This window comes from Hydrogenophaga flava NBRC 102514 (assembly GCF_001571145.1).
Lineage (GTDB): Bacteria > Pseudomonadota > Gammaproteobacteria > Burkholderiales > Burkholderiaceae_C > Hydrogenophaga > Hydrogenophaga flava.
This window is the reverse complement of record NZ_BCTF01000035.1, coordinates 1-49,512: the sequence shown is the minus strand read 5'-3', so window position 1 is coordinate 49,512 and position 49,512 is coordinate 1. Positions and strand designations below refer to the sequence as shown.

The 49,512-nt window shown below is 67.7% G+C and carries 52 protein-coding genes and 1 pseudogene; 27 read left to right on the top strand and 26 right to left on the bottom strand.

The window, feature by feature from the left end:
- Positions 1 to 11 precede the first annotated feature (11 nt).
- From HFL01S_RS22595 to HFL01S_RS22575, 5 genes are all read right to left on the bottom strand, one after another.
- Positions 12 to 809, bottom strand: a complete 798-nt coding sequence (locus tag HFL01S_RS22595) for an SDR family oxidoreductase (protein WP_066263111.1) — start codon at positions 807 to 809, stop codon at positions 12 to 14.
- 12 nt (positions 810 to 821) lie between these two features.
- Complete coding sequence (locus HFL01S_RS22590) at positions 822 to 1,763, bottom strand: DMT family transporter (RefSeq protein WP_066263105.1); 942 nt, start codon at positions 1,761 to 1,763, stop codon at positions 822 to 824.
- Positions 1,764 to 1,826: 63 nt separating this feature from the next.
- Positions 1,827 to 2,537 carry a Crp/Fnr family transcriptional regulator gene (locus tag HFL01S_RS22585; protein WP_066263103.1) on the bottom strand — a complete coding sequence of 237 codons (711 nt, stop codon included), beginning with the start codon at positions 2,535 to 2,537 and terminating at the stop codon, positions 1,827 to 1,829.
- Between the two features lie 13 nt (positions 2,538 to 2,550).
- Positions 2,551 to 4,365, bottom strand: a complete 1,815-nt coding sequence (gene tfpB / locus HFL01S_RS22580; protein WP_157539046.1) for a type IV pilus assembly ATPase TfpB — start codon at positions 4,363 to 4,365, stop codon at positions 2,551 to 2,553.
- A 7-nt stretch (positions 4,366 to 4,372) separates the two neighbouring features.
- Complete coding sequence (locus tag HFL01S_RS22575) at positions 4,373 to 5,137, bottom strand: class I SAM-dependent methyltransferase (RefSeq protein ID WP_066263101.1); 765 nt, start codon at positions 5,135 to 5,137, stop codon at positions 4,373 to 4,375.
- A 146-nt stretch (positions 5,138 to 5,283) separates the two neighbouring features.
- On the opposite strand from HFL01S_RS22575, the gene HFL01S_RS22570 reads away from it, so the two are divergent.
- Positions 5,284 to 6,093 (top strand): mechanosensitive ion channel family protein, encoded by an 810-nt coding sequence (locus HFL01S_RS22570; protein ID WP_066263098.1) that lies wholly within the window; start codon positions 5,284 to 5,286, stop codon positions 6,091 to 6,093.
- Positions 6,094 to 6,382: 289 nt separating this feature from the next.
- Here HFL01S_RS22570 and HFL01S_RS22565 read toward each other — a convergent pair whose 3' ends face one another.
- Both HFL01S_RS22565 and HFL01S_RS22560 read right to left on the bottom strand, forming a co-directional pair.
- Entirely contained in the window at positions 6,383 to 6,877 is a 495-nt protein-coding gene (locus tag HFL01S_RS22565) for a DNA-deoxyinosine glycosylase (RefSeq protein WP_066263095.1), read from the bottom strand.
- Entirely contained in the window at positions 6,874 to 7,722 is an 849-nt protein-coding gene (locus tag HFL01S_RS22560) for a TatD family hydrolase (RefSeq protein ID WP_066263093.1), read from the bottom strand. Before HFL01S_RS22560 ends, HFL01S_RS22565 begins: the two co-directional genes overlap by 4 nt.
- 69 nt (positions 7,723 to 7,791) lie before the next feature.
- On the opposite strand from HFL01S_RS22560, the gene HFL01S_RS22555 reads away from it, so the two are divergent.
- Positions 7,792 to 8,226 (top strand): META domain-containing protein, encoded by a 435-nt coding sequence (locus tag HFL01S_RS22555; RefSeq protein ID WP_066263091.1) that lies wholly within the window; start codon positions 7,792 to 7,794, stop codon positions 8,224 to 8,226.
- Here the strand turns inward: HFL01S_RS22555 and lolD are convergent.
- Entirely contained in the window at positions 8,204 to 8,878 is a 675-nt protein-coding gene (lolD, locus tag HFL01S_RS22550; protein ID WP_066263088.1) for a lipoprotein-releasing ABC transporter ATP-binding protein LolD, read from the bottom strand. The two genes, HFL01S_RS22555 and lolD, sit on opposite strands and share 23 nt — an antisense overlap.
- Before the next feature lie 3 nt (positions 8,879 to 8,881).
- The gene (locus HFL01S_RS22545; protein ID WP_066263085.1) at positions 8,882 to 10,138 is read right to left on the bottom strand and encodes a lipoprotein-releasing ABC transporter permease subunit; all 1,257 of its coding nucleotides are present in this window, start codon (positions 10,136 to 10,138) and stop codon (positions 8,882 to 8,884) included.
- 70 nt (positions 10,139 to 10,208) lie between these two features.
- On the opposite strand from HFL01S_RS22545, the gene HFL01S_RS22540 reads away from it, so the two are divergent.
- Positions 10,209 to 11,159, top strand: coding sequence for a hypothetical protein (locus HFL01S_RS22540; protein ID WP_066263083.1), 951 nt, complete (start codon positions 10,209 to 10,211; stop codon positions 11,157 to 11,159).
- Positions 11,156 to 12,892: a single-stranded-DNA-specific exonuclease RecJ gene (gene recJ / locus HFL01S_RS22535; RefSeq protein ID WP_066263076.1), complete on the top strand. Its 1,737-nt coding sequence runs from the start codon at positions 11,156 to 11,158 to the stop codon at positions 12,890 to 12,892. Before HFL01S_RS22540 ends, recJ begins: the two co-directional genes overlap by 4 nt.
- Positions 12,893 to 13,205: 313 nt before the next feature.
- On the opposite strand, the gene HFL01S_RS22530 is transcribed toward recJ, so the two are convergent.
- Entirely contained in the window at positions 13,206 to 13,943 is a 738-nt protein-coding gene (locus HFL01S_RS22530; protein ID WP_066263074.1) for a LytR/AlgR family response regulator transcription factor, read from the bottom strand.
- A gap of 34 nt (positions 13,944 to 13,977) precedes the next feature.
- Positions 13,978 to 15,039, bottom strand: a complete 1,062-nt coding sequence (locus HFL01S_RS22525) for a sensor histidine kinase (protein WP_066263072.1) — start codon at positions 15,037 to 15,039, stop codon at positions 13,978 to 13,980.
- Between the two features lie 111 nt (positions 15,040 to 15,150).
- Here HFL01S_RS22525 and argH point away from each other — a divergent pair, with 111 nt between their 5' ends.
- The 5 genes from argH (at position 15,151) to HFL01S_RS22500 (ending at position 20,200) form a co-directional block, all read left to right on the top strand.
- Positions 15,151 to 16,584 carry an argininosuccinate lyase gene (gene argH, locus HFL01S_RS22520; protein WP_066263069.1) on the top strand — a complete coding sequence of 478 codons (1,434 nt, stop codon included), beginning with the start codon at positions 15,151 to 15,153 and terminating at the stop codon, positions 16,582 to 16,584.
- 312 nt (positions 16,585 to 16,896) lie between these two features.
- Positions 16,897 to 17,769 (top strand): HDOD domain-containing protein, encoded by an 873-nt coding sequence (locus tag HFL01S_RS22515; RefSeq protein ID WP_169802368.1) that lies wholly within the window; start codon positions 16,897 to 16,899, stop codon positions 17,767 to 17,769.
- A 47-nt stretch (positions 17,770 to 17,816) separates the two neighbouring features.
- The gene (locus tag HFL01S_RS22510) at positions 17,817 to 18,326 is read left to right on the top strand and encodes a hemerythrin domain-containing protein (RefSeq protein WP_066263065.1); all 510 of its coding nucleotides are present in this window, start codon (positions 17,817 to 17,819) and stop codon (positions 18,324 to 18,326) included.
- Between the two features lie 27 nt (positions 18,327 to 18,353).
- Complete coding sequence (locus HFL01S_RS22505; protein WP_066263059.1) at positions 18,354 to 18,869, top strand: DUF2867 domain-containing protein; 516 nt, start codon at positions 18,354 to 18,356, stop codon at positions 18,867 to 18,869.
- Between the two features lie 128 nt (positions 18,870 to 18,997).
- The gene (locus HFL01S_RS22500; protein ID WP_066153121.1) at positions 18,998 to 20,200 is read left to right on the top strand and encodes an ammonium transporter; all 1,203 of its coding nucleotides are present in this window, start codon (positions 18,998 to 19,000) and stop codon (positions 20,198 to 20,200) included.
- Between the two features lie 10 nt (positions 20,201 to 20,210).
- Here the strand turns inward: HFL01S_RS22500 and HFL01S_RS25815 are convergent.
- From HFL01S_RS25815 to HFL01S_RS22485, 3 genes and pseudogenes are all read right to left on the bottom strand, one after another.
- Positions 20,211 to 21,165, bottom strand: a pseudogene (locus tag HFL01S_RS25815) (low temperature requirement protein A).
- Positions 21,166 to 21,175: 10 nt separating this feature from the next.
- On the bottom strand, positions 21,176 to 21,805 hold the full coding sequence (locus HFL01S_RS22490) for an NADPH-dependent F420 reductase (protein ID WP_066263054.1): 630 nt from the start codon (positions 21,803 to 21,805) through the stop codon (positions 21,176 to 21,178).
- 12 nt (positions 21,806 to 21,817) lie between these two features.
- Entirely contained in the window at positions 21,818 to 22,588 is a 771-nt protein-coding gene (locus tag HFL01S_RS22485; protein ID WP_066263048.1) for a type 1 glutamine amidotransferase domain-containing protein, read from the bottom strand.
- Between the two features lie 107 nt (positions 22,589 to 22,695).
- Between HFL01S_RS22485 and HFL01S_RS22480 the strand changes: the two genes are divergently transcribed.
- The gene (locus HFL01S_RS22480; protein WP_066263044.1) at positions 22,696 to 23,595 is read left to right on the top strand and encodes a LysR family transcriptional regulator; all 900 of its coding nucleotides are present in this window, start codon (positions 22,696 to 22,698) and stop codon (positions 23,593 to 23,595) included.
- 10 nt (positions 23,596 to 23,605) lie between these two features.
- Here HFL01S_RS22480 and HFL01S_RS22475 read toward each other — a convergent pair whose 3' ends face one another.
- The 5 genes from HFL01S_RS22475 to HFL01S_RS22455 form a co-directional block, all read right to left on the bottom strand.
- Positions 23,606 to 24,712 carry a C1 family peptidase gene (locus HFL01S_RS22475; RefSeq protein ID WP_066263042.1) on the bottom strand — a complete coding sequence of 369 codons (1,107 nt, stop codon included), beginning with the start codon at positions 24,710 to 24,712 and terminating at the stop codon, positions 23,606 to 23,608.
- A gap of 12 nt (positions 24,713 to 24,724) precedes the next feature.
- Positions 24,725 to 25,015 carry a hypothetical protein gene (locus tag HFL01S_RS22470; protein WP_066263040.1) on the bottom strand — a complete coding sequence of 97 codons (291 nt, stop codon included), beginning with the start codon at positions 25,013 to 25,015 and terminating at the stop codon, positions 24,725 to 24,727.
- An 89-nt stretch (positions 25,016 to 25,104) separates the two neighbouring features.
- Positions 25,105 to 25,440 (bottom strand): EmrE family multidrug efflux SMR transporter, encoded by a 336-nt coding sequence (locus tag HFL01S_RS22465; RefSeq protein ID WP_066263038.1) that lies wholly within the window; start codon positions 25,438 to 25,440, stop codon positions 25,105 to 25,107.
- A gap of 54 nt (positions 25,441 to 25,494) precedes the next feature.
- Positions 25,495 to 26,139: a peptide chain release factor H gene (gene prfH, locus HFL01S_RS22460; protein WP_066263035.1), complete on the bottom strand. Its 645-nt coding sequence runs from the start codon at positions 26,137 to 26,139 to the stop codon at positions 25,495 to 25,497.
- Positions 26,136 to 27,284: an RNA ligase RtcB family protein gene (locus tag HFL01S_RS22455; protein WP_066263033.1), complete on the bottom strand. Its 1,149-nt coding sequence runs from the start codon at positions 27,282 to 27,284 to the stop codon at positions 26,136 to 26,138. Before HFL01S_RS22455 ends, prfH begins: the two co-directional genes overlap by 4 nt.
- Positions 27,285 to 27,625: 341 nt before the next feature.
- Here HFL01S_RS22455 and HFL01S_RS22450 point away from each other — a divergent pair, with 341 nt between their 5' ends.
- Entirely contained in the window at positions 27,626 to 27,967 is a 342-nt protein-coding gene (locus HFL01S_RS22450) for a low molecular weight protein tyrosine phosphatase family protein (protein ID WP_066263031.1), read from the top strand.
- A complete protein-coding gene (locus HFL01S_RS22445) occupies positions 27,964 to 29,460 on the top strand; it encodes an MFS transporter (RefSeq protein ID WP_157539044.1) in 1,497 nt (498 codons plus the stop codon). Before HFL01S_RS22450 ends, HFL01S_RS22445 begins: the two co-directional genes overlap by 4 nt.
- A 12-nt stretch (positions 29,461 to 29,472) precedes the next feature.
- Here the strand turns inward: HFL01S_RS22445 and HFL01S_RS22440 are convergent, their stop codons facing one another.
- Positions 29,473 to 29,682, bottom strand: a complete 210-nt coding sequence (locus HFL01S_RS22440) for a putative motility protein (RefSeq protein ID WP_066263027.1) — start codon at positions 29,680 to 29,682, stop codon at positions 29,473 to 29,475.
- Positions 29,683 to 29,851: 169 nt separating this feature from the next.
- Here HFL01S_RS22440 and HFL01S_RS22435 point away from each other — a divergent pair, with 169 nt between their 5' ends.
- Together HFL01S_RS22435 and HFL01S_RS24870 are read left to right on the top strand one after the other, a co-directional pair.
- A complete protein-coding gene (locus HFL01S_RS22435) occupies positions 29,852 to 30,394 on the top strand; it encodes a GNAT family N-acetyltransferase (RefSeq protein ID WP_066263025.1) in 543 nt (180 codons plus the stop codon).
- 50 nt (positions 30,395 to 30,444) lie between these two features.
- Positions 30,445 to 32,277 carry an AIPR family protein gene (locus HFL01S_RS24870; RefSeq protein ID WP_084383574.1) on the top strand — a complete coding sequence of 611 codons (1,833 nt, stop codon included), beginning with the start codon at positions 30,445 to 30,447 and terminating at the stop codon, positions 32,275 to 32,277.
- 32 nt (positions 32,278 to 32,309) lie between these two features.
- Here HFL01S_RS24870 and HFL01S_RS22430 read toward each other — a convergent pair whose 3' ends face one another.
- Positions 32,310 to 33,842 (bottom strand): AMP-binding protein, encoded by a 1,533-nt coding sequence (locus HFL01S_RS22430; RefSeq protein WP_066263021.1) that lies wholly within the window; start codon positions 33,840 to 33,842, stop codon positions 32,310 to 32,312.
- 51 nt (positions 33,843 to 33,893) lie between these two features.
- On the opposite strand from HFL01S_RS22430, the gene HFL01S_RS22425 reads away from it, so the two are divergent.
- The gene (locus HFL01S_RS22425; protein WP_066263020.1) at positions 33,894 to 35,438 is read left to right on the top strand and encodes a bifunctional aminoglycoside phosphotransferase/ATP-binding protein; all 1,545 of its coding nucleotides are present in this window, start codon (positions 33,894 to 33,896) and stop codon (positions 35,436 to 35,438) included.
- A gap of 19 nt (positions 35,439 to 35,457) precedes the next feature.
- On the opposite strand, the gene HFL01S_RS22420 is transcribed toward HFL01S_RS22425, so the two are convergent.
- Entirely contained in the window at positions 35,458 to 36,768 is a 1,311-nt protein-coding gene (locus HFL01S_RS22420) for a hypothetical protein (protein WP_066263017.1), read from the bottom strand.
- A gap of 210 nt (positions 36,769 to 36,978) precedes the next feature.
- On the opposite strand from HFL01S_RS22420, the gene HFL01S_RS22415 reads away from it, so the two are divergent.
- The 5 genes from HFL01S_RS22415 to HFL01S_RS22400 all read left to right on the top strand — a co-directional run bounded on the left by HFL01S_RS22415 (position 36,979) and on the right by HFL01S_RS22400 (position 39,911).
- Positions 36,979 to 38,166, top strand: coding sequence for an AI-2E family transporter (locus HFL01S_RS22415; RefSeq protein ID WP_066263015.1), 1,188 nt, complete (start codon positions 36,979 to 36,981; stop codon positions 38,164 to 38,166).
- An 86-nt stretch (positions 38,167 to 38,252) separates the two neighbouring features.
- Positions 38,253 to 38,414: a DUF1328 domain-containing protein gene (locus HFL01S_RS24865; protein WP_084383572.1), complete on the top strand. Its 162-nt coding sequence runs from the start codon at positions 38,253 to 38,255 to the stop codon at positions 38,412 to 38,414.
- A gap of 65 nt (positions 38,415 to 38,479) precedes the next feature.
- On the top strand, positions 38,480 to 38,902 hold the full coding sequence (locus HFL01S_RS22410; RefSeq protein ID WP_066263012.1) for a hypothetical protein: 423 nt from the start codon (positions 38,480 to 38,482) through the stop codon (positions 38,900 to 38,902).
- Between the two features lie 38 nt (positions 38,903 to 38,940).
- Positions 38,941 to 39,306, top strand: coding sequence for a phage holin family protein (locus tag HFL01S_RS22405; protein WP_066263008.1), 366 nt, complete (start codon positions 38,941 to 38,943; stop codon positions 39,304 to 39,306).
- Complete coding sequence (locus tag HFL01S_RS22400) at positions 39,303 to 39,911, top strand: hypothetical protein (protein ID WP_066263006.1); 609 nt, start codon at positions 39,303 to 39,305, stop codon at positions 39,909 to 39,911. The genes HFL01S_RS22405 and HFL01S_RS22400 overlap by 4 nt, the downstream gene beginning before the upstream one ends.
- Before the next feature lie 21 nt (positions 39,912 to 39,932).
- On the opposite strand, the gene HFL01S_RS22395 is transcribed toward HFL01S_RS22400, so the two are convergent.
- On the bottom strand, positions 39,933 to 40,565 hold the full coding sequence (locus tag HFL01S_RS22395; protein WP_066263004.1) for a response regulator: 633 nt from the start codon (positions 40,563 to 40,565) through the stop codon (positions 39,933 to 39,935).
- Positions 40,566 to 40,843: 278 nt separating this feature from the next.
- Between HFL01S_RS22395 and HFL01S_RS22390 the strand changes: the two genes are divergently transcribed.
- From HFL01S_RS22390 to HFL01S_RS22370, 5 genes are all read left to right on the top strand, one after another.
- The gene (locus tag HFL01S_RS22390; protein WP_084383571.1) at positions 40,844 to 41,284 is read left to right on the top strand and encodes a BON domain-containing protein; all 441 of its coding nucleotides are present in this window, start codon (positions 40,844 to 40,846) and stop codon (positions 41,282 to 41,284) included.
- Positions 41,285 to 41,327: 43 nt separating this feature from the next.
- Positions 41,328 to 41,636, top strand: a complete 309-nt coding sequence (locus tag HFL01S_RS22385; RefSeq protein ID WP_066262999.1) for a BON domain-containing protein — start codon at positions 41,328 to 41,330, stop codon at positions 41,634 to 41,636.
- 75 nt (positions 41,637 to 41,711) lie between these two features.
- Positions 41,712 to 42,089: a response regulator gene (locus HFL01S_RS22380; RefSeq protein ID WP_066262997.1), complete on the top strand. Its 378-nt coding sequence runs from the start codon at positions 41,712 to 41,714 to the stop codon at positions 42,087 to 42,089.
- A 9-nt stretch (positions 42,090 to 42,098) separates the two neighbouring features.
- Positions 42,099 to 43,481, top strand: coding sequence for a sensor histidine kinase (locus HFL01S_RS22375; RefSeq protein ID WP_066262995.1), 1,383 nt, complete (start codon positions 42,099 to 42,101; stop codon positions 43,479 to 43,481).
- Between the two features lie 110 nt (positions 43,482 to 43,591).
- A complete protein-coding gene (locus tag HFL01S_RS22370; protein ID WP_066262993.1) occupies positions 43,592 to 44,746 on the top strand; it encodes an alpha-hydroxy acid oxidase in 1,155 nt (384 codons plus the stop codon).
- Positions 44,747 to 44,752: 6 nt separating this feature from the next.
- Here HFL01S_RS22370 and HFL01S_RS22365 read toward each other — a convergent pair whose 3' ends face one another.
- The gene (locus tag HFL01S_RS22365; protein WP_066262992.1) at positions 44,753 to 45,766 is read right to left on the bottom strand and encodes a BLUF domain-containing protein; all 1,014 of its coding nucleotides are present in this window, start codon (positions 45,764 to 45,766) and stop codon (positions 44,753 to 44,755) included.
- A gap of 102 nt (positions 45,767 to 45,868) precedes the next feature.
- A complete protein-coding gene (locus HFL01S_RS22360) occupies positions 45,869 to 47,125 on the bottom strand; it encodes a hypothetical protein (protein WP_157539042.1) in 1,257 nt (418 codons plus the stop codon).
- Positions 47,126 to 47,278: 153 nt separating this feature from the next.
- Between HFL01S_RS22360 and HFL01S_RS22355 the strand changes: the two genes are divergently transcribed.
- Both HFL01S_RS22355 and HFL01S_RS22350 read left to right on the top strand, forming a co-directional pair.
- Entirely contained in the window at positions 47,279 to 47,815 is a 537-nt protein-coding gene (locus HFL01S_RS22355; protein WP_066262987.1) for an anti-sigma factor domain-containing protein, read from the top strand.
- Positions 47,816 to 47,914: 99 nt separating this feature from the next.
- Positions 47,915 to 49,114, top strand: coding sequence for a Y-family DNA polymerase (locus tag HFL01S_RS22350; RefSeq protein WP_066262985.1), 1,200 nt, complete (start codon positions 47,915 to 47,917; stop codon positions 49,112 to 49,114).
- A gap of 10 nt (positions 49,115 to 49,124) precedes the next feature.
- On the opposite strand, the gene HFL01S_RS22345 is transcribed toward HFL01S_RS22350, so the two are convergent.
- On the bottom strand, positions 49,125 to 49,512 hold a 388-nt coding region (locus HFL01S_RS22345), incomplete at its 5' end, for a methyl-accepting chemotaxis protein (protein WP_245644894.1).

Genomic DNA, 49,512 nt, shown 5'->3' with positions numbered 1-49,512 from the left:
GGGGGGGGGGTTCAATACGTTCCGGGGTACAGCCCGCCGTCGGGCAGGATGTTCTGGCCGTTGAGGTAGCCCGCGTGCCGGCTGCAGAGGAAGGCGCAGATCGCGCCGAACTCCTCGGGTGTGCCGAAGCGCCGGGCCGGGACCTGCGCCATCTGCGCGGCGCGCACCTCGTCCACCGTCTTGCCGGCCTTGCTGGCAGCGCCAGCAATCGTTCCCTGCAGACGGTCGGTGTCGAACTTGCCGGGCAGCAGGTTGTTGATCGTCACGCCCTGGGCCGCGATGCCGCTGCGTGCGACCCCGGCCACAAAACCCGTGAGGCCACTGCGCGCGCCGTTGGAAAGGCCCAGGATGTCGATGGGCGCCTTCACCGCGCTGCTGGTGATGTTGACGATGCGGCCGAAGCCGCGCGCCGCCATGCCGTCCACCGTGGCCTTGATCAGCTCGATGGGCGTGAGCATGTTGGCGTCCACGGCCTTGATCCAGGCCTCGCGGTCCCACGAACGGAAGTCGCCGGGCGGCGGGCCGCCGGCGTTGGTGACCACGATGTCGAAGGCCGTGCCCGGCCCGCCCGGCGCCGCGAACGCCGCGGCGCGCCCTTCGGGTGTGGTGATGTCGGCGGCCACCGCGATCACCGCCACGCCCGGTGAGACCGAACGCAGCGCCGCGGCCGAGGCATCCAGCACCTCGCGCCCACGCGCCACCATCACCACGTTCACGCCCTCGGCCGCCAGCGCCTGCGCGCAGCCCAGCCCGAGGCCCTTGCTCGCGCCGCACACCAGCGCCCACTTGCCTGCAATGCCCAGATCCATCGTTGATTGCTCCTAATCCTGTTTGGGTTGCACCGCCTTGCCACCGAAGCGCGTCACCAGGAACACGCCCGAGACCACCAGCACCGTGCCAGCCACGATCCAGCCGTTGAAGGGCTCTTCCAGTATGAGCACCCCCATGGCGATGGTCGACATCGGCCCGATCATGCCGGTCTGCGCCGCCAGCCCCGCGCCGATGCGCTCAATGGCCATCATCACCATGATCACCGGCGCGAAGGTGCAGGCGGTGGCGTTGAGCACCGACAGCCAGATCACCTCGGGTGCCACCTCGGCGGCGCTCAGCGGCCGCAGGATCACGAACTGCAGCAGGCACAGCCCGCAGGCCACGCTGGTCGCCAGCCCCACCAGCCGCATCGACCCCAGGCGCTTGACCATCTCGCCGCTGTAGACGAGGTAGATCGCGTAGCTGATGGCGCTACCGAACACCAGCAGCGCGCCCAGCGCCGCGCCCGGGCCTGCGAAGTCGGCCTCGTGGCCGAACACCAGCAGCACGCCGGCGTAGCTCACCGCCATCGCCACCGCCTGCGTGGCGCTGATGCGGCGGCCATACAGCAGCCAGCCCAGCAGCAGCACCAGGGTGGGGTTGAGGTAGAGGATGAGCCGCTCCAGGCTGGCGCTGATGTAGCTCAGGCCCCAGAAGTCCAGGAAACTGGCGAGGTAGTAGCCCGTCACGCCCAGGCCCAGGATGCCCAGCCAGTCTTTGCGGGTCAGCGGCGTCTTCGCACCACCACCCTGCCGGTAGGTGGCCCACCAGGCCAAGGCCAGGAACATGGGCAGCGCGAACAGCATGCGGTACATGATCAGCGTCACCGCATCGACCCCGTGGCGGTACGCAAGCTTGACGATGATGGCCTTGCCGCTGAAGGCGATGGAGCCGGCGCAGGCCAGCAGCAGTCCGGAAACAAGGTGGGGCGGTCGGGTGGCGGAAGCCGTCATCCGGGAATTATCGGCAGGCCGCGCCAGCCCCGCTGTCGTGTTCGGCGATGGGAGCCTTCGCGCTCAGTCTTTGGGCGAGGTCAGTCGTTCCGCGTCGACGATGCGGTAGGCGCGGCCGATGCGGTCCATGGACTCGATCAGCCCCTCGCGCACGAAGGCGTTGAGCGTGCGGCTGACCGTCTCCAGCTTGAGGTCGAGCATGGCCCCCATGTCCTCGCGCGAGAACAGCGTGCACATTCCGGGGTCCTGGTCGGTGCGCATCTTGAGGATCAGGCCGGCCAGCCGCTGGCGCGCGTTGCCAAAGTTGAGGTCGGCCAGCCAGTCGTCGGCCTCCTTGAGGCTGCGGTGCCAGCGCTCCAGCAGGCGCTGGTGCAGGCGCGGTGTCTCGCTGTTCAGGCGCTGGATCACCTGCAGCGGCAGGCGGCAGACGCGGACACTGGTCAGCGCGATGGCGTCGGCGTCGTAGGTCGGCCCCATAAGCGCCTCCAGGCCGATCACGTCGCCGCTGCGCAGCACCCGCACGATGCGCTGGCGGCCGTCCACCGTGTTGCGCACCAGCTTGACCATGCCCGCCCGCAGCGTGAACAGCGAGGTGGCCGTCTCGCCCATGCGCGCCACCGCGTGCCCCGGTGCGTATTCGAGGTCGTCGATGGGGGCGTGGATCAGGTTGAAGTCGTCTTCGTGCAGGTCGGCGAACAGCACCATGTCGCGGATGCCGCAGGCGCGGCAGTCGGCGGTGCCGCGCCAGGCCGACTCGGTCTTGATGGGAATCATGGTTCTCGGGGTGTCATTGCACCGGTGGCGTGCAGGCCAGCACCTCGTCCAGCGTGGTCAGGCCTTCGGCGACCCGGGCCGCCCCGGCCAGGCGCAGCGGCCGCATGCCGTCGGTCACGCCCTGGCGGCGAAGGTTCTCCATCTTCGGCTCGCGGTTGACCTTGTCCTTGAAGACCTCGGTGATGGTCAGCAGCTCGTACAGGCCGGTGCGGCCGCGGAAACCGGTCATGCGGCACTCCACGCAACCCACGGGCTGGTAGGGCCGGTACTTCCCGCTCACCTGCCAGGGCTTGACCAGCTCGGCCAGCGACGAGAGCGAGGCCTCGGCCGCCGCATCGTCCTCGAGCACCTTGCACGACGGGCAGAGCGTGCGTACCAGGCGCTGCGCCAGCACCCCGAGCACCGTGGCGTTGATCAGGTAGGGCGGAATGCCCAGTTCCATCAGCCGCATGATGGCGCTGGGCGCGTCGTTGGTGTGCAGGGTCGAGAAGACCAGGTGGCCGGTCAGCGCCGCCTGCACCGCCATCTCTGCGGTGGGCAGATCGCGGATTTCGCCGACCATGATGATGTCCGGGTCCTGGCGCATCAGCGAGCGCAGCCCCTGCGCAAAGTCCAGGTCGAGGTGCGGCTGCACCTGGGTCTGGTTGAAAGCAGGCTCGATCATTTCGATCGGGTCTTCCACCGTGCTGACGTTGACCTCCTCGGTCGCCAGCCGCTTGAGCGTGGCGTACAGCGTGGTGGTCTTGCCCGAGCCGGTCGGACCGGTCACCAGGATGATGCCGTGCGGGCGCTTGGTGAGCGCTTCCCAGCGCGGCGCGTCGGTGGTCGAGAACCCCAGGCCGGCCAGGTCCTTCACCGTCGCGTCCGGGTCGAAGATGCGCATCACCAGCTTTTCGCCGAAGGCGGTAGGCAGGGTCGAGAGGCGCATTTCGACTTCGTCGCCCTTGCCGTTGCCGCGCTCAGGCCGCAGCGTCTTGATGCGGCCATCCTGCGGGCGGCGGCGCTCGACCACGTCCATGCGACCCAGCAGCTTGATGCGCGCGGTCATGGCGTTCATCACCGTCATCGGCATCTGGTAGACCGGGTGCAGCACGCCGTCGATGCGGAAGCGGATCACGCCCTGGTCGCGGCGCGGTTCCAGGTGGATGTCGCTGGCGCGCTGGTCAAACGCGTATTGCCAGAGCCAGTCGACCACCTGCACGACGTGCTGGTCGTTGGCGTCCAGCTTGTTGGCCTTGCCCAGTTCGACCAGCTGTTCAAAGGTACCGAACGGGTTGGTCTGGTTGCCCATCTTGCTGGCCGCCCGGACGGACTTGGCCAGCGCGAAGAACTCGGCCGTGTAGCGCGCCACGTCCTGCGGCGGCGAGACCACCACGCGAACGCTCTTGCGCGTCTGGCGCTCGACCTCGGGAATCCAGTCGCGCACGAAGGGCTCGGGCGTGGCCACCACCACCTCGGCGAGCCCCACCTGCACCGGCAGCACCTTGTGGCGCTCGGCGTAGGCGGCGCTCATCACGTCGCCCACCTTGCCCACATCGACCTTGAGCGGGTCGATGCGGAAGAACTCCATGCCGCTGCGCGCGGCCAGCCACTGCGTGAGCATCTCCACGTCGAGCACCTGGCCATCCGACTGGCGCGACATGCCCACCACCGCCAGCCGCACCAGCGGGTGCTGCGCGCTGTGGGCCGAGGCGCAGCGGGCGATGGTGCGCGCAGCCTCGTCGGCCGAGATCACGCCATCCTCGCGAAGCCACCCCACCAGGACGCGCCAGTCCAGCGGACCGGCGTCGACGGTTTTCGGGGCAGCGGGCTTGTGGGTGGTTTTCATGCGGGTCTCACTCAACCGGTTTGAAGATGCGCAGCCATTTCACCGCGGGCAGGTCCCAGCGCGTGTGGATCTCTTCCGCGCGTGCCAGCAGCTCCATGCGCGTGGGCCGCTGGGCCGTGCGCTGCGCCAGCACGATGGTATTGCCTTCGCGCGTGGGCTTGAAGGCCCAGACAGCGTCGCGCCCGAACGCTGCGCAGATGGATTCGAGGGAGCGCTCGTAGCTGGCATCGCGTCCGAACAGGTTCACTGTCATCGCACCCTCGTCGGTCAGCAACGCGCGGCAGTCGGCGTAGAAGTCGGGGCTGTCGAGCACGGGCGCCGCCGCCTCGTGGTCGTACAGGTCCACCTGCAGGGCGTCGATGCTGCCCAGGTGAGCCGCCCGGCGAACCTCCTGCGCCGCATCGGCCAGCAGCACGCGCAGGCGCGGCCCGTCGGGCGGCAGCTTGAACCAGCCACGGCAGGCCGCGACCACCTGCGGGTTGATCTCCACCGCCGTGGTGTCCATGCGCAACTTTTTGCAATGGAACTTGGTCAGCGCCGCCGACCCCAGGCCCAGCTGCATGGCTCGGCGTTTGGACACCGAGTCAGGGTCGACGAACAGCAGCCAGGCCATCATGCGCTGCACGTAGTCCAGCTCGATGGCAAAGGGGTCGTCGATGATCATCGAGCCCTGGATCCACTCGGTGCCCAGGTGCAGGAAGCGCACCTCGCCGTCCTCGGAGAGCGTGACGTCCGGCAGGGCACCGGCTGCGGCGCGTGAAGAACTCCTCATCGAAGCGCCCCCCACTCGCAGGAATGCCACAGCGGCGGCGCAAACGACACGGCGTTGCGCGTCAAGGCGCCGGCCTGTCGAAAAAAGTTCGCATGGGCGAAGGAAGATCGCATCGGGACAAGGTGTTCCAGGAGAAAGGATTCATTATGAACATGGAAGTGGTCTGGAATTTCCTCAGCACGCAGGGGGCCGACTTCGGCCTGAAGATCCTGGGTGCCATCGCAGCCTGGGTGATCGGCCGCTGGCTGATCTCGCTGGCCGTGCGCCTGATCGGCTCAGCGCTGGAGAAGGGCCGCAAGATCGACGCCACGCTGACGCAGTACCTCAAGTCCATCATCTCGGTGCTGCTGACCCTGGTGCTGGTGCTGGCCATCCTGGACATCTTCGGCATCAAGACCACCTCGTTCGCGGCCCTGCTGGCCGGCGCGGGCCTGGCCATCGGTGCGGCCTGGAGCGGCATGCTGGGCAATTTCGCAGCCGGTCTGTTCCTGCAGGTGCTGCGGCCCTACAAGGTGGGCGACTTCATCAACGCGGGCGGCACGCTGGGCACGGTAAAGGAGCTGGGCCTGTTCGCCACCACGGTGCTGACACCGGACAACGTGCTGACGGTGGTGGGCAACAACAAGGTGTTTGCGGACAACGTGCAGAACTTCAGCGCCGAGCCGTACCGGCGCGTGGACTGCGTGGCCAAGGTGGCCAACAGTGTGGACGTGATGGACGCCATTGCGCGCCTGCGGCCGGTGATCGCCGCGATCCCGAATGTGAAGGACTCGCCAGCCCCGGACATCGAGATTCTGCAGTTCACACCGGAGGGTCCGCTGCTGTGTGTGCGTCCGTACACGCACACGGACCACTACTGGCAGGTTTACTTCGACACGAACAAGGCCATCGTTTCTACCTTCGGGGCGGCTGGGTACCCGGTGCCGGAGACTCCCTTGGCGCATCGTTCTGTGTGATTCGGGCACCTCGCGGGGAGACTGGCGACCGGCAGCCGACTCCGCGAATGTCCCCCGGGCCGTTCCGGCCCTCCTCCTTTATTTCGCTGCGTCGGCCACCGATCACCAGCCTCCTGCCAAGGTCGGGGCCATCGACAGGTTCAGAACCAAGCCAGCCTGTGGATCGCAGCGGCGGTGCGTTCTGCAAAGCGAGGTAAAGGAGGAGGACCGGGCTTCGCCCGGTCCGGGGGACACGAGCGGCGCAGAGCGCACCGCCGCAGCGATCCCGCGAGGTGTGACCCCGCAAAATTCAGCCCAACCCGTACAGCCGAAACACCTCTCCCCAAGCCGCCAGCTTGCGATCCAACGACCAGCTGGCATTCGCAGGACTCGTGGACGGCAGCTTGTGCACCGGCAGACCCAGCGCCTGGGTGTGCTTCGCATGGCGGAAGCTCTCACCGCCGTTGTGGGCAACCGCCACCAGACCGGGACACTCGCGCCGCACGAGGTCGAAGTCATTGAGCTCGGCATTCCGGATAGCAGTGTCCAGACTGCCCTCGCGCTCGCAGGCGGCGTACACGTCCCAGATCCCGAGCCCGCGCTCGCGCACCACGTCCAGCCGCTCGGCGTACCCCATGGACACCAGGTCCACCGACCAGAGCGCAGCCAGGATCTTCCAGAACTGGTTCTGCGAGTGGCCGTAGTAGCGCTGCTCGCGCAGCGAGGCCACACCCGGGAAACTGCCCAGCACCAGCAGCCGGGTCTGCGGCCCGATCACCGGCGGCAGGCCGACCAGGCGGGTCATGAGCTCACCGGCGCCAGCGCCGCCAGCCGCGGCAGCACGCGACAGGCGTTCCCACTGGTCGCTTCGGCCAATTCGCTCGGTGCCATGCCCCGCAGCTCTGCGAGCACGCCACCGATGCGCGGCAGCTCGGCCGGCGTGTTCAGGCCCTGCGGCCGGCCTGCGGCGCGCTCGGCGGCGGTGGCATAGAGCCAGTGCGGCGGAATGTCCGGCGCGTCGGTCTCCAGCACCAGTGCCGACAGCGGCAGTTCGGCCGCCAGCGCGCGCAGGCGCTTGGCCGGCTCGAAGGTGGACGCCCCACCGAAGCCCAGCGCGAAGCCCAGGTCGGTGAAGGCGCGCGCCTGCTCGGCGCTGCCGTTGAAGGCGTGGGCGATGCCGCCGCCGGTGGGCAGCACGCGCAGGTGCTTGAGCAGCCCGTCCGCGCTGCGGCGCACGTGCAGGATCACCGGCCGGCCGTGCTTGCGCGCCAGCCGCAGCTGGGCGCGGTAGAAGCGCTCCTGCCGTTCGCGCATCGCCGGTTCGCAAAGGGCGGGCACGAAAAAGTCCAGCCCGATCTCGCCCACCGCCACCAGGCGCGGGTCGTTGCGGTGTTCGGTCAGCGCCGCGTCCAGCGCATCCAGGTCTTCGTCCGCGGCCCGGGGCACGTACAGCGGGTGGATGCCGAGCGCGTAGGCGTCGCCCAGCCGGTGTGCCAGCAGCCGCACCGTGTCCAGGTTCTGCCGCATCACCGCCGGAATCACGCACAGCCCCACTCCGCGCTGCGCCGCCAACGTGCGCGCCTGCACGGCAAGCGCGTGGTCGGGACCGAATTCGGGGGCGTCCAGATGGCAGTGCGTGTCGATCCACATCGGGGGTATAACTCCTCGAACGATTGTGCCCCGCACGCCGGGGCTGCCACGCACCACGGAGGAATTCCCATGTCACTGCGCACCACCCGTTTGTTTTCCATCGCGACCCTGGCCATCGCCGGCACGCTGGGGGCCTGTGCGGCGCCCGCGACGGCGCCCGAACCGCTGTGGGGCAGCGAGTGGCGGCTGCAGTCCATCGCTGGTCAGGTCGCGCTGCCGCAGCCGGCGGCCACACTGGTGTTCCCACAGCCTGGGCAAGCGGTGGGTCACGGCTCCTGCAACCGCTTTTCCGGAGCGGTCGAGATTGACCGGGACCGTTTGAAGTTCGGTCCGCTGATGTCCACCAAGATGGCCTGCATCGGTGGGGCCAGCGAGCAGGAGTCGCGCTACCTGGGCGCGCTGCAAAAGGCCCAGCGCTACGAGGTGCAAGGCGACACGCTGCTGATCCACGCACAGGGCATGGACCAGCCGCTGCGCTTCGTCAGGACAGCACCCCGGAAGTGAGCCGCAGCACCCGGCCGCAGCGTGCGGCCAGGGCGTCGTCGTGGGTGACGACGATGAAGGCCGTGCCCTGGTCGCGGGCCAGCTGCATCATCAGTTCGAACACGCCATCGGCGGTGCTGCGGTCCAGGTTGCCGGTGGGCTCGTCGGCCAGCACGCAGGCCGGCTTGGTGACCAGGGCGCGCGCAATCGCCACGCGCTGGCGCTCGCCGCCCGAGAGCTCGGCCGGTCGGTGCAGAAGACGTTCGGACAGCCCGACCTTGGCCAGCACCTGGGCCGCCTGGGCGCCCGCCTCAGCGCGCGGCATGCGGCGGATCCACAGCGGCATCGCGACGTTGTCGCGCGCACTGAATTCGGGCAACAAGTGGTGGAACTGGTAGACGAAGCCCAGGTGGCGGTTGCGCAGCTCGCCCTGCTGCGCCGCGCTCAGCCCGGCGAGTGGCTGCTTCATCAGCGTGACGCTGCCGGCGGTGGGCGCGTCCAGCCCGCCCAGCAGGTGCAGCAGCGTGCTCTTGCCCGAGCCCGACGCACCGACGATGGCCACCGTCTCGCCCGCGCGCACCGTGAGGTCCACGCCCTTGAGCACGGTCACGTCCAGCCGGCCTTCGGTGAAGCGCTTGGTCAGGCCAGTAGCCTGTAGAACGACATCACTCATGGCTTACTCGTACCTCAAGGCTTCGGCAGGGTTCACGCGGCTGGCGCGCCAGCTCGGGTAGATCGTGGCCACGAAGGACAGCACCAGCGAGATCACCGCAATGGGCAGGATGTCGGCGCGCTGCGGGTCGCTGGGCATGCGGCTGATGAGGTAGACATCCTGCGGCAGAAAGCTGGCGCCCAGTGCGTGCTCCAGCGCCGGCACGATGGTGTCGATGTTGAACGCGATGCCCAGCCCCAGCAGCAAGCCGAGGCCGGTGCCGATCACGCCCACCATCGCGCCCTGCACCATGAACACGCCCATGATGCTTTTCGGGCTGGCGCCCAGAGTGCGCAGGATGGCGATGTCGGCGCGCTTGTCGGTCACCGTCATCACCAGCGTCGAAACCAGGTTGAACGCCGCCACCGCCACGATGAGGGTGAGAATGATGAACATCATGCGTTTTTCCAGCTGCACGGCCGCGAACCAGGTGCGGTTCTGGCGCGTCCAGTCCTTCACCAGCATGCCCTCGGGCAACTGGCCGGCCAGCGAAATCGCGACCTCGCGCGCCTGGTGCAGGTCACGGATCTTGATGCGCACGCCCGTCGGCCCTTCGACGCGGAAGATGCGTGCCGCGTCCTCGACGTGCAGCAGCGCCAGCGCCGAGTCGTACTCGTAGTGGCCGGAATCGAAGGTGCCGACCACGTTCATCTGCCGCACCCGCGGCACCACGCCGGCCGGTGTGACCTGGCCGCTGGGCGCGATCAGCGTGACCGTGTCGCCCATGCCCACCCCCAGGCTGCGCGCCAGCTCGCCACCCAGGATCACGCCGAAGCCGCCCGGTACCAGCCGCGGCAGCGAGGTCTGCGACAGGTCTTTGGCGAGGTCGGCCACCTGCGGTTCCTGCGCTGGGTCGATGCCGCGCACGATGGCGCCCTTCATGTCCTCGCCGCGCGCCAGCAGCGCCTGCGCGCCCACGTACGGCGCCGCGCCGACCACCTCGGGGTGCTTTCGCACAGTGGTCAGCACCGCATTGAGGTCGGGGATGGCCTGGCCGCTGGCGTCGTACAGCTCGATGTGCGAGAGCACGCCCAGCATGCGGTCGCGCACCTCTTTCTGGAAGCCGTTCATCACCGACAGCACCACGATGAGCGCCGCCACGCCGAGCGCAATGCCCAGCATGGACACGCCCGAGATGAAGGAGATGAAGCCGTTGCGCCGGGTGGCGCGGCCGGCGCGCGTGTAGCGCCAGCCGAGGATGAGTTCGTAAGGGGTTTGCATCGATGAAATCCAGCGGCGATTGTGGCATCCCCGACAATCCCGGCTGTTCCCCCGTCCGGCTTGTCCCTCCGTGCCCCACCACCTGCTGATCCCCTTTGCCGCCGCCAGCGCCCCCGAATGCCAAGCGCTGCTGCCCGGTCTGAAACTACCCAACCTGCAGGCCCTGCTGGCCCACCTGGCCGAGCAGCCCGCCGACCGGGGCGACGACCACCAGCTCACACCCCCGCACGAGCGGGCCCTGGCCCGCGCACTGGGCCTGCCGGTGGCCGACGGACAGATTCCCTGGGCCGCCGCACAGAGCGAAGCCCCCACCGTGCCCCAGGCCTGGTTCAGCCTCTGCCACTACCAGGTGGGTATGGAGCAGGTGACGCTGCTGCCCGGCGCGCAGCTGGCGATGGACGACGCCGACTCGCGCGCCCTGTTCGAGGCCTTCGAGCCGATGTGCGCCGAAGACGGCCTCACGCTGCGGCGGGAGAGCGCCACCGAGTGGCACGCCAGCGGCGAACCGCTGCGCGGCATCGCCTGCGCCAGCCTGGACCGGGTGAGTGGCCGCATGGTGGACGCCTGGCTGGCCGAGAGCCCCGCCAACCCGGCCGGCGCGCGCCTGCTCAAGCGCCTGCAGAGCGAGGCGCAGATGCTGTTCTACACCCACCCGGCGCACGACGCCCGCACCGCGCGTGGCCTGCTGCCCGTCAACGGCTTCTGGGTGCACGGCGCGGGCGCGCTGGACACGTCCCCGGCACTGGCTGAGGCCCCGGACATGCCCGACACCCTGCGCCAGGCCGCGCTGCGCGGCGACTGGGCTGGCTGGACCGCCGCATGGCAGGCGCTGGACACGGGCGAGATTGCCGCACTGCTGTCAGCCGCCCAGCGCGGCGAGCCCGTCACCCTGACGCTCTGCGGCGAACGCCACGCCCGCACCTGGACCACCGCACCGGCCGGCGCCTTCGCGCGCCTCGGCCGTTCGATCAAGCAGCTGTTCGGCAGCGCGCCGGTCAGCGATACCCTGAAAGACCTATGAAGATCATCACCCGCGACGTGCCGCCGCGCGCCGCCTGGGCGCTTGAGCAGGCCGGCCTGCACCCGCTGCTGGCCCGCCTGTTCGCCGCCCGCGGCATCACCGCCAAAGAGCAGCTGGACGACGCGCTGTCCCTGCTGATCCCGCCCGCGCAGATGCTGAATGCCACCACCGCCGCGAAGCAGCTGGCCGACGCCATGGCCGCGGGACAGCGCCTGTGCATCGTGGCCGACTACGACTGCGACGGCGCCACCGCCTGTGCCGTGGGCGTGCGCGGGCTCAAGCTGCTTGGCGCACCGATGAGCTGGGACAAGGTCGAGTACCTGGTACCCGACCGCGTGACCGACGGCTACGGCCTCACGCCCTCGATCGCGCAGCGCGTCAAGCTGCGCGGCGCCGACTGGCTGGTCACGGTGGACAACGGCATCGCCAGCGTGGCCGGCGTGCGTGCCGCGCGCGAGGCCGGTCTGAACGTGCTGGTGACCGACCACCACCTGCCTGCGGTCATCGACGGCGCCGTGACGCTGCCGACCGACTGCACCATCGTCAACCCCAATCAGCCGGGTTGCGGCTTCGATAGCAAGAGCATCGCGGGCGTGGGCGTGATGTTCTATGTGCTGCTGGCGCTGCGGGCCGAGCTTCGTGAGCGCGGGGTGTTCGACGCGAAGACCCAGCCCAAGATCGACACGCTGCTGCCGCTGGTGGCGCTGGGCACGGTGGCCGACGTGGTGAAGCTCGATGCCAACAACCGCCGCCTGGTGGCGCAGGGCCTGAAGCGCGTGCGCGCCGGCGCGATGCCGCCGGGCATGGCCGCGCTGTTTGCGGTCGCGGCGCGCCAGCCGGCCAAGGCCAGCGCCTTCGACTTCGGCTTTGCCCTCGGCCCACGCCTGAACGCGGCCGGCCGTCTGGCCGACATGACGCTGGGCATCGAGTGCCTGCTGACCGACGACGCCAGCCGCGCCGACGAACTCGCGCGCACGCTCGACGGCATCAACCGCGAGCGCAAGACGATTGAAGGCGAAATGCGCGAGCAGGCGCTGATGATCGTGGAGGAGCTGTTCGACGAGAGCGAAGCGCCGCCGCCGGCCATCACCGTGTTCGACCCCGACTTCCACGAGGGCGTGGTCGGCATCGTGGCCTCGCGCCTGAAGGACAAGCTGCACCGCCCGACCTTCGTGTTCGCGGCCAGCGGTGCCGAAGGCAAGGAGCACGAACTCAAGGGATCGGGCCGCTCCATCCCGGGCTTCCACCTGCGCGACGCGCTGGACCTGGTCGCCAAGCGCCACCCGGGCGTGCTGCTGCGCTTCGGCGGCCACGCCATGGCCGCCGGCTGCACGATTGACGAAGAACACATCGACACCTTCGAGCAGGCCTTTGCACAGGTCGCCCACGAGTGGCTGGACGCCGCCACGCTGCAGCGCCGGCTGGAAGCCGATGGTGCGCTGGACAAGCAGTACCGGCGTGCGGACCTGGTGGACACACTGCACGCCGAGGTCTGGGGCCAGGGCTTTGCGCCGCCGGTGTTCTGCGAGGAGGTGCAGGTGCTGAGCCAGCGGCTGGTGGGTGAGAAGCACCTCTCGGTGAAGCTCAAGCACCAGGGCGACCCGGTGGACGGCATCTGGTTCGGTCACACGGAGCCTTTGCCTTCGACCGTCAAGATCGCTTTTCGTCTGGATGCGGACGAGTGGCAGGGGCAGCGGCGGGTTCGCTTTCTGATCGAGGCGGCGGAGGTCTGACTTGCCGTTGTTGCACCTCGCGGGCTGCCGAGGTCACGGCACTCTGCGCCGCTCATGTCCCCCGAACCCGGCTGCGCCGGGTTCTCCTCCTTTACTTCGCTCTGCAAAGCACCATGCCCTCGGCATCCATTGAAGCAATGGATCTCCCCGACTGGCGCCCGCCAGGAGGTCGGCGGTGGCTGGGGTGACCGGCGCAGCGAAGTAAAGGAGGAGGATCGGGCACAGCCCGATCCGGGGGACATGAGCGGAGCCGGTCACCCCAGTCGCCGTCGACCGGAGCCCCGCCAACACCAACAAAGCGGAGAACAAACGGTCAACCGACCAAGGATTCGCGAACAGCCGCCAGCTGACGGCGCGACACCGCCAGCCGCTCGTCGCAGCCATCGAGGCGCACCGTCCAGCCCTCACCCTCGACCGGGTCGTTGTGCTTCTCCACCGCCCGCACACAACGCCGCGCCACCAGCGCATTGCGGTGCACCCGCACGAACAGGTGCGCGTACTTCTGCTCCAGATCGCTCAGCGCGCCGTCGTAGATGTGCTCCTTTTCGGCCGTGCGCACGGTGATGTACTTCAGCTCGGCTTTCAGGTAAATCACCTCCGACAGCGCCACCCGCTCGCTGCGGCCCCGCTCCTGGATCAGCAGGCTCTCCGAACCACCGCCCGATTCCGAAGGCTCCGCCGTCATCAGCCGCTGCACCTTCTGCAGGGCCTGCTGCAGGCGCTCCAGACGCACCGGCTTGGTCAGGTAGTCGACCGCCTCCAGCTCGAAGGCATGCACCGCGTGCTCGGCGTGCGCGGTCACGAACACCACACGGGGCGGAGCGGCCATGGTGCGCAGGTTCTCCGCCAGTGCGATGCCGTCCACGCCCGGCATGTGGATGTCCAGCAGCAGCAGGTCGCAGGGCGCGCGCTGGATCTGGTCCATCGCCAGCACCGCGTTGCCGGCCTCGCCGACCACCTCGGCGCGCGGATCGTTGCAGTCGCCCAGCAGCGTGCGCAGCCGCGACCGCGCCAGCGCTTCGTCGTCCACGATCAGTACCTTGAGTGCCATGTCACGCTCCATTGATCCCTGCGTCCAGAATGTCTTATATCGGTATTTCGAGTCGAACCTGGTACACCCCGTTGACCAGCGCCGACTGGAACCGGCCCTCGACATCGTGCAGCAGCGCCAGCCGCTGGCGCACATTGTCCTGTGCCAGCCCGTGCCCCGGTGGACCACTGCCGGCGGGCACGGTGTTGGTCACCTTGATCACCACCATGCCGCCGCGGCGCTTGGTGGTGATGCGCACCGTGGCCCCGGTCGGGCTGGGTTCGACGCCGTGCTTGACCGCATTCTCGACCAGCGGCTGCAGGATCAGCGGTGGCAGCTTCGCGCCTGCCGCTTTCGGGTCCAGGTTCCACTCCAGGCGCAGGCGGTCGCCAAAGCGCACCTGCTCGATCGCCAGGTAGTGCTCGGCCAGCGCCAGCTCCTGCGACAGCGGCACCGCCTCCTGCGAATCTGCCAGGGCGTGGCGGAACAGCTCGCTCAGGTCTTCCAGCAAGGCTTCGGCCTTGGCGGGCTCAGCGCGCACCAGTGCGATGGCGCTGTTGAGCGTGTTGAAGAGGAAGTGCGGCCGGATGCGTGCCTGCAGCTCGGCCAGGCGCGCCGTGGTGCCGGCCGGGGCCTTGGCCCGCAGGCGCCAGACCAGGCCCGCCACGAGCACGGTCGCGACCAGCGCGCCGCTGGCGGCGCTGGCCAGCCAGGGGGCCGGCGAAACCAAGCCCGTCCAGACCAGCATGCCGCAACCATAGATCGCCGAGACCGCGCCCAGCACGATGCCGGCCGCCCACTGGGCCGGCATGGGCAGCTGTGCCAGCTGGCGCTTGAGCGCGCAAGTCACCAGCAGCCAGATCAGCACCGAGGGGAGCGTGGCCGCCGTCAGCACCGCCAGCGTCTCCAGCCAGCCGACCAGACTCTGCGCACCATACAAGGCCGCCACCCAGGCGATCGCCTGCACGAACAGCACCGCGCGCAGCACCACGCCCAGTTGACAGGTGTCGTACACCAGCTCGACGTCGCGCCGATGCTCGGGCATCTGCGACAGCGGCAGCGTGCCCATGGTCGACGACAGGTCCTGGAAGCTCGATAAAATTCGGGAGTCCCGCATGGCTCGCACTATAGGTTGTCGCCGTCAGACCGCATCGGCCACAGCGCCCGGGCCCATTCCTCCAGGCGCACGCGCCGCCCTCCGATCCCTTCTCTCGCCGCTGGCACCACCATGTCCACCAACCAACTCGACAAAAAATCCGAAGCCTGGTCCGCCTTATTCTCGGAGCCCATGAGCGAGCTGGTCAAGCGCTACACCGCCAGCGTGTTCTTCGACAAACGCCTCTGGCTGGCCGACATCACCGGCAGTCTGGCCCACGCCGAGATGCTTGCCGCGCAGCACATCATCGCCGCCAGCGACCTGGCCGATATCCAGCGCGGCATGGCGCAGATCCGCTCGGAAATCGAAGCCGGCACGTTCGAGTGGAAGCTCGATCTGGAAGACGTGCACCTGAACATCGAGGCGCGCCTGACCCAGCTGGTGGGCGACGCCGGCAAGCGCCTGCACACCGGCCGCTCGCGAAACGACCAGGTGGCCACCGACGTGCGCCTGTGGCTGCGCGACGAGATCGACCTGATCAGCGACCTGCTCAAGGAACTGCAGGTCGCACTGGTCGATGTGGCCGAGCAGAACGTGGAAGTGATCCTGCCCGGTTTCACCCACCTGCAGGTGGCGCAGCCGGTGAGCTTCGCGCACCACCTGCTGGCCTATGTGGAAATGTTCAGCCGCGACGCCGAGCGCATGGCCGACGTGCGCCGCCGCACCAACCGCCTGCCGCTGGGTTCGGCGGCACTGGCCGGCACCACCTACCCGCTGGACCGCGAGCGCGTGGCCAAGACACTGGGCATGGAAGGCGTGTGCCAGAACAGCCTGGACGGCGTGAGCGACCGCGACTTCGCGATCGAGTTCACCGCCGCCGCCAGCCTGTGCATGGTGCACATCAGCCGCTTCAGCGAAGAGCTGATTTTGTGGATGAGCCAGAACTTCGGCTTCGTGAAGATCGCCGACCGCTTCACCACCGGCTCGTCCATCATGCCGCAGAAGAAAAACCCCGACGTGCCCGAACTGGCGCGCGGCAAGACCGGCCGCGTGGTCGGCCACCTGATGGGCCTGATCACCCTGATGAAGGGCCAGCCCCTGGCCTACAACAAGGACAACCAGGAAGACAAGGAGCCGCTGTTCGACACCGTCGACACGCTCAAGGACACGCTGCGCATCTTCTGCGAGATGGTGGGCGGCCAGCCCAACCCGGCCACCGGCGCCAAGGAAGGCGGCATCACAGTCAACGCTGCCGCCATGGAGGCCGCGGCCAACAAGGGCTACGCCACCGCCACCGACCTGGCCGACTACCTGGTCAAGAAGGGCCTGCCCTTCCGCGACGCGCACGAAACCGTGGCCCACGCCGTCAAGGCCGCCACCAGCCACAACTGCGACCTGTCCGAGCTGCCACTGACCGTGCTGCAGGGCTTCAACGCCTCGATCGAAAAAGACGTGTACGAATGCCTGAGCCTGCGCGGCAGCCTGAACGCGCGCAACACCCTGGGTGGCACGGCGCCGGCACAGGTGAAGGCGCAGATCGCGCGCCACCGCGCCCGCTTCGCCTGACCCCATCGACCGCTCAAGATTGGGCTGAATCGGTCGATCCATTCCTGGTTCAATCCGTAATGGTGCGGGTTGCCAAAAGGAATGGGGGTCCCAGTGTCTTTTTTCTCTTTTTTTAGTCAGCAACCAGCAAAGGCGGTATCTGAACACGGAAAAACGGCACGCAGCCTCCCCCCCACCCGGGCAACTGCTGCCGCGGTCCCCTCGGTTGCGGCGCACTCGCCACTGTTGCCAGAAGTGCCCATTCCGCCAGAACTGAGCGCATACCAATGGCTCACCGAGCAAAACCTGGATCCCTCGCGCCGGGATGCCCTGTTGAAAGCCATCAAAGACATCCCGCGCCCCCCACGCTCGATGCAGAAGCTGCTGTCGCCAGAGTTCGTGGCCAAAGCAGGTTCGACCGAACTCAGCGAACTGGTGATGGGTGAGCCACTGATCGCAGCCAAAGTGCTGTCCACGGTGAATGCACCCCTCTACGGCCTGCAAAAGCCGGTCACCAGCATCGGGCAGGCGGTGACCTTTCTGGGCATGAACACTGTGCGCAGCCTTTGCCTGCAGTACATGCTGGCCGAGGCCTTCAAGCCCAAGCTGGCCGAAACACAGCGCTGGCTCGACGCGATCTGGCGCGCCAGTGCCATCGCCAGCGAACTGTGCGTGCGGCTGGGCAAGACGCTGAATCTGCCCGACCAGGGCAGCCTCTCGACCCAGGTCGTGCTCAGCTTCGTTGGACAACTCACCACTGCGTCATTGATTCCAGCCGGCGGTGTTGAGAAGTGGTTGAAATGCGACCGTTTGCTGCGCGCCCACACCGAACAGGAGTTGCTGGGCCTGAACGCCAGCGAAATCGGCAGCTTGCTGATGAAATCCTGGGACCTGCCGGAGAGCCTGATCGATGAGGTCCGTGGCGTCGGTCGCCAGCTGGTCACCCCTTTCATGGTGACCGACCGCGCCCGAGCCCCGCGCTTTGCGCTGGCCTATCTCTGCGCCCGGCTGGGCGAGCGCTTCGCACTCGGCGAGCTCGACAGCCTGGAAGGCTACGACCCGGCGCTGGACATCGCCGCCGACACCCACCACCTGCGTGCCAGCCTGGCCCACCCCGTGCTGGCCCGGCTTGACCAGGCGCTGGCCGCTCCCGATCTGCAGGCCGCGCTAGACGAGATGCTGGGCCGGAGCACCGCCGCAGCTTGACCACCATCAAGCACCTGCGAGGTGGTTTGCCGCTACAGTGACGCCCCATGGACGCGACCACCACCCCCGAAGCCCCCGCCCAGGCCACCACCGGCCTGGACTGGACCCCGCAGCTGCAGACCGGCGACGGCCGCATGGACGACACCCACGAAGAGTTCGTGGAGATGCTCAACCGCCTGCTCGCCACCCCGCAGGACCAGCAGCTGCCGCTATACCTTGAATTTGTCGAGCACACCAAGGAGCACTTCGCCCAGGAAGAGCGATGGATGGTGGCCACCGGCTTCGCGCCCGACAACTGCCACGCCGGCCACCACGCCACCATCATGGAAACGCTGCACGCCGTGGTGGAGCACTACGAAAAAGACGACAAGGAAATCATCACCCGCCTGGCCGAGGCGCTGGTCGAGTGGTTCCCGCAGCACGCCGCCACCATGGACGCCGGCTTGGCGCTGCACATGAAGGACGTGGGCTTCGACTCCCGCACCGAAACCCTGGCCGACCCGAGCCGGGTGCGCCCGGCCACCATGAGCGGCTGCGGCAGCGTCAGCTGCTCCTGACCGCCGCCGCGCGGCTACAGTGGGCGGATGAACACGCCCATCGCCGTCTCCCCGCCTGCGGGCAGCCGCATCGCCCAGCGCCTGGAAGGCGCCGACTTCTTCGACGCCTGGGCCATCGCCGCCGACGACCCGACGCTGAGCGCGCTCGGCCAGTTCCTGAAATCGGCCCGGGCCACCCCGCGCTGGGTCGATGCCTGCATGACGCTGCGCAACCGCGCGGTGCGGCTTGTGGGCCTGAAGAACCTGGGCGAACTCTCCGGAATCAACCCGACCCGGCCAGATACCGACTACCAGCCCGGCGACCGCGTGGGCATCTTCACCCTGTTCGAGAACACACCCGACGAGGTGCTGCTGGGCGACCGCGACAAGCACCTGGACGTGGTGGTTTCGGTGCATTGCACCCGCCCGGCCGGCCAGCCCGTGCGCGTGACCGTCACCACCGTGGTGCACACCAAGAACCTGTTGGGGCGGCTGTACATGCTGCCGGTCAAACCCATGCACAAGCTGATCGCGCCGTCGGTGCTGCGCGCGATCGGTGCATGACGCACCACACCCATCGACAAACCTCTCCATTGGTGCGTTTTTTGCTTTGACATGGTGCGATTCGCCATGCAGACCCTGTTTTGGCGCCAATCACGCACCAAAACAAGCTTTCTGCACGGAGATTCCTCATGGACGCACTCAAACAGGGCGCCGATGCCCTGTTCATCCTGCTCGGCGGGATCATGGTTCTGGCCATGCACGCCGGTTTCGCTTTTCTGGAGCTCGGCACGGTTCGCAAGAAGAACCAGGTCAACGCCCTGGTCAAGATCCTGGTCGACTTCTCGGTATCGACCATCGCCTACTTCGTCGTCGGCTACGGCGTCGCCTACGGCACGCACTTCTTCATCGGCGCCGAAACCTTGGCCCAGAAGAACGGCTACGACCTGGTCAAGTTCTTCTTCCTGCTGACCTTCGCCGCCGCCATCCCGGCGATCATCTCCGGCGGCATTGCCGAACGCGCCAAATTCTGGCCGCAACTGATCGCAACGGCCGTCATCGTCGGCTTCTTCTATCCGTTCTTCGAGGGCATCGCCTGGAACGGTCACTTCGGCGTGCAGGCCTGGATCGAAGCCACCACCGGCGCCACGTTCCATGATTTCGCCGGCTCCATCGTGGTGCACGCGGTCGGCGGCTGGATCGCCCTGCCCGCGGTCATCTTCCTGGGCGCCCGCGCCAACCGCTACCGCAAGGACGGCGGCATCTCGGCCCACCCGCCTTCGAACATCCCCTTCCTGGCCCTGGGCGCCTGGATCCTCTGCGTGGGCTGGTTCGGCTTCAATGTGATGAGCGCGCAGACGCTGGACAAGATCTCCGGTCTGGTCGCGGTCAACTCGCTGATGGCCATGGTCGGCGGCACGCTGGCCGCGCTGATCGCCGGCAAGAACGACCCCGGCTTCGTGCACAACGGCCCGCTGGCCGGTCTGGTGGCTGTGTGCGCTGGCTCGGACCTGATGCACCCGCTGGGCGCGCTGGTGGTCGGTGCCGTGGCGGGCCTGCTGTTCGTGGTGATGTTCACCGCCACGCAGAACCGCTGGAAGATCGACGACGTGCTGGGCGTCTGGCCGCTGCACGGCCTGTGCGGCACCTGGGGTGGCATAGCGGCCGGCATCTTCGGCCAACAGGCGCTGGGCGGCCTGGGTGGCGTCAGCTTCGGCGCGCAGCTGCTGGGAACTGCGATGGGCGTGACCTGGGCGCTGCTGGGCGGGACGGTGGTCTACGGGCTGCTCAAGCTCACGCTGGGCCTGCGGCTGGACCAGGAAGAGGAATACGACGGCGCCGACCTGAGCATCCACAAGATCAGCGCCACACCGGACCGCGAAGTGAGCTGGTGAAGCTCTCGCCTCAGGGGTGCGCGCGCGGCTCGCCCGCCCGCTTCATCAAACGGAGGCCCAGCCCGGCCAGCGCCAGCCCGCCCAGGTAAATCGCGCCGGACGTGATGGTGAGCGCGCCGGGCGCCGACAGCGCCACGGTGCCGGCCGCCAGACTCGCGATGCCCATGTAGAGCGGCACATGGCCGTAGGCCCAGAGGCGCAGGCGCCGGCCGCCCACCGCGTCAGCGATGTGGCGCTCGCCCTGTCCCTTGACGCGGTGGAAGTAGAGCAGCCACAGCCCGAAGCTCAGCGCCGCACCGACCAGCGCCGCCACCGCTGACGAGAGATGCAGGTGCTCGCCGTGGTCCAGCGCGTGCACCACCGCGGCCATGCCTTCGCCCAGCAGGATGATGGTGAACAGGCCGAAGCGCTCGGGCAGGTGCTCGGGGTGCGGCGGCACCGCCGCCGTGTGCCGCGCCACCAGCCAGGGTGAGGCCAGGTCCAGCACCAGCGCCAGTCCCCACACCGTCCAGCGAAGCGGCTCGGACACCGCGCCGGCCAGCCACAGCAGCGCCTGCAGCGCGTAGAGCGTGGCGTACACGCGGATCAGCCCGGCGGCGCCGCGCCAGCGCCAGCAGCGCCTTGAAAGCCGCGATGCCGCCACCGAACGCCCAGGCGCGATCACTCAGCGGGTCCGACACGCCGTAGCCGATCAGCGCGACCGCCACGATCTGCAAGAAGCCCAGGCCGCGCCGACGGCCACTGTCGTCATCGAAGCGCGTGGCGTGGAAGGTGTGGCCCAGCCAGCACCACCACATCGCCAAGAAGGCCAGCGCGAACACCAGCGCCCCAGCCAGGTCGTAGTGGTGCGCGTAGGCGCCCGAGAGCTGCGCCACCGCCACCACAAACACCAGGTCGAAGAACAGCTCGAACCAGGTCGCCTTGCGGCCCTCGGCGTACCGGGGCAGGTCATCGCGGTTGGTCATCGGCAACCCCTCAGCCACGGCGCAGCAGCCCGAAGGCGAAGCGCCGGCCCATGCCCTGGCGGAACGCGAGGTGGATCCAGGTCATGGCGAACGGCTCCAGATAGCGCGCGACCATCAGCGGCCCCATGTCCACCGCCTCGAAGCCGATCAGCGTGGCCAGCGCCATCACGCGCTGACGCGCCTCGGCGTCGTCGCCGCAGACCGGCATCATGGGCAAGCCCCCGGCGTAGGCCGCATCGGCCATGTTTTCGGCGCCGGTGCTGTTGAAGGCCTTGACCACGCGCGCGCCCCGGGCCTGCTGCGCCAGCACCTCGGCGCCCGAGGTGGTGGTGCCCAGGGTCAGTCCAGCCAGGCCCGGCGCCAGCGGGTTGGTGGCGTCCACCAGCACCCTGCCCTGCCAGTCGGTCACGCTCTGCGCAATGCCAGCCGTGGCCGCGTGGGGCACGGCCAGGATGACCAGATCGCTGACGGCGATCGCGTCGTGGGTGGTCGTCAGGCGCGCCCTCTCGCCCAGCGCCGCGACGGCTGCCGCGTATTTCTGAGGCTCCGGCACGCCGAAGACCACGGTTTCGCCACGCCGGGTCAGAGCCTGACCCAGCGCCATGCCGACGTTGCCGGCACCGATGATGGCAATGCTCATGGTCGTGCTCCTTCAGCGCCCCAACGCCTCGACCACCAGGCGCGCCGTCTCCTCGCCCGAGAAGTTCTGCTGCCCGGTAATCAGGTTGCCGTCGCGCACCGCGAAGCCGCGCCACAGGCCCGCCTGCACGTAGTTGGCGCCGACCTCCTTGAGGCGGTCCTCGATGCGCCAGGGCATCACATGCTTGTCGCGCGGCAGCAGGCCGTAGCTCCAGACGGCGTTGTCGGCGAAGTCTTCCTCGCAGTTGGCGAAGCCGGTCACCGTCTTGCCCTTGGCGATCAGCTCGCCGTCCGGGCCCTTGGCATAGGCCAGCACCGCCACGCCGTGGCACAGCGCGGCCGCGACCTTGCCCGCGTTGTGGAAGGCGGCGAACTTTGCGTGAAGGTCGGTCGCCTGCTCGAAGCTGAACATTGGCGCCTGGCCGCCAGCCACCACGATGGCGTCGAAGGCGGCCACGTCGATTTCGGCCACCTTCTTCGTGTTCTCCACCAGCGCCTTGAGTTCGGGCGTGTGGATGAAGCCCTGGCTGATCAGGTCGGTCTTGCTGTAGCCGCTGGCGTCGTTGGGGTCGCTCATGCCGTCGGCCTCGCACTTCCCGCCGTCGGGGCTGAACACCTCGACCGCGTAGCCGGCCTCGGTAAACACGTGGTACGGGTGAGTCAGCTCGCTCCACCAGAAGCCCACTGGCCAGCCGGTGGTGGTGGACACGGCGGGATTGGCGATGACGATGGCCACGCGCTTGCGGGCGTTGGGGTTCACGGTGTTGGGGTCTCTGAGGCTCATGGCGGTCTCCTGGAAAGGTTGAAGTGGGAACGGGTCGCAGTCTCCGCCGTTTCATAATTCATATAAATCCAGAAAAATGCGACTATCTGTTGCATTTAATGACAACAATGGAACTCAGCCACCTCGACACCTTCGTGAAAGTCGTGCAGACCGGCAGCTTCACCCGCGCGGCCGAGCAGTTGCACACCCAGAAGGCCCACGTCTCGCGCGTGGTCAGCCAGCTGGAAGCCGACCTGGGCGTGCGCCTGCTGGAGCGCACGACGCGTTCGCTCTCGCTCACCGAGGTCGGGCGCGAATTCTTCGAGCGCGCCGTCGGCATCCTGGGCGCGGCCGAGGACGCGCGGCGCGCAGTGCAGCAGGCGCAGGGCGAGCCGCGCGGCACGCTGCGCCTGACCTGCGGCGTGGAGTTCGGGATGCTCGCGGTCAACGGCTGGGTGCGCGACTACCTGATCCGCCACCCCGGCGTGAACGTCGACCTGGAGATGACCGGGCGGGTGGTGGACATCGTGCACGAGGGCTTCGACCTGGCCGTGCGCGTGGGCCCGCTGGCCGATTCGACCCTGGCGGCGCGCAAGCTGGGTGACCTGCACTACGGACTGTTCGCCGCGCCGGCCTATGCCACCCGGCGCGGTCTGCCCGAGGCGCCGGAACAGCTCGCGGCCCACGACATCGTGCAGTTCTCCGGCGCGCGGCGGCGCCTGGTGTGGAGCTTCACGCGCGGCGGCCAAGCGCAAAGCGTCGAGCCCGCGGCGCGCCTGAAAGTCAACAACAACTTCGCAGTGCGCGACGCCGCGCTCGACGGGCTGGGCATCGCGCAGCTGCCGCTGTTGCTCGCGCAGCCCGAGGTCACGGCCGGCCGGTTGCGGTCAGTGATGTCGGACTGGCAGCTGCCACCTGCGCCGGTGCACGCCGTGTTCGCCAGCGCGCGCTACCTGACGCCCAAGGTGCGCGCCTTCATCGACCTCGCAGCCATTCGTTTCGGCCCCGGCTCCGACACGCGGACCTGAGCCCCAGGTCTCACTCTTCTTCCTCTTCCTCACTCTCTTCGAGCGAGTAGTCGTAACCGTCTTCGCCGCAGAACTCTTCCGACAGTTCGTCAAGCGCTTCGAGGAAACCCTCCTGGTCCTCGACCAGCAGGTAGAACTCGCCGAACTGGATGAAGGTCCCGTCGTCGTCCTCGTCGACTTCCCAGTCGAAGAAGTACTCGTCCTCCGACTCGACCCACTCTTCCACCAGCGCTTCGAGCCGCTCCAGGAACTCGTCGGTGTCCTCGGTGTAGACGTAGTAGTCGTAGATCTGGAGGTACTCGTCGTCGTAGAAGTACGAGTCGTCGCCGTCGACCTCGATGCCCTCGCTGTAGTCCAGGTTCTGCACCGACTTGATCACCCAGCTGTCGTGGGCGTTGTAATCGTCGTGCATCACGTAGTCGTACGGGATGTAGCAGTAGCCCTTGTGGCCCCACTCATCACCCCAGGAGTTGCGCACGATGAAGACCCGGTCGATGTCCGAATATCCCACGCAGAGCATCGCGTGCCAGCCGTGCTCCTCGCGCGTGCGGGCATTCTTCTTGGGCATGGGCACACGGCCCCGGTTGCGGCTGGCGTCGTCGAAATTGCTGAAGGTGTTGAGCGCGAACGCAATCGGGTAGCCGTCCGCCAGCGTCTCTTTCCACAGCTGCAGATCGGTGTCCACCGCCTCGGCTTCGACGATGCAGAACTCGCCGCCCTGCGTGTAGGCGTCTTCGTCCGGCTCGTCGTTGATCATGTCCTCGTCGTTGGGCCACATCTGCTCAGAGCAGGCGCCGTACTCCATCAGCCCCTTGATCGCGGAGTGCATGTAGGAGCCGCCGTCTTCATCGTGGCTGTCGTCGATGTAGCGCGCGTTGTAGTAGATGTAGAGGCGGCTGACGTCTTCCGAGTCGCCCAGCTCTCGCTTGGCCAGGTACTCGTAGGCCCCCGCCATGGCGTTGGCCACGCAGCTGTTGCCGACTTGGGTTTCGATCGAGGTCAGGAACTTGCGCAGGTCCACCCGCTGGGGCAACTGCTTGTGACGCTTGCTGCGCGCGCGGCGCTTGGCGTCATCCGGCACCTTGCCGATCTTGTAGCCACCGTAACGTTTGTCCATGGTGAGGGGTTCTCAGGTGAGGCTGCTGGATTTGAGGAACAACACCACCAGCAGCACCACAAAGAGCAGCGGAATGAGGGACACCCACAGTGCCGGCGTGTACAGGCTTTTGGCGAACAGCACCCAGGACACGATCTGGGTCAGGATGATCGAGGCCGGGATCGCCAGCACCGTCCAGAACAGCGTCCACGTACGCGTGGTGGCCCCGGAGTCGAACATCATGGGCGAGAACATCGCCATGTAAAGCGCTGGCAGCAGGGCCAGGGAAGCGAGCACGTTGACGACGATGACCAGGAACTTCATGGACGGCTTTGCACGGCCGGGATGTCCGGCGCGAATGCAACAAATTGTAAACAACTCATCCCGTCGCTGCCGTCTGGGCAAACCCGAAATCAGTGCGCCACCGACTTAGAGAACAGGTTGATCACCACGACGCCCGCGATGATCAGGCCCATCCCCAGCAGGGCTGGGCCGTCCAGCGTCTGGCCGAACACCCACCACGCGATCAGCGAGATCAGCACGATGCCCACGCCCGACCAGATGGCATAGGCCACGCCGGTCGGCACGCTGCCCAACGTCTGCGCCAGACAGTAAAACGAAATCGCGTAGCCGATCACCGTGGCCACGCTGGGCCATAGGCGGGTGAAACCTTGGGATGTCTTGAGCAGGGAGGTGGCGATCACCTCGGCGACGATGGCCGCGCCGAGGTACAGGTAGGCGGCTTTCATGGAGGGAATTTACCCCCGCCACATGCGTCCCCACGGGACCACCCGGACGCCAGATCAGGGGACCGCCAGCCGTTCCACAAAGCGCTCCCCGACGAACGTCCTCACGGCGTTGCCCCGCTCCACATCCTGGTGCTGGCGCCAGCGCTGGTCGCGCGCTGCGCTGGCGGCCGCGTCTGCCAGCGCAGTCAGCTTGTGCGCCAGCAGCGCCCGCGCCAGGCGCTTGTTGGCGTGCTGGCTGCGCTCGGTCTGCACCTTCACGCTCAGGCCACTGGGCATGTGCGTGGCCCGCACGGCCGAGTCGGTCTTGTTGACGTGCTGACCGCCCGGCCCGCTGGCGCGCACCGCCTCAAAGCGGATGTCGCGGTCGTCGAGTTCGTCAGACCCGTCGCCCGCTTCACCCGTGTCGAACACCGCGCCGCCGATGAACCAGTTCTTGCGCCCATGCCGAGGTCGGTACGGGCTGGGGCAGACCCACAGCAGGCTGCCGCTCCAGCGACTCGCCACGCACCCGGCGCCCTCGCCCTCCAGCGCCAGCAGCACCGAGCGCAGGTTGCCACGCACCTCGCTGTCCACCTGCTCCAGCAGTTCCACACGCACACCCGCCGCCTCGCACTCGCGCAGCAGCTGCGCCAGCGCCTTGCGCACCGCCAGGCAGCATTCCTCCGGCCCGGTGTTGGCCGTCAATTGCAGCAGCATCATTCGCAGCACTCCCCACGCGTCTTGTAGGTCAGCACCGGCTTCGTGCGCGCGATCAGCGCCACCAGCCCGGCCCCAACCAGCGCTTGCACGACGCTGTCGATGGCCTTGTAGGCCTGCGGCGCTTCCTCGTAGATCAGTTGCCGGTCGTTGCAGATCACGCGGCTGCCCAGCGCCGTGCGGCCCATCTGCGTGGGCGTCATCAGCTTGAACAGCCGGTCCTTGCAGGCCGAGCGGATCCACTTGCGGCCGGCCCCGTGCGCCAGCGAGTGCAGCGTGTCGTCGCTGATGGCCAGCGGCTGCACCAGGTAGCTGTGATCGCCGCGCGAACCGGGGATCAGCACCGGCCCCTGGTCCGACGGCGTCGCGCCCTTGCGGTGCAGCCAGCCCGTCGCGCCGAGCATCTGCGCGGGCGCCACGAAGTTGTGGTGCACGTCGAGCACCCGCTGCCCATCGGCTCGCACATTCGCCAGCAAGCGCTGCGCGACCAGTTCGCGGTTGCACAGCGCGTAGCGCAAGGCCGCGCCGTGCTGCGCGAGGTAGGCCTCGGCTTCGGGCGTGCCGTCGACCAGCCCGCGGTGCCCGAAGGTGTCCACATGGCTGCGCAGCACGCGCTCGCCCAGACCGCGCGAACCGGTGTGCACCAGCAGCAGCAAACGTTTCGCCTCGATGCCCAGCGCGGACAGCGCGTCCGCGTCGAACACCGTGTCCACCTGCTGGAACTCCGCAAAGTGGTTGCCACCGCCGATGGTGCCCAGCGACGCATCGTGCGCGCCGGGCATCACACCGTGCGCCGCCATCGCCTGCGCACGCAGCGCCTCGTCTTCCATCGCGCCGTCGATGTTGCCCACGCGGCGGTCCAGCTTGTCGAGGCTGACCGAAGCCGCCTTCAGATCGGTCTGCCACAGCGCCATGCCGCAGCCGATGTCGTTGCCGACCAGCGCGGGATAGAACCGCCCCACCGAGAAGAAGGCCGCGCCCACCGGGTAGCCCCGACCAGGGTGCAGATCGGGCATGCCGGCGACGCGCTGCATGCCTTCGAGTTGTGACGTGGTGACCAGCTGCGCCAGTGCAGCGTCTTCCATCCACGTCGTGTCGGACGCGACCACGCAGGCGCGGTCCGACAGGGTTCTGACAAAGTTGCCCATGAAAAATCCAGATTCAAAAACGTTGAAACCGGACCGGGACAGACGCGCGCACCACAACCCACCGCGCAACGCGAACGCGTTGCCGGCCAGCCATGGGCGCGGAACAACAGAGAGGGGGGCGTCTTAGACCGACAGCCCCGCCACCGCTGACCCAGCCCACAGGGAGGTCATGTTGTTTTGCATGTGCTTCTCCTGGTGAGTGGTTGAGGGGGTGGGCGCTTGCGCGCACGGTGCATCGGGGACGATGACTGCGCGAAGCGAGGGGCGAACTGTAGCGGTCCTGCGACGAAGCGCGCAAGCGGATCGGACGCAGCTGATGCCTTTTGGCGACACTCTCGTCGATGCAAAGGAAACAACAGAACGTCCTCTTCGTCTGCAGCCGCAACCAGTGGCGCAGCCCCACGGCCGAGCAGGTCTGGCGGCGGCATCCGCAGCTGAATGTGCGCTCGGGCGGCACCAGCCCCAGTGCGCGCCACACGGTTTCGGACGCCGACGTCGAGTGGGCCGACGTGGTGATCGTGATGGAGCACAAGCACAAGTCGCGGCTCGTCGCGGACTTCGGTGACCTTCTGGCTGACAAGCCCGTTCACGTGCTCGACATCCCCGATGAGTACAAGTACATGGACCCCGAGCTGGTCGAGCTGCTGGTGCAGTCGGTCGGCAGCCTTCTGAACATCGAATGACCACACACTCCAAAGCCACCCCCCGCGAATGGTGGGGCCTGGCCGTGATCGCCCTGCCCTGTCTGGTCTATGCCATGGACCTGACGGTGCTGAACCTCGCGGTGCCGGCGCTCAGCCGCGCGCTGGCGCCCAGTGCCTCGCAACTGCTGTGGATCATCGACATCTATGGCTTTCTGGTCGCCGGCTTCCTCATCACCATGGGCACGCTGGGCGACCGCATCGGGCGCCGCCGTCTGCTGCTGATCGGCGCGGCCTTCTTCGCCGCCGCCTCGGTGCTGGCCGCGTTCGCGCGCACGCCCGCCGAGCTGATCGTGCTGCGCGCGCTGCTCGGCATTGCCGGCGCCACGCTGGCGCCGTCCACGCTCTCGCTGATCCGCAACATGTTCCACGACGAGACGCAGCGCCAGTTCGCCATCGGCGTGTGGATCACCGCGTTCTCGGTCGGCAGCGCCATCGGCCCGCTGGTGGGCGGCTGGCTGCTGGAGCACTTCTGGTGGGGCTCGGTGTTCCTGCCCGCCGTGCCGGTGATGGTGTTGCTGCTGGTGCTGGGGCCGCGCCTGCTGCCCGAGTACCGCGACGAGAACGCCGGCCGCATCGACGCCGCCAGCGTGCTGCTCTCGCTGGCGGCTGTGCTCAGCACCATCTACGCCATCAAGGCCATGGCCGAGGCCGGCCCCAGCGCGGCGCGGCTGGCGCTGCTGGCCGCGGGCGTGGCGGTAGGCTGGGTGTTCGTGCGGCGCCAGCGGGTGATCGACTACCCGCTGCTGGAGCTGCGGCTGTTCGCCATCCCGACCTTCCGCACCGCCATCGTGGCCTACGCGCTGTCGTGCCTGGCCATGTTCGGCGTCTACATCTTCATCGCGCAGTACCTGCAGATGGTGCTGATGCTCACGCCGCTGCAGGCCGGCTGGGCCACCGTGCCCTGGGCCGGCGGCTTCGTGTTCGGCTCGATGGTGCTGGCACCCAAGATGGCCGCGCGCGTCGGCCCCGGGCCGGTGATGGTCTGGGGCCTGGCCGCTGCGGCCGTGGGCATGCTGCTGATGGTGGGCGCCGACGGCCCGTGGGCGTTGTGGGTGCTGGTGGCCGGCATGGTCGTGGTCAGCCTGGGCATGGCGCCGGTGTTTGCCGTGGGCACCGAGCAGATCATCACCTCGGCGCCGCCCGAACGCGCGGGTGCGGCCTCGTCCATCGCCGAAACCGCCTCGGAGTTCAGCGGCGCGCTGGGTATCGCGCTGTTCGGCAGCGCGGGCACGCTCATCTACCGCCACCAGCTGGGCGGCGCGGGGTTGGCCGATGTGCCTGCGCAGGCCCAAGGCACGCTTGGTGGCGCCCTGGAAGCCGCGAACCGGATGCCGCCGGAAACGGCTCAGGCGCTGGTGAGCGCCGCTCAGGCCGCCTTCACCGACGCGCTGCAGTTCACGGCGCTGGCCAGCAGCGTGCTGGTGCTGCTCGCCAGCGTGCTGGCGGCGCGCATGCTGCGGCGGCCGTCATAGCCGCTGCGCGGGTCACACCATCGCGTTGACCTGCGTGCCCACCGGGCCGCTGCCCGCCAGCGGCAGGTTGCCGGCCACGGAATTGAGCAGCGAGGCCGCGGCCGACTCCTGCGTCTGCATGGCCTCTTTGAGCACCTCTATCTGCACCTGCTGCTTGGTGGCGCCTTGGCCCATCTGGGCCACGCGGTCCACGACCAGGGCGGGAGAAACGGACATGTCCATGGGGAATCCTTTGAAGCTGTTCAGGAGCTATCGGCTGGTGGGCTGGGTGGCTTGAACCGGCGGCGCTACTGGCCCCTGTGCGCCGCTTGCCTCACTGGTAACAAAAAGAACAAAATGGCCGCAGAGCCATTCCGGCCAGACCACACGCATCGCCCGGGGAGGGAGCGACATGACACCAGAGGCACCGCCGCGCCGGTTTCACATCCGCGTTGACCGCGCACTCACGCACCCGCAAGTGCTCAGCCTGCTGGACGAACACCTGGCCGGCATGCGCGCCGCTTCCCCGCCCGAATGCGTGTTCGCGCTGGACCTGAACGGCCTGCGCCGGCCCGAGATCACCTTCCTCACCGCCTGGCGCCTTCCGCCGGACGCCGCGCCCGGCGCTGACCCCGAAGCCGTGGGCGAACTGGTCGCCATGGGCGCCCTGAAGGAACTGACGCCCACCACCGCCACCGAAGGCGGCCACGGCGAACTCAAGTCCATGCGCACCAGCGCGCGCCACCTACGCCAAGGCGCCGCGCAGGCCATCCTCACCGAGTTGCTGACCCTCGCACGCGAGCGCGGCTACGCGCGCGTCAGCCTGGAAACCGGCAGCACGCCGGCGTTTGAACCGGCGATCGCGATGTACCGGCGGTTCGGGTTTGTGGAATGTGGGCCGTTTGCGGATTACCGGAAGGATCCGTTTAGTCGGTTTATGGACCTTTTAACTTAGCAATCAAACAGCATCTTTAGCCATTCACCACAGACCCCTAGCCCAGAAAAATGAAAAACAACCAAGACCTTCAATACAGTTTTCTAGTCCAAGTACTTGACAATTTAGCTTCAGAAGCTCCAGAAAAATTTTCCAAAAAGTATCCTAAGCAATTAGTTGACGAAACGACAGTCAATCAGGTGCGCGCAAGGGCGTTGATTCACCTATTCCTCAAAGTTAAGTTCGGCATAACAAACTTTGAAGAGCGAGAGCAACAAGTGACTGATGGAAGTTACGATGGCGGAATCGACGGATACCATATAGACAACAACACAAAGAAGGTCTATTTCATACAAAGTAAATTTCGAACAACCGCCTCAAATTTCCACTCCAAGGAAATCGAACTAGAAGAAATTCTATCAATGGATATCGAAAGAATAACTAGCGGATTCGAAAATGACGAAAGCAACAATCCCTACAACGGAAAAATTAAACAACTTCAACGCCAAATACTAGAAATTCCGGACATTGGGCGATACAAGTATCAGATCGTCATTTTGGCCAACCTAAAGAATCCCCAAGAGAGCAAGATTAAGTCACTTTTAGGCGGCCTACCTTTCGAAATTGTAGATTCACAAAAAACCTATTCTGACCTAGTATTTCCAGTACTAAGTGGAACCTACTTTACAGCAAATGAACTAACAATTCCTATTGATCTCTCAAACAAGAACTCCGGCAGCAAAATTAGCTACGAAGCGAAAACAAAATTCGCGGAATGCCAAATCACAGGAATCTTTGTGCCCGCAATAGAAATTGCAAAGATTATGCACAAATACAAGAATGCCATTCTGCAATACAATCCTCGGAGCTACCTTGAACTAGATGGACAAGCTGTCAACAACGCAATTAGAACGACAATACTCGACTCCGAAACCAACGAATTAGCCTTATATAACAATGGCATCACCATGCTATCCGACGACACATCAATCAATGAAAGAATCGGACAAAAAGGGAAAGCTCAGCTTTATGTAAAGAATCCACAAATCATTAACGGCGGCCAAACATCATTTACGCTCAGCAGAATATATAGCGAATCACCAGAAAATGCTCCAGCCGTTTTCGGCGACAAAGAGATCATGCTAAAAGTGATCACCGTCGCAGAATGCTCCCAACAAAACAGAGAAAGACTGATCGATGAAATATCCGTTGCAACCAACAGGCAGACCGTCGTTATAAATGCCGACAGATTTTCTAACGATACATTTCACAAAAATCTACAACAAATCATCTTCTCTCAATATGGCCTACTGTACGAAAGAAAGCGCGGAGAGTTCTCCGACGGTGTAAGAGAACGATATATACATCCCACATCCATAATTGAGCGAAATAGCTTTTGGAGGATTTTTTATGCCGCAAACGGAAAACTCGACATCGCAGTGCAAAAACGCCTCTTTCAAAAGAACAAGTTTAACCCCTCAATATCAAAAGATTCAGCAGCACTAGACAGATGGCGAATTGGTTACGAAATTTTCACACAAATCAACTCGGAGACGCAAAATAGCATTAAATTTGGCTACGCACAATACGCCCAAATCTACGCTTGCATAGAATTATTTCCAGACATTTCAAAAATTGACCAAACACAAATCAAAAACGCATTGCACTCACCCAATGGCCTATGGCAGAACTTCATAGGTCAAGTGAAAAATCGAATTCAAAATAAGCCCGATAGCTTTGGCACTCATGCCTTTAACAAGAAAGGCGTTTTCAATTGGTCAAACTACTACAAGAGCAGAGATTTCATCCGAGATATAAAGCACTTTGTTAATACCCAATACAACAAAGCTGACAATCAAACCGACGATCAATTGAATGAGAAGTCGTTTTTCGATCCAAATTAATCAATACAATCTTGTTGCCAGCCAGATTCCGACTACTTCTGCCGTAACACTGTCTTCAACACCTTCCCATAGTTGTTCTTCGGCAACGCCTCGACAAACTCATACCGCTTGGGCCGCTTGAAGCGGGCGATCTGGTCCAGGCAGAAGGCATCGAGCGCCGTTGCATCCAGCGCCGCCCCCGGCTGCGGCACCACGAAGGCCACCACGATTTCGCCCCACTCGGTATCGGGCGCGCCGACCACCGCCACTTCGGCCACGCCGGGCGCGTTGAGCAGCACCTCTTCCACCTCGCGCGGGTAGATGTTGCTGCCGCCGCTGATGATGAGGTCCTTGCTGCGGTCCTTGAGGGTCAGGAAGCCGTCGGCGTCGAGTGCGCCCATGTCGCCGGTCCACAGCCAGCCGTCTCGGATGGCCTCCTGGGTGGCCTCGGGGTTGCGCCAGTAGCCGGCCATGACGCTGTCGCCGCGGATCAGCACTTCACCCACCCCGCCCACGGGCAGCGCCTGCCCGTCGGGCCCCGCGACGCGGATGCGCACGGGGGTCTGCGCCACGCCGACGGAGGCGATGCGTGCTTCGTGCCGCGGGTGCGCGGTGTCGGCCAGGTGGGCGCGGCTGAGGGCGGTGCCGGTCATGGGGCTTTCGCCCTGGCCGTAGATCTGCACGAAGCGCGGGCCCATGGTGCGCAGCGCGCGGCGGATGTCGGCGGCGTACATGGGCGCGCCGCCGTAGACGATGGTCTTGAAGCTCTGGCCGCACTGTTCGGGCGTGAGGCCCTGCGCCTCGGCCTCGTCGACGATGCGTTTGACGATGGTCGGGGCTGCGAACAGCGAGAGGGGCCCCAGCTGTCTGCCGAGCTCGAACAGTTCGGCCGCGTCGAAGCCGCCCGAAGCGGGCACCACGTGCCGCGCGCCGGCCATGAGGTGCGGGAGGGCGTAGAGGCCGGCCCCGTGCGACATGGGCGCGGCGTAGGCGATGGCGTCCTGCGGGGCGACGTGATCGACGTCGTTGAAGTAGCCCAGCCCCATGGTGAGCAGGTTGCGGTGCGTGATCATCACGCCCTTGGGCCGGCCGGTGGTGCCGCTGGTGTAGAACAGCCAGGCGGTGTCGTCGGGGGCGCGCTCCTCTATATATAGGTGGCCTTCGCCCTTCCCTGGGTCCACGTTGATCCAGGCGTCGCATTCGGCGCTGTCCACGTCCATCACACCGTCCAGCCCCGTGAGTGCCGCCGGGTCGGGCACGATGTCCGAGGTGACGAAGGCCCAGCGCGCCCCGGCGTTCTCCACGATCCACTGCACTTCCTTGAGGTGCAGCTTGGCGTTCACCGGCACCGCCACCAGCCCGGCCCACCAGGCGCTGAACAGCAGTTCCAAGTAGCGCGGGTGATTGCGCATGAACAGCACCACGCGGTCGCCGGGCTGCAGGCCTGCTGCACACAGGTGAGCACCCACTCTCTCAGCACGCATGGCCCACTGTTGGTGGGTGGCCACTGCCTGTGTGCCGTTGAAGATGGCGGGGCGGTCGGGGTGTTCGAGGGATTTGCGCAACAGCAGGTGGGCGAGGTTCATGAGGTCTCCTCTTGTCTCCTTGGTGTACTGGCAAAACGATACAGTGGCTTCATGTCCGAGCCTGTCCCGCCCCTGATTGCCGCGCTGATGCAGCCGGCGCGCTACCCGCACCCGGTCGACCGCGTCGAGCTGGTGCAGACGCACGGCGCCTGGGTGCTGCTGGCGGGCGAATTCGCCTACAAGATCAAGAAGCCGGTGCGTTTCCCGTTCATGGACTTCGGCACCCTGGGCGCGCGGCGCCACGCCTGCGAGACCGAGATCCGGGTGAACAGGCGCTTCCAGCAGCACGACCGGCCGGCCACCCACCTGTACCTGGGCGTGTGGCCCATCGTCGGCACACCCGACAACCCGCACTGGGGCGCGGCGGGCGACGGGCAGCCAGCCATCGAATACGCGGTGCAGATGCGGCGCTTCGACGAAGCGGCGCGGCTGGACCATGTGTGCCGGCGCGGGGAACTGACGGCGGAACACATGGGGGGGCTGGCGCGGCGCATGGCGGCGTTCCAGGCCCGCGCGGCGGTGGCCGGCAAGACCCAGTCCTGGAGCCACGCCACCGCGGCCATGCGCTGGCCGCGCGACAACTTCGGTACCCTGCGCACCCTGCTCAAGGACCCGGCCGACGCGGCGCTGGTGCAGTCGCTCAGCGATTGGACGGAGCAGCGCTTTGTGGCCATCGAACCCCTGCTGTCGCGGCGGCGCCAGAAGGAACGCGTGCGCGAGGGGCACGGCGACCTGCACCTGGCGAACCTGGTGCTGATCGAAGACGAGGTGCTGCCCTTCGACGCCATCGAGTTCAACGACGAGCTGCGCTGGATCGATGTGGCCAACGACATGGCGTTCTGCTGGATGGACCTGCTGGACCACGGCCAGCCGGGGCTGGCGAACGTGCTGCTGAGCGAGTGGACCGACGCCAGCGGCGACGTGTCGGCACACACCGTCTGGGGCTTTTTCGCGAGCTACCGGGCAGCCGTGCGCGCCAAGATCGCAGCGATCCGGGCGGGGCAGCTGGCCGGCTCACCAGAAGCGGATGAGCACCTGGCCGAAGCGCGGCGCTACCTCGCGCTGGCGCAGGACATCGCCCACCCGCCCGCGCCGCAGCTGGTCATCACCCACGGCCTGTCGGGCAGCGGCAAGACCTGGGCCTCGGGCCGCTGGCTGCAGAGCGAGGCGAGTGGCCGCGCGATCCGCCTGCGCTCGGACGTGGAGCGCAAGCGCCTGCACGGGATGAGCGCGCTGGCCACCAGCGGCTCAGGTCTTCACGAGGGCCTGTACCGCAAGGAAGCGAACGAAGAGACCTACGCCTCGCTGCGCGCACGCGCCCGCATGCTGCTGCAGGACGGCTGGTCGGTGGTGGTGGACGCGGCCTTTCTGCGCGAGGCCGAGCGGCGCTCGTTCGCCGAGCTGGCGCAGGCCGAGGGCTGCCCCTTCCACATCCTGGCCTGCGAGGCGCCCGCGGACGAGCTGCGGCGGCGCATCAGCGCGCGCCAGGCCTCTGGCCGGGACGCCTCGGAGGCGACGCTGGCGGTGCTGGAGCAGCAGTTCGGCTGGCTGGAGCCGCTGGACGAGGCCGAGCGGGCGCGTGGCCTGACGGCCTGAGCCCCGCGGGGCGATTCCGTCAGCGCCCGAAGATGCCGCGCAGGATGCTGCCGGCCGCGCCGGGCAGACCGCCCGAGGGCTTTTCTTCCGGTGCCGGCGCGCTGTCGCGGCCGCTGGCCATGCCCGCCATGTCCATGCCGAGCATTGCCATGGTCTGGCTCTTGGCGCGCACGCGCACCGCCCACTCGGGCTGCCAGTTGTTCGGTGCCTTGGGCGGGCGCACCGGGTGGCTGAAGTGGCTCTCGGGGCCGTAGGCAATCATGCGCAGCATGGCGCCGCCCGCCTCGGCCCGGCCGCCGCCGCCCTGCCCGCCCGCGAAGATGCCCTGGGGCACGGCGCACTGCGTGGTTTCGGGCGAGAGCAGCACCTTGTCCTTCACCCACTTGGTGGCCGTGGTCTCGGTGAGGTAATCGAACAGGCCCAGACCCGCGTCGCCGTTGTCGGCGCTGGACCAGAGCACCATGTCATCGCCCGCCATGCCCATGGCGTGCAGGTGGTAGGCGGCCGCGCGCGGCACCGGCTGCCAGGACAGGCGGATGCTCTGCGCCGGGTCGCCCTGCTGCTGCAACTGGATGGCGGGCATCAGGTCCTGCCGCTCGGCCAGGGTGAACTGCATCGACTCGGGCACGCCCTCGCCGCGCACCTGGTGCACGCCCTGCAGAGAGGTGTCGGCCTTGGGGTTCACCGTGTTCTTCTCGTTCGGGTAGAGCGCGTGCTGCGCGCCCACGCGGGCGGCGCGCTCGGGCGCCATGCGGCCGGCCAGCGCACCCGCCCACGCCGCCGGGTTGTTGGAGAGGTTGATGACCTTGGGCTGGCCGGCGCGCACCGCCTCGCCGCAGCCCCAGTAGATGAGGATGCGGCCCTTGATCTCGGGCACCTCGGTCGGGCCGCCCTCGCCCGCTTCCTTGAAGCTGGGGCTGGGCGGCACGAGCGGCAGCGACTCGCCCATGCCCATGGTCAGCGGCACGAAGAGCGCGGCCTCGGTGCCGGGTTTGCGCGGGTTGTAGAGCGCCACGTCGATCACGCGGCTGGGCGGGAAGGCGCCGGTCAGGCCCGGCTGGCTGCCCTGCTGGATGAAGCGGCCGCTGGCGTGGCCATAGACGTGCGAGCCGCCACCGCCCTTGCCGCCACCGAACAGCCCGCTGATGACGCCGCCCACGCCGCCCTGCATGAACTCGGGCATGCCGGTCATGGTGGAGGTGGACAGGTCGATCCAGAGCTGGGTGGGTGCGGTCTGGGCCTGTGCCGCCAGCGGTGCGCACGCCAGCGCGGCGACCGCCGCCAGGGGTTGAAGGGATTGGACAAGCTGCTTCGAAAAACGCTGCACCATGGGGTTCCTCCGTTGCGGACGACGGCCTGCAAAACCATGATACGCCGCGCCCCTGGCGCTTCCAAGACGGCGTCGGGCACCACATTCCCCCGGGCAAGGCATGCGGCCGCGGTGTCGGCGCTGTCCGACACGGCGGCGCGGGTGCGGCCGACAAGCCGACGCGGCCGGCGACCGGAACATCCGGTCACCTGCGACCTCCGGACCCTTGCCATGAACATTCCCCCCACGGTCATTTCCACCACACCGGCCCCCACCCAGCCGGTGATGCCCGGCGTGCAGCGCTTCGTGCTCTGCGGCGCGGCGCTGGCGCTCGGCATCCTGGGCCTGCACTTCGGCAAGGCGCTGCTGATTCCGCTGGCGCTGGCGGCGCTGCTGGCGTTCGCGCTCGACCCGGCGGTGAACTGGCTGCAGCGCCTCCGGCTGCCGCGGGGTCTGGCGGTTGGGGTGGTGATGACGATGGCTGTGGCCGGGCTGCTGGGCGCAACGGCCGTGGCGACCGTGCAGGTGGGCGAACTCGGGCAGGAGCTGCCCACCCACCGCCAGAACATCCAGAAGAAACTGCGCGAGCTGCGGCCGGCGCTGACGCCCTCGGGCACCACGCGGGAGGTGACGCGGCTGATGGACATGGTGGCGCGCGAGGTCGAGACCACCACGCGCGCGTTCGAGCCCCCGGGCACCGCAGCGCCCAAGGTGCAACAGGTGGCGGTGGAAACCCGCAGCAGCAGCGAACGCACCATCGACCTGGTGATGACGGTGGGCGTGCAGCTGGCCACGGTGGCCTTCGTGCTGATCCTGGCGGTGATCATGCTGCTGCAGCGCGCCGAGCTGCGCGACCGCCTGCTGCGGCTGCTGGGCGGCGACACGCCGCGCATGGCCGAGGCGCTGACGGAGTCGGGCCGGCGCGTGAGCCGCTACCTCACCGCGCAGCTGATGGTGAACCTGGGCTATGGCGTGCCCATGGCCCTGGGGCTGTGGTGCATCGGGGTGCCGGGTGCCTGGCTGTGGGGCGGCCTGGCCACGGTGCTGCGCTTCGTGCCCTACCTGGGGCCGGCGCTGGGTGCGGTGTTCCCGCTGGTGCTGGCGTTCGCGGTCGACCCCGGCTGGTCGATGGTGCTGTGGACGCTGGGCCTGATCGCCACGCTGGAGCTGGTCAGCAACAACGTGGTGGAGCCCCTGGCCTACGGAGGCTCCACCGGCGTCTCGCCGCTGGCGGTGCTGCTCTCGGCCGCGTTCTGGGCGCTGCTGTGGGGGCCGGTGGGGCTGGTGCTGGCCACGCCGCTGACGGTGTGTCTGGTGGTGATGGGCCGGCACCTGGCGCCGCTGCGTTTCCTGGACGTGCTGTTCAGCAGCGCACCGCCGCGCCAGGCGGTGTCGGCTCCGTCCTACACGCCGCGCTGACATTGGCCGACACCGGCGCCCGCGACCCGCGCGCACACTGAATCCATCGCAGCCGTGGCGCTGCGGTAACCAACCAGGAGATCGCCATGCTGCATTACGCCGTTGTGTTCTTCGTGATCGCACTGATCGCAGCCGTGCTGGGCTTTGGTGGCATCGCCGCCAGCGCCGCCGGCATCGCGAAGACTCTGTTCTTCGTGTTCCTGATCATGGCCGCGGCCACCTTCGTCTTCGGACTTTTCAAGCGCTGACGGGCGTTCACACCGCCCGGTTTCATTCCCTTCCATCCCCTTCCCTTCAACCACAGGAGATTCCTATGAGCACCAAAGTCAAGACCGCCATGGACAACGCCCAGGACATGATCGAAGCCGGTGTGGACACCGCACAGCAGGCCGTGGCCCGCACGGCCGACCGGGCTGATGAGCTGATGAGCGATTCGCGCCGCGCCGCGGCCGAGGCGGAAGCCAGCATCCAGGCCGGCCTGCGCCAGGTGCGCGACGCCGTGCCGGTGCACCTGAACCGCGCCGCCCACCGCGCCGAAGACCTGGCCCGTGCGGGCATCGACAAGGCGCGCGCCGCCGGCACGGTGGTGGCCAACAAGGCCCACGAGGTGGGTGAGCGCACCACCGACTACGTGCGCCAGGAACCCGCCAAGGCCCTGCTGATGGCCGCCGCCGCGGGCGCCGCGGCCACGCTGCTGGTGACCTGGGCCGCTCGCCGCCGCAGCGAGCGCTACTGACACCGGCCAGGGCCCGCACGGTGATACACCCCGCCTTCATGGCCCTGGCGCGGCAGCCCGGCCTGGTGCTGGAACACGCCGACGCCTATGTGGACCTCGCCTCGGCCGAGCTGGACGAGTGGGGCACGCAGTGGAAGCACCGTGCCGGGCTGAACAGCGCCGCCGCCCTGCTGGCGGTGCTCGCCCTGGGCCTGGCGGGTGTGGCGGGGATCGCCGCGGCCGTGGTGCCGCTGCAGGCCATGCCCATGCCCTGGCTGCTGGTGGTCATCCCCGCGGTGCCGCTGCTGCTGGCGGCCCTGCTCGCCTGGCGAGCGCACCGCCTGGAAAAGTCGCCACCCTTCGCCGCCCTGCGCCAGCAAATGGCGCAGGACCTGGCGACGCTGCGCATCCTGGACGAAGAATGAACCCGCAACCCCCTTCGCCCGAACGCCCGCCGACGGCCGCCCAGCGCAAGGCGCTGGCGCTGGCGCGTCTGGACGCCTCGCGCACGCAGCTGATCCAGCGGCTGTACCCGGCGCCGTCGGACCGTGGCGCTCACGCAGCCGCCGGTGATGCGGGTGCCGTGGGCCTGGTGGCTTCTCTGATGAATGTCCTGATGGCCCGCGCCCAGCGCGACGGCCTGCCCCGGGCCGCCTGGCGCACCGCGCGTGCGCTGGCGCGCCGCTGGTGGACGCGCCAGCCCTGGCACGCGTCGGTGGAGCTGGTGGCGGGCACCCTGGCCGACGAGGTGAAGCCGGTGGTGCGCCGGCACCCCTGGGCCAGTCTGGCGGCGGCTGCCGCCGTGGGCGGCGCCTTGATGATGGCCCGGCCCTGGGTGGCGCACTCGCTGCGCCGCCAGACCCGCGACCTGCCCCACCGCGTGGGCCGCATGCTGTGGCAACAGCTGGCGCAGGCGCCGGTGCAGCTGGCCCTGCTGGGGGCGCTCACGGCCTGGCTCAAAGACAGGGGCCAGGACCGGAGCCCGCCCCCATCACCCGCACCACCCCCACCGCACGCCGACGGCCCCTGAGGCCGGCCGGCGCCAGCGGGCTCACTGGATCAGGCCGTTGGTCATCGCGTAGTAGGTGAGTTCGCTGTTGCTGGAGAGCTTGAGTTTTTCCAGCACACGGGTGCGGTAGGTGCTCACCGTCTTCACGCTCAGGAACATCGCCTCGGCCATGGCGCCGATGGTCTCGCCCTTGGCAAGCCGCAGGAACACCTGCAGCTCGCGCTCGGACAGCAGCTCGTGCGGCGGCCGGTCCAGGCCGCCGGCCACACCTTCGGCCAGCAGCGTGGCCACCGCCTGGCTGATGTACTTGCGGCCCATGGACACGGTGCGGATGGCCAGCACGATCTCGTCCGGCTCGCACTCTTTGTTCAGGTAGCCGCTGGCGCCCACGCGCAGCAGGTTGGTGGCGTAGTGCGCCTCGGGGAAGCCGCTGAGGATGAGCACGGCCAGGTCGGGGAAGCGGGTCTTGATGGCCTTGAGTGCATCCACACCGCTCTGGTCGGGCATGGAAATGTCCAGCAGCAGCACGTCCACCTCGCCAGAACGGGCCAGCTCCAGCGCCTCGGCGCCGTTGGTGGCTTCGCCCGTGACGCGCAGGTCCACGTGGTCGGCCAGGTACTGCCGCAGCCCGGCCCTCACCACCGCGTGGTCGTCGACGATGCCAATCCGGATCATGCGTTCTCCTTGTGTCCTGGGGTCTCTCGTGCGTGCCGCCCGCAGGCGGCTCGACCAATGTAGCGCGGGGTCGCAGCCCTGTCCGTCAGACAGTTCCTACACCCCTCCGACAGCCGGGCGGGGCGATGTCCTACAGCGGCACAGGGGCCCGACCGACAGTCCGCGGGCGCTGCGTTTTCTACAGTGACCACACAGCGCGGCGAGTCCTTCGCCCTGGCTGTTCCGGGTCGGTCCACGCAGAGGCCCGGCCTTCCGCCAACCCATTCAAGGAGCACGAGATGAAACTTTCCAACCGAGCACAAGTGGTCATCGCCACCACCGCCGTCCTGCTGTCGCTGACCGCCTGCGGCCAACAGGAAGACGCCACGGTCGGCCAGAAGATCGACGGCGCCATCAACAGCACCGAGCAGGCCGCGCAGCAGGCCAAGCAGGACATGGAGAGCACTGCTGCAGACATCAAGCGCGAAGGTGAACAGGCCGTCCAGTCCGTGGCCACCACGGCGACGGACATGACCATCACCACCAAGGTCAAGGCGGCGCTGGCCGCGGACGACCAGCTCAGCGCCCTCAAGATCGAGGTCGACACCGTGCAGGGCGTGGTGTCGCTGACCGGCCCGGCGCCCACCGCCGAAGCCGCCGACCGCGCCACCACGCTGGCCAAGGCCGTCGAAGGCGTGACCGATGTCCAGAACAAGCTGGTGGTGGGCGGCCAGGGCTGACCCTGAGCCCACCACCGATCACCCCAACACCCAGGAGATCCACATGTTCAAGACCATCGCCCTCGCCTCGGCCCTCGCGCTGGGCACCGTCACCATCACCGGCTGTGCCGTGGCGCGCGACCAGCAGACCGTGGGGTCCTACATCGACGACACCACCATCACCACCCAGGTCAAGGCACGCTTCGCCGAAGACCCGACCGTCAGCGCCATGTCCATCAAGGTGGAAACGCTCAAGGGCGTGGTGCAGCTCTCGGGCTTCGCCAAGAACAGCGCCGAGCGCGACCAGGCCGAAACCATCGCGGCCAACGTGAAAGGTGTCTCGCGTGTGACCAACGACATCATCGTGAAATAAAGTGTGTCAGACACGTCCTACAGCGGTGGCCACGCACAGTGGCTATCGTTGCAGGACTTTCCAGGCCCGTGTTCCATGCCGACCCTCAGCGCATTCATCGTCGAAGACAACCCCACCATCCTCAGCAACCTGGTCGCGACCCTGGAGGAACTGACCAGCGTCCGGATCGTGGGGTCTGCGCCGTCCGAGGAGGCCGCGGTGCGCGGGCTGCACGAACATGCCACCGACCTGGACCTGGTGATCGTGGACATCTTCCTGGCCGCCGGCAGCGGCCTGGGTGTGCTGGAGGCGGCGCAGGGCATGCAGATGCGCGCCCAGCGCGTGGTGCTCTCCAACTTCGCCACCCCCGAGGTGCGGCGGCGCTGTCTGGCGCTGGGCGCGGCCGAGGTGTTCGACAAGTCCCGCGACCTGGACGCCCTGATCGACTATTGCGACAAGCTGGCCGAGGTCTGAGACTGCCGCATGCCCCCGCCCCCCAGCCTCACACCCGACACCGAGCGCGTGCACCGCATCCGCAACCGTTTTGAAGTGGCCGCCCGTGGCCGCTACACCATGCCCATCGTGATCGCCCTGGGGGTGTTCGGCATGGTGGTCAACGAGAGCGCCTACCAGCACTCCGAAGCCACGCTGGACAACGGCATCGCGCTCACCGACGCCCGGGTGAAGTCGGCCGAGACGCTGCAGCGGCTCACCGAGGTGGGCCTGTATGCACGCTCCTACATCCTCACCGCCAGCCCCCAGGAGGCGGCCCGCTACCGCGCGGCGGTGGAGGAGCTGCACGTGGTCAAGGACAGCGCCTTCGCCCTGCTCACTCGGGAAGTGCCGGAGGAAACGGTGTCGGTGGAGCCGATCGAGCGCCTGATCGACGAACACGTCCGCACCACCGATTCCTGGATGGACATGGTGGCGCGCGGCGAGCGCGCCCCGGCCATCGCCGCCGCCGCCAGCAGCGCCAGCCTGGAGCGGCGCAACGCCCTGCGCCAGGCCTTTGCCGAGGTGCTGGAACAGACGGCTGCCGTGCAGCAGACGGCGCGCGTCAACCTGTACGACGCGCTGATGATCAACCGCGTGGCGGTGCACCTGCTGGCGCTGGCCACCATGCTCGGCCTGTTCCTGTTCCAGCGTCAGCTGCACCGGGGCGACCGGCAGATGCTCGAAGAAGGACAGCGTCTGGCGGCCCGGGTGAAGGAACGCACCGCCGAGCTGACCGAAATGGCCACCCACCTGGTCAACGCCCGGGAGGACGAGCGCGCCCACATCGCCCGCGAACTGCACGACGAGATGGGCGGGCTGCTGACGTCGATGAAGCTGGACTTCGCCCGTCTGCGCCGCCAGCCCGACCTCCCACCCAAGACGGTCGAGCGCATCCAGGCGATCGAGGCCCGGCTGGGCGAGGGCATCGCCCTCAAGCGCCGCATCATCGAGGACCTGCACCCGTCCGCGCTGACGCAGCTGGGCCTGGTGCAGGCGCTGGAGATCCTGTGCCGCGAGATGGGCGAGCGGCTGGACAAGCCGGTGCACGCCGAGCTGCAGGACGTGGCCCTGGACAAGCCGGCGCAGCTCGCGCTCTACCGCATCGCGCAGGAGTCGCTGACCAACATCGGCAAGTACGCCGGCTGCACCGAGGCCCGGGTGCGCCTGCAGGCCGATGGCGCCACGGTGCGGCTGAGCGTGCACGACAACGGCAAGGGCTTCGACCCGCAGCGCGTGCCGCACGGCCGCCACGGGCTGCTGGGCATGCGCGTGCGGGTGGAATCGCACGGCGGCGAGCTGCGGGTGGACAGCGCGCCAGGCGCGGGCACCACCATCGTCGCCACGCTGCCGTCCAGGCCGGCGCAAGGCTGAGCCGGCCCGGCTGCGCAGCAAATTTCAAAACCGAAAAGCGGTTTTCAATGTGCGGCGGCGGGCTGCGCCGCTACGATCCGGTGCATTCAAGCCCACCCCGGAGACAACCCATGCCCGTGATCACCAACATCGAAGACCTGCGCGTACTGGCCGAAAAGCGCGTGCCGCGCATGTTCTACGACTACGCCGATTCCGGCTCGTGGACCGAGGGTACCTACCGCGCCAACAGCGACGACTTCCAGAAGATCAAGCTGCGCCAGCGCGTGGCGGTGAACATGGAGAACCGCACCACCGCCACCAAGATGGTGGGCCAGGACGTGAAGATGCCGGTGTGCATCGCGCCCGTGGGCCTGACCGGCATGCAGAGCGCGGATGGCGAGATCAAGGCGGCCAAGGCGGCCGAGCGCTTCGGCATTCCGTTCACGCTGTCCACCATGAGCATCTGCTCCATCGAAGACATTGCGGCCAACACCACGGCGCCGTTCTGGTTCCAGCTCTACATGATGCGCGACCGCGAGGCGATGGCCCGCATGATCCAGCGCTGCAAGGTGGCCAAGTGCAGCGCGCTGGTGCTGACGCTGGACCTGCAGGTGATCGGCCAGCGCCACAAGGACCTGAAGAACGGCCTGACCGCGCCGCCCCGCCCCACCATCGCCAACATCATCAACCTGATGACCAAGCCGCGCTGGTGTCTCGGCATGGCGGGCACGAAGCGCCACAGCTTCGGCAACCTGGTGGGCCACGTGAAGGCAGTGACCAACATGAAGTCGCTGGCCTCGTGGACCAACGAGCAGTTCGACCCGACGCTGTCGTGGGAAGACGTGGCATGGGTCAAACAGCAGTGGGGCGGCAAGCTGATCCTCAAGGGCATCATGGACGTGGAAGACGCGAAGCTGGCGGTGCAGAGCGGCGCCGACGCCATCGTGGTGAGCAACCACGGCGGCCGCCAGCTCGACGGCGCGCCCAGCAGCATCGAGGCGCTGCCGGCCATCGTGGCGGCCGTGGGTGACCGGATCGAGGTCTGGATGGACGGCGGCATTCGCAGCGGGCAGGACGTGCTCAAGGCCTGGGCGCTTGGCGCACGCGGCACCATGATCGGCCGCGCCATGGTCTATGGCCTGGGCGCGATGGGTGAAGAAGGCGTGCTCAAGGCGCTGCAGATCATCCACAAGGAGCTGGACATCACCATGGCCTTCTGCGGCCACACCAACATCCAGAACGTCGACAAATCCATCCTGCTGCCGGGCACCTACCCGACAGCCTGAGCGGTTTCAGGTCAGCGCGTCGAGGACTCGTTTCAGAGCCCACCACAGGGTGGCCATGTCGTGGGCCCGGTCGCCGGTGCGCGCCTCGACCCAGCGCAGGCCGCGCGCTTCGGTGGTGCTGCGCAGCGAGTCGCTGAACCAGCTGTCGGCCCCCAGGCCCACGATGACCGGCTGGTGGGCCACGTGCTGGGAGGCGGTCAGCAACCGGTCCAGCAGGTGTTCGTTGCGCTCGGGGTCGGTGTCCAGCACGATGACAAGGGCCGCGTAGTCGGGCAGGAAGGCGTGCGTCATGCCCATCGCCAGCCCCTTGCGGGCGTTGGCGATCAGCCGCCGCCCGGCCGCGGCCTGTTGCGGCAGGTCGAGGTAGTCGCTTTCCACGTCCAGCGCGTCGCGCGCCGCACCGGCAAAACGCCGATGCACCACCGCCCGCTTTTCGCGGGTGGCCAGCCAGTGCAGCAGGTCGAAGGCGTCGGTGCGGGCGGCCGACATCATCATCACCCGCTGGTAACGGCCCTCGCTCGCGGCGGCCACCTCGACATGGCCCGGCAGCGGTGAACACAGGCTGCGCCAGACGCTGGCCGGCTCGTAGCCCTTGCCCTTCTGGTGGCGCTCGTGCAGCGCCATCACGCGGCGCGCGAACTCGCCGGTGCTCTCGGTGGCCTCGGCGATGGAGCCGATCCAGGGCTTGAACAGCCGCGGCTTGCCCACGCTCTCGTGCACCACCCGCAGACTGCGGTGGCGCGGGTCGAGCGCGACGCGCTCCATCAGTGCCTGGATGCCGTCGGGTGGCCCCTCGATCCACTCGACGAACCAGCCGCAGCGGTGCATCAGCGCGACGCGGATGTTGTGCTCCTGGTTGTTGACCACCGCGTGCTCGCGGATGCGGCGCATCTCGTCGAGCACCGGGCCGTCGACCTGGCAGATGCTGGCGTAGATCAGCCGGCCCAGGTCCTGGCGCGACAGCTCACTGCCGCTGTAGGGCCAGTCGGTGTTGTCGGGGTCCTGGGGCAGGGAGCTCATGAGAAATTGTCCCCTGTAACCAGCGGACGATCACGCACCACCTGTGCAGGATGTCATGCCTGCAGGGGTTTTGACGCAGCGGCGGCGGGCGCCACCCCGCAATCAGAGGCTGGCGGGCTGGGTCTCGGCCAGCCAGGGCGACAGCGCCACCGGGGCGTCCGGCCGCGGCACCCAGTTGCGTCGCAGCGCCCGTTCGGGCTCGTCGTGCGCGCGCAGGGCCAGCTGTTCGGCCAGGTTGATGATGCGGACCGAGGCCGATTCTTCGGTGCCGGCCGGCACGTCGACCACGCCGATGGCCACCTCGGGCTGGAACGGCAGCGACAGCGGATCGGGCCCGACGCTGACCGACATGCGCAGTTCGCGCAGCACGCGTTCGGTCACCAGCTCGGCGCGCGTCGGGTCCTGCACGGCCGAGATGGCCAGCACGAAGCAGCGCTGGTGGTACAGGCCCACGACGTTGCGGAAGCCCACCAACTGGCGGATGCGCGCGGACAGCGCCACGAGGATTTCCCCCTCCGGGTTCATGACCGGCGACTCGCGGTAGGCGTACAGGTTGGACACCGACACCGCGGCCACGAGACAGGGCCGGCCCATGCGCTGGCTGCGCCAGAGCGCGTCCTCTACCCGGGCCACCAGATGGGCACCGCCCGGCAGGGCGGCCGAGGCCATCGCGGGCACCTGGCCGGCGGCCTGGCGCCGGAGCTGCCGGAAGTGGCGGCTGCGCATGCGCACCAGCACCACCACGGTGGTGAAGTAACCGACAGTGGCCAACGCGGTGAGCGCCCAGTAGGCGTTGCCCATGTCCATGCCCAGGCCCTTGGCATAGAGCCCGGCGGTCATCTGGGCCAGGCAGAGGCAGGCCAGCACCATCCAGCGCGAGAGCTGGTCGCCCAGCGTCACGCTGCGCACGGCGATCAGCACCCCCATGAGCACCGCCAGGCTGTTGACCGCACCCGTCAGCAACAGCACGGTGTCGGCCGGCACACCCGCCACCACCAGGCCCAGCAGCACGAGGGTGCCGGTGATCAGCACCGACGCACCCGGCCCCATGATGCGGCGCACCAGCAGGTCTTCGCGGCGCAGGCCCGACCACAGCCCGAGGTAGGTCATCGCCAGCGCGCCACACAAGGGACCAATCGTGGCCTTCAGCGGCAGCCAGTCGATGTGGTTCCAGGCGGGCCACAGCGCCTCGGGCAGGCCCGACATCAGGATGCAGGCGCCGCCCGTGAGCACCAGACTCAGCCACGAGCGGGCCGACGGAACGCTGGGCCGGGTGGCCACGTCGAGTGTGGCCGCCATGGCCAGCGTCAGCAGGACACCCGCCATGGCAGACCAGATCGCCACTTCTAGAACTTGCATGGCTGGCAGTGAAGGAGGAAGGACTACCGCTTCTGTAGCAACGGATGCGCACGCCGCAGGCGGTGGACGGCGTTCAGACTGCGGCGCAGTGTACCGCCGGCAGTGTCTGGCCGTGCCCGCAGCCCCCCGTCCCCTCGCGGGCATACTTCCGGCATGAACGATCCGCACACTGTCCAGACCGACACCCCCCGCTCCCCCGCCAGCCGCCGCGTCTCGCCGTGGTGGCGCGCGCTGGCCATCGTCCTGCTGCTGGCGCTGATGCTGGGCTGGGCCGCCAGCGCCAGCCTCTACGAGCAGCTCAAGGCGCAGGTGGGCCACCTGCAGGACAAGGTGGCCAACGTGCCGCAGATCCGCCACATCGCGGTGCTGCTGGACGACAAGGGCGCCGCAGCCATGCTGGTGACCATGGACCCGCAGACCGGTGTGCTGCAGCTGCAGCGCCTGAACGAGGTCAAGGAAGGCCGCGAGGACAGCATGCAGCTGTGGGCGGTGAAGGACGGCCAGCCCCCGCGCTCGCTGGGCGTGATCGAGAGCAAGTTCAAGACCCTGCAGCTGCCCGCGCAGGAGGCGGCGCTGGCCGGCGTGACCGAGCTGGCGATCAGCGTCGAGGACAAGGGCGGTGTGCCCGAGACCCAGGGCCCCCGCCTGCCCTGGCTGTTCAAGGGCGCCCTGGTGCACAAGGCCATATAAGGGCCGCGCTGAGGGGCGGTTTCGGCCGCGCCGCGGCGCTATGCTCGCTGCACCGTGACCGAGCCAGCGCCCCGTCCCCGCCGCATCGCCCACCTCGACATGGACGCGTTCTACGCGTCGGTGGAGCTGCTGCGCTACCCGCAGCTCAAGGGCCTGCCCATGGTGATTGGCGGCGGGCGCCGGCGCGAGGCCGAGATGTTCGAACGCCTGCGCCAGACCTACCCCGAGCGGGAATGGGGACCGGCCACGCTGGACCGCATCCCGGTGGACTTCTTCCCGCGCCTGAAGGACTACACCGGACGCGGCGTGGCCACCACCGCCACCTACGCGGCGCGGCAGTTCGGCGTCGGCTCGGCCATGGGGCTGATGAAGGCGGCCAAGCTGTGCCCCGACGCGATCCTGCTGCCGGTGGACTTCGAGGAGGTCAAGCGCCTCTCGCGCCTGTTCAAGCAGACCATCCTGGAGATCGCGCCGGTGATGCAGGACCGCGGCGTGGACGAGGTCTACATCGACTTCACCGACGTGCCCGGCGGCCAGCGCGAGGGCGGGCGGGTGCTGGCGAGGCTGATCCAGAAATCCATCTTCCAGGCGACCGGCTTGACCTGCTCCATTGGCGTGGCGCCCAACAAGCTGCTGGCCAAGATGGCGAGCGAATTCAACAAGCCCAATGGCATCAGCATCGTGCGGCCGGAAGACCTGGAAAGAATGATCTGGCCCCTGCCCTGCCGCAAGATCAACGGCGTCGGCCCCAAGGCCGACGCGAAGCTGCAGAGCCACGGCATCCACACCATTGGCGAGCTGGCGGCGCGCGAGAAGCACTGGCTTGTCGAGACCTTCGGCAAGAGCTACGGCGCCTGGCTGCACGACGCCGCCTGGGGCCGCGACGACCGGCCGGTGGAAACCGAGAGCGAGCCCGTCAGCATGAGCCGCGAGACCACCTTCGACCGCGACCTGCACGCGGTGCGCGACCGGGCCGAAGCGGGCGCCGTGCTCACCCGGCTGTGCGAGCAGGTGGCGGCCGACCTGCAGCGCAAGGGCTACACCGGCCGCACCATCGGCATCAAGATCACCTTCGACAACTTCGAGAAGGTCACGCGCGACACCACCATAGCCGTGGCCACCGCCGACGCCGCGGTGATCCGCCGGCACGCGGGCCTGTGCCTCAAGCGGGTGGACCTGTCCCGGCGCTTCCGGCTGCTGGGCGTGCGGGTGGGCAAGCTGGTGACGGCCGGGCAGGCCGCGGCCCAGGCGCCATCGGGCGCGCCCGAGCCGGAACCGGTGATCAGCCAGTTGTTCTGAAACCGCCGACTCAGGCGCCGAGGTGGAAGGTCTTGACCACCTCGGTCAGCCGGTGGGTCTGCTGCTGCAGGCTGGCCGCCGCAGCGGCGCTCTGCTCCACCAGAGCCGCGTTCTGCTGGGTGGACTGATCAAGCTGGCTCACCGCATCGCTGACCTGGCCGATGCCACTGGTCTGTTCGATGGTGGACGCGCTGATCTCGCTGATCAGGTCCGACACGCGGCGCACCTGCGAGACGATGTCGTGCATGGCCTCGCCGGCCTGGTTGACCAGGCGCGACCCTGCCTCCACCTTGTCCACGCTGGCTCCGATGAGCGCCTTGATCTCCCGGGCGGCCTCGGCGCTGCGCTGGGCCAGCGTGCGCACCTCGCCGGCCACCACCGCAAATCCACGGCCCTGC

Excerpts from the sequence above, each read along its gene's own strand:
- HFL01S_RS22560 (WP_066263093.1), bottom strand. The coding sequence starts at position 7,722 with ATGTGGATCGACACGCACTGCCATCTGGACGCCCCCGAATTCGGTCCC.
- HFL01S_RS22435 (WP_066263025.1), top strand. The coding sequence starts at position 29,852 with ATGACACCAGAGGCACCGCCGCGCCGGTTTCACATCCGCGTTGACCGC.
- lolD (WP_066263088.1), bottom strand. The coding sequence starts at position 8,878 with ATGAGTGATGTCGTTCTACAGGCTACTGGCCTGACCAAGCGCTTCACC.
- tfpB (WP_157539046.1), bottom strand. The coding sequence starts at position 4,365 with ATGAAAACCACCCACAAGCCCGCTGCCCCGAAAACCGTCGACGCCGGT.
- HFL01S_RS24865 (WP_084383572.1), top strand. The coding sequence starts at position 38,253 with ATGCTGCATTACGCCGTTGTGTTCTTCGTGATCGCACTGATCGCAGCC.
- HFL01S_RS22530 (WP_066263074.1), bottom strand. The coding sequence starts at position 13,943 with ATGGCACTCAAGGTACTGATCGTGGACGACGAAGCGCTGGCGCGGTCG.
- HFL01S_RS22425 (WP_066263020.1), top strand. The coding sequence starts at position 33,894 with ATGTCCGAGCCTGTCCCGCCCCTGATTGCCGCGCTGATGCAGCCGGCG.
- HFL01S_RS22400 (WP_066263006.1), top strand. The coding sequence starts at position 39,303 with ATGAACCCGCAACCCCCTTCGCCCGAACGCCCGCCGACGGCCGCCCAG.
- HFL01S_RS22415 (WP_066263015.1), top strand. The coding sequence starts at position 36,979 with ATGAACATTCCCCCCACGGTCATTTCCACCACACCGGCCCCCACCCAG.
- HFL01S_RS22485 (WP_066263048.1), bottom strand. The coding sequence starts at position 22,588 with ATGAGCCTCAGAGACCCCAACACCGTGAACCCCAACGCCCGCAAGCGC.
- HFL01S_RS22585 (WP_066263103.1), bottom strand. The coding sequence starts at position 2,537 with ATGATTCCCATCAAGACCGAGTCGGCCTGGCGCGGCACCGCCGACTGC.
- HFL01S_RS22555 (WP_066263091.1), top strand. The coding sequence starts at position 7,792 with ATGTCACTGCGCACCACCCGTTTGTTTTCCATCGCGACCCTGGCCATC.
- HFL01S_RS22510 (WP_066263065.1), top strand. The coding sequence starts at position 17,817 with ATGGACGCGACCACCACCCCCGAAGCCCCCGCCCAGGCCACCACCGGC.
- HFL01S_RS22500 (WP_066153121.1), top strand. The coding sequence starts at position 18,998 with ATGGACGCACTCAAACAGGGCGCCGATGCCCTGTTCATCCTGCTCGGC.
- prfH (WP_066263035.1), bottom strand. The coding sequence starts at position 26,139 with ATGATGCTGCTGCAATTGACGGCCAACACCGGGCCGGAGGAATGCTGC.
- HFL01S_RS22370 (WP_066262993.1), top strand. The coding sequence starts at position 43,592 with ATGCCCGTGATCACCAACATCGAAGACCTGCGCGTACTGGCCGAAAAG.
- HFL01S_RS22575 (WP_066263101.1), bottom strand. The coding sequence starts at position 5,137 with ATGAGGAGTTCTTCACGCGCCGCAGCCGGTGCCCTGCCGGACGTCACG.
- HFL01S_RS22445 (WP_157539044.1), top strand. The coding sequence starts at position 27,964 with ATGACCACACACTCCAAAGCCACCCCCCGCGAATGGTGGGGCCTGGCC.
- HFL01S_RS22480 (WP_066263044.1), top strand. The coding sequence starts at position 22,696 with ATGGAACTCAGCCACCTCGACACCTTCGTGAAAGTCGTGCAGACCGGC.
- HFL01S_RS22505 (WP_066263059.1), top strand. The coding sequence starts at position 18,354 with ATGAACACGCCCATCGCCGTCTCCCCGCCTGCGGGCAGCCGCATCGCC.
- HFL01S_RS22420 (WP_066263017.1), bottom strand. The coding sequence starts at position 36,768 with ATGGTGCAGCGTTTTTCGAAGCAGCTTGTCCAATCCCTTCAACCCCTG.
- HFL01S_RS22365 (WP_066262992.1), bottom strand. The coding sequence starts at position 45,766 with ATGAGCTCCCTGCCCCAGGACCCCGACAACACCGACTGGCCCTACAGC.
- HFL01S_RS22360 (WP_157539042.1), bottom strand. The coding sequence starts at position 47,125 with ATGCAAGTTCTAGAAGTGGCGATCTGGTCTGCCATGGCGGGTGTCCTG.
- HFL01S_RS22450 (WP_066263031.1), top strand. The coding sequence starts at position 27,626 with ATGCAAAGGAAACAACAGAACGTCCTCTTCGTCTGCAGCCGCAACCAG.
- HFL01S_RS22355 (WP_066262987.1), top strand. The coding sequence starts at position 47,279 with ATGAACGATCCGCACACTGTCCAGACCGACACCCCCCGCTCCCCCGCC.
- HFL01S_RS22595 (WP_066263111.1), bottom strand. The coding sequence starts at position 809 with ATGGATCTGGGCATTGCAGGCAAGTGGGCGCTGGTGTGCGGCGCGAGC.
- HFL01S_RS22430 (WP_066263021.1), bottom strand. The coding sequence starts at position 33,842 with ATGAACCTCGCCCACCTGCTGTTGCGCAAATCCCTCGAACACCCCGAC.
- HFL01S_RS22590 (WP_066263105.1), bottom strand. The coding sequence starts at position 1,763 with ATGACGGCTTCCGCCACCCGACCGCCCCACCTTGTTTCCGGACTGCTG.
- HFL01S_RS22350 (WP_066262985.1), top strand. The coding sequence starts at position 47,915 with ATGGACGCGTTCTACGCGTCGGTGGAGCTGCTGCGCTACCCGCAGCTC.
- HFL01S_RS24870 (WP_084383574.1), top strand. The coding sequence starts at position 30,445 with ATGAAAAACAACCAAGACCTTCAATACAGTTTTCTAGTCCAAGTACTT.
- HFL01S_RS22465 (WP_066263038.1), bottom strand. The coding sequence starts at position 25,440 with ATGAAAGCCGCCTACCTGTACCTCGGCGCGGCCATCGTCGCCGAGGTG.
- HFL01S_RS22390 (WP_084383571.1), top strand. The coding sequence starts at position 40,844 with ATGAAACTTTCCAACCGAGCACAAGTGGTCATCGCCACCACCGCCGTC.
- HFL01S_RS22405 (WP_066263008.1), top strand. The coding sequence starts at position 38,941 with ATGGCCCTGGCGCGGCAGCCCGGCCTGGTGCTGGAACACGCCGACGCC.
- HFL01S_RS22470 (WP_066263040.1), bottom strand. The coding sequence starts at position 25,015 with ATGAAGTTCCTGGTCATCGTCGTCAACGTGCTCGCTTCCCTGGCCCTG.
- HFL01S_RS22455 (WP_066263033.1), bottom strand. The coding sequence starts at position 27,284 with ATGGGCAACTTTGTCAGAACCCTGTCGGACCGCGCCTGCGTGGTCGCG.
- HFL01S_RS22570 (WP_066263098.1), top strand. The coding sequence starts at position 5,284 with ATGAACATGGAAGTGGTCTGGAATTTCCTCAGCACGCAGGGGGCCGAC.
- HFL01S_RS22565 (WP_066263095.1), bottom strand. The coding sequence starts at position 6,877 with ATGACCCGCCTGGTCGGCCTGCCGCCGGTGATCGGGCCGCAGACCCGG.
- HFL01S_RS22440 (WP_066263027.1), bottom strand. The coding sequence starts at position 29,682 with ATGGACATGTCCGTTTCTCCCGCCCTGGTCGTGGACCGCGTGGCCCAG.
- HFL01S_RS22375 (WP_066262995.1), top strand. The coding sequence starts at position 42,099 with ATGCCCCCGCCCCCCAGCCTCACACCCGACACCGAGCGCGTGCACCGC.
- HFL01S_RS22545 (WP_066263085.1), bottom strand. The coding sequence starts at position 10,138 with ATGCAAACCCCTTACGAACTCATCCTCGGCTGGCGCTACACGCGCGCC.
- HFL01S_RS22475 (WP_066263042.1), bottom strand. The coding sequence starts at position 24,712 with ATGGACAAACGTTACGGTGGCTACAAGATCGGCAAGGTGCCGGATGAC.
- HFL01S_RS22395 (WP_066263004.1), bottom strand. The coding sequence starts at position 40,565 with ATGATCCGGATTGGCATCGTCGACGACCACGCGGTGGTGAGGGCCGGG.
- HFL01S_RS22380 (WP_066262997.1), top strand. The coding sequence starts at position 41,712 with ATGCCGACCCTCAGCGCATTCATCGTCGAAGACAACCCCACCATCCTC.
- HFL01S_RS22385 (WP_066262999.1), top strand. The coding sequence starts at position 41,328 with ATGTTCAAGACCATCGCCCTCGCCTCGGCCCTCGCGCTGGGCACCGTC.
- recJ (WP_066263076.1), top strand. The coding sequence starts at position 11,156 with ATGAAGATCATCACCCGCGACGTGCCGCCGCGCGCCGCCTGGGCGCTT.
- argH (WP_066263069.1), top strand. The coding sequence starts at position 15,151 with ATGTCCACCAACCAACTCGACAAAAAATCCGAAGCCTGGTCCGCCTTA.
- HFL01S_RS22490 (WP_066263054.1), bottom strand. The coding sequence starts at position 21,805 with ATGAGCATTGCCATCATCGGTGCCGGCAACGTCGGCATGGCGCTGGGT.
- HFL01S_RS22410 (WP_066263012.1), top strand. The coding sequence starts at position 38,480 with ATGAGCACCAAAGTCAAGACCGCCATGGACAACGCCCAGGACATGATC.
- HFL01S_RS22525 (WP_066263072.1), bottom strand. The coding sequence starts at position 15,039 with ATGCGGGACTCCCGAATTTTATCGAGCTTCCAGGACCTGTCGTCGACC.